We start from the raw sequence: 45,380 nt of genomic DNA, 5'->3' as shown, positions 1-45,380 counted from the left end.
GCCCCGCGTGAAACGAGCCTCGATGCGACAAGTCGTGGACTTGCGCGGGAAGCAGGAACCAGACAACAAGGCGGCTGCGTAGCTTTAATCAGCTATGCAACAGGTTTGTTTAGGTTCTGGAGAGCGGTTTTCATCATCATGCATGGGATGCGGCAGACAGTGACCAAAATTATCGACTATGTTTTTTCCATCGGCTCGCCCTGGTCGTATATTGGCCTCGAGCCGTTTCTCGATCTCGTCGAAAAGACAGGCGCGGAAATCAGGCCCTATCTCACAACCGTCGTCGAAGAGAACGGCGGCATCTTCTCGCGCAACCGACCTGAAGCTCGCCGGCAATATTGGCAGCGGGATCTCAAGCGCTGGGCCGGCCTTCGCGGCAAGACGCTCCTTCTGGAAAACCGCCCGCCGCTCGCCGATCCTGCACCGGCAGCATTGATGGTCATTGCCGCCTATCTCGACAAAAAGCCGTGGCTCGACTTGACGAAGGCCCTGCAGGAAGCGTTCTGGGGCCGTGGCGAGGATATCGGTAATCCCGCGGTGCGCAAGGCGATCGCCAGTGCTGCAGGTTTCGATGGCGACGCGCTTTCGAAGCGGGAGAGCGACGCCGATGTGCAGGGCAAGTGGACGGCGGACCGTGAATTTGCCATCAAGAACGGCGTCTTCGGATTTCCGTCATTCCTGTATGACGACGAACTTTATTGGGGCCAGGACAATCTGCATTTCCTCGAAAGCCACCTCAACGGCGTCAAGCCGTAAGCGGCATCGGCTGCGTATAACTCCGGAGATTGAAATCGATTTGCCGAGTTACGCGCAGATTGCAAGTATTACTGTGTGCGCTGCAGCTAGATCTGTGTGCGACGCATTAATTTTGTTTGGCGGCAAAGCCTGTAGGAATATTTCTTCTACTTTACAGCGGCCGATTTTGCCATTTAACTGCGGCACTGGGTTGTTAGGCGAGGCTAGGCTACGAAAATTTAATGATAGACACTCGGTTTCCGACGGCATTTCAGATGGTCTTGACTGTAGCCGTACACAATCGGGACGGCTTGCGGTGCACAAGCTTTGAACTGGCCGCCGGTCTCGGCTCCAATCCCAGCTTTGTTCGGAAATTGCTGGTGCCGCTTAGTCAAAGTGGAATATTGATCTCATCCGCCGGAAAGAATGGCGGCATCCGTCTGGGGCGGCCAGCAGGCGAAATCACCCTTCACGACGTCTATAGCTCGGTCATTTTCGACAAGCGGCTATGGGCCGCACGCGATGATGTCCCCTGCCGCTGTCCTGTGAGCACGCATATTGCGGTGCTATTCGAAAGTGTCGCGCGCCGGGCGGAGTTTGCCGTGATGGGAGCGCTCAATGGCTTGACGATTGCGGACGCGCTTCTTCAATTGAAGGAAATCGAGCAGCAAGAATTGCAAGCGGCAGATCCGAGCTGTCCCAAGGCTGCGGCTGCCAAGAGCCTCGAGACACTGCAAAGCTGAAGCGTCCCTCAATGTGCTTCAAGGAAAGGTCCGGCAGGGAAACCGGACCAATCACCATTTACTGATCGGAGGTCGATCTGATCAGAAACTACGCTGGAAGCGCAGGATACCGGCCCACTGGTCCTGACTGATCGAATCCCAGTTGGTGTAGGACACTTCCGGTTCGATCAGGAGGTTCTTCACCGGATTGAACTTCAGGTTCGTGGTGGCGGCGAAGATCTTGGAGTCCGTATAGGCGATCTGCAAGTTCCACTTCAGCTTGTCGTTGAAGGGAACAGCGACGCCGCCCCATGCAGCCCAGTCACCCCAGCCGCAGAGATCGCCACGGCCCGGAGGGCAGGAATCTTCCGACAGGTTGGAGCCGGCATACTGGTTCAGCTTGTCGCCGTCGGTGTTCCAGCCGCCCATCAAGAAGGCCGAGAAGACACCGAAGTCGGCGTCGACGCGGGCCTTGATCGCACCTTCTTCGACGATCGAGTCGTACCCGCCGACAACCTTGATGCCCCAGATGCCGGACTTGTAGCCAGCGCCGGCAACGACGTTCGGAGCATAATGGTTGGCCTTGGAGGTCTTCCAGGCTCCGTCAAAGGCATCGCTGTCGCCAGCGGAGTTGGAATCTTCGAGCGAGATGACCGCCGTGAAGCCGTTGCCGGCGTCGTAGTTGTAGGTCAACTGGTTGAGTTCGTACGGACCGTCCCAGATCACGTCGTCGTTGATCACGTCGCCGGCGTAACCTGCATAGAGGTTGTACTGCGAGTCGAGTTTGCCGACCGTGAAGCCGCCCAGGCTGATATTGGCAAACAGCAGCTTCGTAGCGGTGGTGCCGCCTTCCTGCCAGTCCCAACGCAGAACCATGTTGGTCTTCAGCGCGCCGTATTCGGTATCCGTTGCGGTATCGAGATTGAGTTCGGCGCGCGTATGCCACAGCGTGCCGACGCGGTTCGTCGGGCTGTAAGCGTCATACCATTCACCCTCGGAGCGAACTTCGCCGCCGACCTTCAGGCAGGTTTCGGTACCCGGAATAAAGAAGTATCCCGTGCCATAGGCATCGCAAATGCGAACGTACTGAAGAGGCTCTGGTTCGGCCGCGACGATGGCGTCGGCAGCATGCGCACCAGAGGCAGCGGCGAGCGCCGCCGCAGAGCTGAGAAGAAGCGTTCTAATGTTCATAGCAAGTCCAATCTATTCTCGATTGGGCACAGGTCATCGCGCCGAAAAATCGACGTCCCCACCCCGGTCCCGTTTCGTAAACCCTTTCGGGTAGCGGTTTCAAACCGCGTCCTGGAATATACAGATTCTGAATTTTGCAACAATGATAGATACAATAATATAACAATCATTGCGCGCAACAATCGACAATGTTGCGGGAATGTCACGGCAAATGGTGACTTAGTTGTTTTATGAAAAACTGCAATTTAAGGTTACGTTAATCGATTCCATCCGCCGGCATTCCTGCGGGAATCCAGGCTTTCTACGACAGCTGCTTGGCCTTGAGCACCGAGACCGCGGCTTCGCTGTTGTGAACGTAATCGTTGGCGTCAGGCTGCCTCTGGACCAGCAGGATGAACAGCAGGTCGGTCAACATCAGTTGTGCATCGCGTGCTGTGATGGCGGAGGAGCGGACACGGTCTTCGTCGCCGACGGTATAGAGGCGTATATCGGCGACATGGCCAAGGGGATTGTCCTGAAGGCCAGTCACGGCGATGACGGTCGCATTTCGCTGACTGGCAAGTTCTGCGATGCGCAGCGTTTCGATGCTGGTGCCAGAATAGGAGAGGGCAAACAACAGGTCGTCGGCGCCGAGTGTCGAGGCATTTGCCATCTGCACATGGCTGTCGCTGTCGTGCAGCACATTGCGCCCGAGCTTCATCAGCTTATAGGAAAAGTCGCGGGCGACCAGCGATGAGGCGCCGACGCCGGCGAGATGAATGCGACGCGCTTCGTAAAGCGCCTTTAGCGCCTTGTCGATATCGAGTTCGTTGTTGACGGCAATCGTCTGTTGCATGGCCTGCAGTTTGCTGCCAAGCAGTTTCTGCAGGATGGTCAGATAGCCGTCTTCTACCTCGATGGTCCCATGGATCATGCCCGCTGGGGCCTGCCATTCCTGAGCCTTGGCCTCACTGACGGCGAGTTTCAGCTCCTGATAGCCGGCGTAGCCGAGTTTCTGGCTGAATTTGACGACGCTCGATTGGCTGCGGCCGGTCTCGGCGGCGAGGGCGGCGGATGACAGGCGCAACATCTGGTCGGGATTGTCGACGATGAATTGCCCGATCTGACGATCGGCAGGCGCCATGCCTTCGAGCTTCGCGCTGATTTTCTTTAGGATAGACATCCGCCCCTTCAGGCCATCGCGGCCGGTTCACGCGTCGACACGATCGCGCCACAAGATAACATCCGGCCGAGAGTGGGCAACCATGCTTTCGCTCCGTCTGCCATGGACCTTATAGCAGAGAATGCATGGAATAAAAAATTCCAATTCGCATTGACATAGCGGAATGGCTGAATAATCTTGAACCAGAAGCGGAGAAATGACGTCAGCTTCTTCACCCCTCTCTTTGACGGGTTTCGCATTATGGACAGACTGCGGATATTAGGCGGAAACAGGTTGCAGGGCGCTGTGACGATTTCCGGCGCCAAGAATGCCGCATTGCCGCAAATCGCGGCGGCGCTGCTCAGTCCCCATCCGCTGGAATTAACGAACCTGCCGGCCGTAACTGATGTGGACAACATGCTCGGCGTCGTCACGCTTCATGGCGCTGTTGTGAACCGGTCCCAGCGCGGCACCACCATCGATACCAGCGCCATCGTTTCGAAGGAAACCTCTTACGACACGGTGAGGCGTATGCGGGCGACGGTACTGGTGCTGGCGCCGCTGCTGGCACGCTTCGGGCATGCCCGCGTCTCCCTGCCGGGCGGCTGCGCCATTGGCGCTCGGCCGGTCGACATGCACATCAAGGCTTTGGCGACGCTTGGCGCCGACATCGAGATCGAAAGTGGTTTGATCGTTGCTTCGGCCCGGGAGGGGCTGAAGGGCGCGCGTATCGTTTTGAGTTCGCCATCCGTCGGCGCGACCGAGACGGCGATGATGGCCGCATGCGCCGCCAAGGGCGAGACGGAGATATTGAATGCGGCGCGCGAGCCGGAAGTGGCGGATCTTGCCGCCTGTCTCGGCGCCATGGGTGCCCGCATAGAGGGCGCCGGCACGCACCGCATCTTGATCGAAGGCAGCACGAACTGGCAACCTGCCAAGCATCATGGCATATCCGACCGCATCGAGGCCGGCACCTATGCCGTTGCAGCCGCCATTACTGGCGGGCAGCTTGAACTGATCCACGCCCGGCTGGAGAACCTGGCTTCCGTGGTGCAGGCGCTGGAGGCCATGGGCGTCAGCGTCTGGCCGAGCGATCGCGGCCTGGTCGTTTCGAGGGAAGGTCCGCTCAAGGGCGCCGATATCACCACCGAACCCTATCCTGGCTTCCCGACTGACCTGCAGGCGCAGTTCATGGCGCTAGCTTGCTGCGCCGAAGGCGCCTCGCTGATGCGCGAGACAGTGTTCGAAAACCGCTTCATGCATGTGCCGGAATTGATGCGTCTCGGGGCCAACATCAAGCTGCAGGGCACCACGGCGTTGGTGCGCGGCGGCGCGCCTCTTCGAGGAGCGCAGGTGATGGCGACCGATCTGCGCGCCTCCGTCTCTTTGGTGTTGGCGGCACTGGTGTCGGAGGGCGAAACTATCGTCAACCGCGTCTATCACCTTGACCGCGGCTATGAGCAACTGGATCGCAAGCTCCGCCTTTGTGGGGCAGATATCGAGCGACTGACGTCATGAGCGCGCACTATTTTCTCGGTATCGACGGCGGGGGCACCGGCTGTCGCGCAAGGATCGAGGATGCCGCCGGCACGGTATTGGGCCAGGGACTGTCTGGCCCGGCCACCACGCGGCTCGGCATAGAGGCGGCCTGGGCTTCCATTGCGAGGGCCTTCGGAGCAGCCATTGAAGAGGCGGGCCTCAGCCCGTTAGAGGTCAAACGGATCCATACAGGCGTCGGGCTCGCGGGAATTGGGCGAAAGGGCGCGCTCGAGGCATTGACAGCCATAAATCATCCTTTTGCCAGCATCGATTTCGTCAGCGACGGCGAGGGCGCCTGTCTCGGCGCCCATTCGGGTCGCGACGGCGCGATCGTGATTGCCGGAACGGGGTCGATTGGCCTCGGTTTTGTCGAAGGGCGCCGCTTGCGGGTCGGTGGATATGGCTTTCCGATCTCCGATGAGGGCAGCGGCGCCGATCTCGGATTGAAATCGGTGCAGCTTGCGCTGCGCGCGCATGACGGTCGTCACGAGAAGACGGCGCTGCTGGCCGAAATCATGCAGCGGTTTCAGAATGATCCGATGGAAGCGGTTGCCTGGATGGACCGTGCCTCTGCGACGGACTACGCCGCCCTGGCTCCGATGGTGATGCGCCATGCGGATCAGGGTGATGCGGCCGGGCGGCGTATCGTCCAAAGCGCGGCGGAGCATGTCGATACGCTGATCCGCACGCTTTTTGATAAGGGTGCACCTCGCGTTTCGCTGCTTGGCGGCTTGTCGAGTCCGCTCGAGCCATGGCTCGCACCGGACGTCCGCCGCCGCCTCAAACCGATCGACGGGGATGCCGTTTCGGGCGCCATCATTCTTGCCAGGAAGGCGGTCTGCGGCCGCTGAAAGGGTGCTTTCACGCATCACCGGTTTCACGTATCAATTTTGGAATATTTTATTCCTTTCATGATTGACGAACGGAATAAACGGACATAATGTTAACGAAAGTAAACAGGGAAACTCGCAGTGAACGAGCCGCAAAGGCCGGCTGCTTGGGCTGATGACCAGCTTTCTGTTGCGTTGAAAAATTAAGGCTGCCGCGGCTTGCCCGATCCTATCGATCGAGCTTGCCATCCCTGATTTGTTGTATCGAAGCATAATCTCGAGAGTAGGCACATGAGCGAACAGAGGTTGATATCCGAACTGGAGCAGTTGGTTTCCGAGGGTCGCAATCCGAACACGATGCACATCGATCTGTTGTCGACCTTCGATATCCTGCGCGAAATCAATTATGAGGATCAAACCGTCCCCACTGCGGTCGAGAAGGTCATTCCAGCGATCGCCGCTGCCGTGAACCAAATCGTTGCCGCCTTCCAGAAGGGTGGCCGCCTGATCTACATGGGCGCCGGCACCAGCGGCCGGCTTGGCGTTCTCGACGCATCCGAATGCCCGCCGACCTTCAGCGTGCCGCCGAGCATGGTGATCGGCCTGATCGCCGGCGGCCCTGATGCGTTGCAGCGCTCGATCGAAGGAGCCGAGGACGATCCGGATGAGGGACGACAGGCCTTGCAGGACATTGACCTGACGGCGGCCGACGTTGTCGTCGGCGTCGCCGTCTCCGGCCGCACGCCTTACGTCATCGGTGGGTTGAACTACGCAAAAAGCATCGGTGCGGTCACCGTCGCTCTGTCCTGCAATCCTAATTCTGTTATTGCCGGCATTGCCGATCTTGCGATTTCTCCGGTCGTCGGTCCGGAAATCCTGACCGGATCGACTAGGTTGAAGTCGGGTACGGCGCAGAAACTCATACTCAACATGCTGACGACGGCGAGCATGATCCGGATCGGCAAAAGCTATCAGAACCTGATGGTGGACGTGAACGCGAGCAACAAGAAACTGGTTGCCCGTGCCTCCAGGATCGTCATGCAGGCTACCGGCTGCACGCAGGAAGAAGCACGCCGCGTGCTCGACCAGACCGGCAATGATGTGAAACTCGCCATTCTCATGGAAATTACCGGGATGGGCATTGAAGAAGCCCGCATGGCATTGCAAAACGCTGGTGGATTTCTGCGCAGGGCGATCAGCGCCAAGACCGCATGAACTAAAGTTGCGACAACAACGGCTTTAACGAAAGTGGCCAAAATCGGCCGGGGAAGCGTTAAGACGCTCAGAGGGAGAAAAGAATGAAAAGGCATTTTGCAAGAAAGCTGATTTCGTGCGCCGCAGTGGCGGCGGGTCTCAGCATGGCGGCCGTTTCGACTGAGGCATACGCGGCGACGTTGCGCCTGGCATGGTCCCAGGATGCGACCGGTCTTGATCCGCACAAGCAGACCGCCTTTTCCTCCATTCGCCTGCTGGAGCTGATCTATGAACCGCTCGTCCGGCTCGACAGCAATCTGCAGATCGTGCCTGCCATTGCCGACAGCTGGCAGTTTTCGTCCGACGGCAAAGAGCTGACCTTCAAGCTCAATCCGAATGCGAAGTTCCAGAATGGCGCTGCCGTCACTCCGGCCGACGTGAAGGCATCGTTCCAGCGCATCCTCGATCAGGCAACCGGTGCCGCCGCCCGTGCGAATTTCCTGTCGATCGCCAGCATCGATACACCCGATGCGACGACCGTTGTCTTCCATCTGTCGCAGCCCGACGTTCCGATCCTGACGTCGATGACCAGCCTCAACGCAGCAATCGTTCCGGCGAGCGAAATCACAGCCGGCTCGATCGGCACGAAGGCGATTGGTTCCGGTCCCTTCAAGCTCGACAATTGGGTTCCAAATTCCAAGGAAGTCCTGAGCGCCAACAAGGCCTGGGCCGGCGGCGCGGTCGGCGTCGATGGCATCGACGTCAGCGTCCTCCCGGATGAAACGGCAATCCTGGCGTCGCTACGCACCGGTCAGATCGATTTCGCGCTTCTGAACGACCCGCTGGTGGCGACACTCGTTCCCAAGGAGCCGAAGCTGCAACTGACCCGGACGCCGGTCCTCTCCTATAACGTCCTGCAGCTAAACCCGTCGCGCAAGCCAATGGATCAGCTTGCCGTGCGTCAGGCGATCTCTTGCGCGATCGACCGGCAGGACGTGCTGGATACGGCAGCGCTCGGCGAGGGCAAGGTAACCGGTCCGTTGACCATGCCTCTCTATGCGACCGATCCGAGCCAGCTCTTCTGTTATAAGCGCGATGTCGAGAAAGCAAAGAAGCTGATGGCTGAAGCGGGCTTTGCCAACGGCTTCTCTGCAACCGTCATCGCCGCCACCGGCGAGCCGCCAACCGCGACTGCCGAAGCCCAGGTTATCCAGTCTCAGCTCGCCGAAATCGGCATCAAGCTCGATATCAAGGTGATGGAACTCAACGTTTATGTCGATGCCTGGCTAAAGGGCAATTTCGACATGGCGGTCGCGCTCAACGGCGGCAGCGCAGATCCTTATTCGATGTATAACCGCTACTGGACAAAGACCGGCAACCTGCAGAAGGTCGCCAACTATATCGACGATACCTTGGACAGCCTGATGCAGAAGGGCCGTGTCGAAACCGATCCGGCCAAGCGCAAGGTCATTTTCGCCGACTTCGAAAAGCATATTGCCGAAGTCTCACCCTGGATCTGGCTCTATACGTCCTACGGCTACACGGCCGAGCAGAAGAACGTTGAGGGCTTCGTGCCGACACCGACCGGCTCTCTCTTCGGTCTTAGCAAGGTATCCATCAAATAAAGGATACCGGGTTCTAGAGGACGTTCTATGGGGTACCTGACACGCCGGCTGATGACATTCCCACTGATCATGTTGGGAGTGTCCGTCCTCGTGTTCGTCGCCATCCGGCTGGTGCCGGGTGATGCGATCACGGCGATGCTCGGAACCAATGCCGGCCTGCTAACGCCAGAGCAGCGGCAGGCCCTGGCAGTCTATTTCGGCATCGATCAATCATGGTTCGTGCAGTACTGGCATTGGCTGTTCGGCGTGCTGCAAGGCAATCTCGGCATTTCCGTCACTTATGGCAAACCGGTGTTCGATATCATCCTCGAGCGGTTTCCACTGACGCTCGAGCTTGCGTTGCTCTCCATGGCGATCGCCCTGCTGATCGGTCTGCCAGCCGGCGTCTTCGCCGCGACACGAAATGAAAAGCTGTCCGATCTTGCCGTGCGTGTTGTTGCCATGATCGGGCAGTCCACACCGAATTTCGTTCTCGGCCTTCTCATCATCTATGCGCTTTCGGCGGGCTTTGGCGTCTTGCCGACTATGGGCGCGTTCACCCCGTTCCTAAAGGATCCGCTTGGCAATCTCGGCCAGATGATCCTGCCGGCGCTGACACTTGGCTTTGCCTTTGCCGCCTCCGTCACGCGCGTCGTGCGCTCGGCAATGCTGGATGTTTTGAGCGATGACTATGTCCGCACCGCCCGCAGTCGCGGCGTGCCGTCCGGCGGCGTCATCTGGCGTCATGCCCTGCCCAACGCGCTCATTCCGGTCGTAACGCTAAGCGGTGTGGAGTTCGGCTATCTTCTCGGTGGAGCCGTACTGGTCGAGCAGATCTATGCGCTGCCTGGTCTTGGGCGGTTGGTGCTGGATGCGATCCAGCAGCGTGACTATGCGCTCGTCCAGGGCTGCGTCCTGTTCATCGCTTTCAATTTCATGATCGTCAATCTTCTCGTCGACCTAGCCTATGTCGCCGTCGATCCGCGTGTTCGTCTGGGAGAGGGTTGATGCGCATTGGAAAGGCCATTCTTGGGCATCAGAGCGGCCGCATCGGCGGCGTGATCGTTGGTGTCTATGTCATTCTCGCCGTTCTCGGCACGCTGGGGCTGACGCCGCACGATCCGGTGATGCGGAGCCCCTTGAACCGGCTTCATGCGCCGAGTTTCGCATTTTGGATGGGCACCGATCTGCTCGGACGCGATGTAATGAGCCGGCTCATGAGTGGCGTTGGCGAATCCTTCATCGTCGCCTTCCTCTCCGTCGCTCTTGCAAGCTTCATCGGCACGGTTCTCGGATTGACTGCCGCCTGGTTTGGCAAGCGCTGGGACGGGCTGATCATGCGCACGATGGACGTGCTGCTGGCATTCCCGGCCATCCTTCTTGCGCTGCTGATCATCGCCATCATCGGTCCCGGCACATGGACCAGCGTCGCCGCTATCGCGATCGTCTACACGCCGATCTTTACCCGCGTCGTGCGCGGGCCGGCGCTATCGCTGAAATCGCGCGATTTCGTCGATGCTGCCCGCACTTTCGGCAGCAGCAAACCTTATATCTTGACGCGGCACCTGCTGCTGAACCTTGTCGCACCGCTGACCGTCCAGATCACGCTGGCGCTCGCGTGGTCGCTCCTGACCGAGGCTGGATTGAGCTTCCTCGGCCTTGGTACGCAGCCTCCAGCCTCTTCGCTCGGACTGATGCTCAGCGACAGTCGCAACCTGATGGAGACCGCACCATGGCTGCTGATCTTCCCAGGCCTCACCATCATGATCAGCATCCTCGGCTTCAATCTGCTCGGCGATGCCCTGCGTGATATTCTCGATCCGAAGATGCGGAGGTCCAATCCGTGAGCCCCCTGCTTTCTGTTTTTGATCTGCATGTGGGCTTTGGCCGTGATCCGCAGGCCAACAGGATCGTCCACGGCGTCAGTTTCGATCTCGCCGCCGGCGAGACGCTGGCGATCGTCGGCGAAAGCGGCTCGGGAAAATCGGTGACCGCGCTGTCGATCAACCGTCTCGTCGATTTCGGCGGTGGCCGCATCGTCGGCGGCTCGATCAAGCTGAGGCGGACCGATAACAGCGTTCTCGACCTGACGACGGCGACCGAAGCGGCATTGACGAAAATCCGTGGCGCCGAAATCGGCATGATCTTCCAGGAGCCAATGACCTCCCTCAATCCGGTGCTGACCGTCGGCACGCAGATTGAAGAGTCTTTCCGCTTGCATCGCGGCTTGACCGGCCGTCAGGCAACGGCTGCCGCAAAGGATGCGCTGGATCGTGTCCAGTTCCCCGATGCTGCGCGGCGGCTGAAATATTGCCCGAACCAACTCTCCGGCGGCATGCTGCAGCGCGTGATGATCGCGACCGCGCTCGCTTGCAATCCTCGCCTGCTGATTGCCGACGAGCCAACGACGGCGCTGGACGTGACGGTGCAAGCGCAGATCATGGCGCTTCTTGCCGAGTTGAAGCGAGAGACCGGCATGTCGATGATCTTCATCACCCACGACATCGGTCTCGTTGCCGGCATCGCCGACAAGGTCATGGTGATGCAGGCAGGCCGAGCTGTCGAACAGGGTGAGCTAAACCAGATCCTCGACAAACCCAGCCATCCTTATACGCAGCATCTCCTTCATTCCGTCCCGCATTTTTCGGCAGGCCGCGCGGCGCGATCGGATTTCAGCCGCGATGAGACCGCAACCACTGCACCGGCGCTAAAGGTTGACGGGCTGACTGTTCGCTTTCCGGTATCGGGCAGCTTCTTCCACCGTCCGACCGGCGAAGTGCATGCTGTCGAAGGCGTCGGCTTCGATCTGTTGGCCGGCGAAACGCTAGCAATCGTCGGCGAAAGCGGCTCGGGCAAATCCACCACCGCGCGGGCAATCCTCGGATTGGTGAAGTCGACGCGCGGCACGTTTACGGCGAATACCGGCAAGACGGCCGATCGGACGAGTGCCGTGCAGATGGTGTTTCAGAACCCCTATGCCTCGCTCAACCCACGACTTCGGGTCGATAGTATCCTGGCCGAACCCATCATCGCTGCCGGAGGCCGTGCATCGGGGAAAACGCGCGACAGAATGGCCATGTTGCTGAAGCGTGTCGGCCTGCCTGAGAATAGTCTGGAACGCTATCCACACGAGTTTTCGGGCGGGCAGCGCCAGAGACTGTGCATCGCGCGGGCGCTGATGTTGAGCCCTTCCGTTCTTGTGTTGGACGAGGCCGTCTCGGCATTGGATGTCTCCGTTCAGGCGCAAGTTCTGGACCTGTTGATCGAATTGCAGCGCGAGTTCCGGCTCGCCTATCTTTTCATCTCGCATGACATGGCAGTCGTTGAGCGGATCGCGCACAGGATCGCCGTGATCTATGCCGGCCAGATTGTCGAGATCGGCGATGCCGCCTCGGTGCTGTCGCAGCCGAAGCATTCTTATACCAAGCGGCTGATCTCGGCAGTTCCGACTGTCGATCGGCGGCGGGAGAATTTTGCGCTGGATACGCGCCAGGTCCCCTCGCTGGTGCGCCCACTGGGCTTCGAGCCGGCCGCGCCGCAATGGCGCCAGTTTGCTCCAGATCATATGGCCCAGGCGGAAGCCTGACAGACCGCGACGGGAGGGGAGCATGGCGGCAGCAGAAAATTTGGAATTCGCACAGCGTTTCGACCGGGCGTTCGTGCCGGTTGATGCAGCGGTCGCGGCCGGGCGCATTCCCGGCGGCGTACTCGGCATTATCGATCGCGACGGCAACAAGATGGTGCGAGCGATCGGCTCGGCGCAGAGGATTCCGGTCACGCGGCAGATGTTTGCCGATACATGGTTCGATCTTGCCTCGCTGACCAAAGTGATATTCACCACGCCGCGCATCCTGGCTCTGGCGGAAGCAGGCACGATCGATCTCGACGCGCCGCTGATTTCGCTGCTGCCGGATCTGCGCCAATATGATGCGGCTGCCTGGGAGCGGAAAGTGACCTTTCGCCAATGCCTCGGCCATCAGACGCCCTTTCCCGCCGTCGAGCCGCTTTATACCTATAGCCGCGATCACGATCTGCTGCGTGCATTTGTCCTGCAGCGGGAGTGGCGGGCCGGTCCGCCGGTTTATTCCGATATCAACTTCATTCTGCTCGGCTTTGCGCTGGAGCGCCTGACGGGTCAGACGATCCGCGACATGGATGCAGGACCGGGCTTCGCCTTCTCGGCCCCACCCGATCAGGCGGCTGCGACAGAAGATTGCACCTGGCGTCACCGCGTTCTCTCTGGCGAAGTCCACGATGACAATTGTTCGGCCCTGCAGGGCGCAGGTCATGCCGGTCTGTTTGGAACGGCAGGCTCGATTCTCGATTTTGCCGAGGGATTGCTCGCCGGGACCGGCGCTGCCGAAGGCTCGATCACTTTGATGCGCACGCCGTTATCGGCGACACGCACCCATGGGTGGGAGCGGCCTTATGGCGGCTGGTCCGGGGGCAACTTTTGCTCGCCGGGTACGATCGGTCATACCGGCTTCACCGGCACTGGTCTCTGGATCGATTTCGATCAGGGCAGGGCCTGGACTTTGCTTACCAACCGTATTCATCCGACTCGCCATTTCGACAGTGGGATCGTGGCGCTTCGCCAGACCGTCGGCGATTTCGTCAATAGAGCTTAGGAGCTTGATCATGGAACCAATCTGGGCCGTCGGTCTGATGACCGGTACCGTTCTCGACGGCAATATCGATGTCGCCCTGCTCAAGACCGATGGCGAGCGCATCGAGGAGTTCGGTCCTTATGTACTGGCGCCTTATCCGGAATGGATCAAGACATTGCTGGAAGAGACATTGGCGCAGGCGAGGATTTGGAATTTCGACGGGCCCGAGCCGGAAATTTTCAAGCAAGCCGAGGAGGCTTTGACGCGTGCGCAGTCAGCGGCAGTCAAGGAACTTGTCGAAAACTTTGGCCTGACCATGGCCGATATCGGCGTGGTCGGCTTCCATGGCCAGACCGTGCTCCATCGCGCCCCACAGAAGGATCGCCTGGGCGACACACGCCAGCTCGGCGACGGCGAGTTGATGCGTTCCATCCTCGGCACCAAGGTTGCCTATGACTTCCGTACCGCCGACGTGCGTGCAGGCGGTCAGGGCGCGCCCCTGGCAGCGGCCTACCATACCGCGCTATTGCGCCGCGCGGGTGCCGGCGACGATACCGCCATCCTCAATCTCGGCGGCGTCGCCAATATCACCTGGTCGGACGGCGAGGGCAATTTCGTGGCCTTTGACACCGGGCCGGCCAATGCGCCCCTCAATGATTTCGTTAGATCTCATGGCCTTGGCGAGATGGACAGGGACGGCGCGCTCGGCCAGGCTGGTACGGTCGATGAGGCGAGGCTCGCGAAGCTTTTGCAACACCCCTATCTCAGCGCCCCCTATCCGAAATCACTGGATCGTTTCGACTTCGGCGCCGCTATGGCCGACGGGCTCGGCCCCGAGGACGGCGCGGCAACGCTGTCCGCCTTCACCGCATCTGCCGTCGGCAAGGCCCTGGACCTTTTGCCTCGTCGTCCGAAAAAACTGGTGGTGAGCGGCGGCGGCCGCCGCAATCCGACCATCATGTCGATGCTCGAGACCCGTGCCGGCGTCGAGCCAATCTCGGCCGAAACCCTCGGCTGGCGCGGTGACGCAGTGGAAGCCGAATGCTTCGCATTTTTGGCTGTCCGCGTCTTGAGAGGCCTGCCGATCAGCTTCCCGGGCACGACAGGCGCGCCGACGCCGATGTGCGGCGGCCGCCTTGCGCAATAGGCCTGCTTCGGCGGAAACCATACTTCGATCCTAGTCGAACCATCGCCGAGCGAAAATCGATTACGGTGATGTAGACGCATCCTGTTTCAAGAGGACGAAGTGAGGACCGTTGAACCAAAAATCCTATATTTCGGAACCCCTGTCGCACTCATCAGCAGCTTGAATGAGGATGGTTCGACGAATTTGTCGCCGATCTCATCATTTTGGGCGCTTGGCTGGACGATGTCGCTTGGCCTTTTGAATGACGCCAAGCTCGCGGAGAACCTCGCGCGGCATGCGGAATGTGTCGTAAATCTTCCCTCTCCGTCCATGTGGCAGATGGTCGAAAAGCTCGCACCGCTGACCGGCAAAGACCCCGTACCCGAACTGAAATCCAAGCAATTCAGGACGGAGAAGGACAAATTTGCGGCAGCAGGATTATCCAGGCTCGACAGCGAGTCAGTTCGCCCTGTGAGGGCTGCAGAATGCCCCTTTCAAATGGAAGCCCGCGTCCTGTCACTCCACGAAATGGGCGGGAAAAAACTAGCGGAACTTGGCGGCGGCCTCGTCGCCGTTATCGAGATATTGCAGGTACATGCCTGCGAAGTGTTTTTGAAAGACGGCAGTGATCATATCGATCCGAACAAGTGGTCACCGTTGGTCTACAATTTTCGTCACTATTATAACTTGTCCGAGACCGAACTCGGGAAAACCTTCCGGGCATAAAATGCTCCAACGGCCTTGACGCTACGTTGTCGCCGCAACATAGCTGCGCCAGCCGCCATAATGCGTGATGTCGGTCGCATCGGCGATCGCGGTCGCTTCGACAAGAAATCCTTTGGCAGAGGTCCCATCTGACAACGCGATCGTACCAATGCAGAGTGGCGGGGGGACAGCCGCGACGAACTGGCCGAAGGCGGCTGGCGCCAACTGCCAGACCTCGACATCAATCTGACCGCCAGCCTCCGCGCCGACACGGATGAGCCCTGGTTTGGCGGGAACTTGCCCCGCCAATGCATATAGACGGTAGCAGGCCGATGTTCGCGCGTGGCGTGCAAGACGGCCGTCAAGGTCGCGCAGTTGCACGTTGAGTGGCATGCCGGAGAGATGGGCGCCTACCACCACGATATCGATCATTCGGGGCTCATCGGCGGCACGACGTTCTTCCCACCGCGGCTGGTGCCAGCCGGTGGCGCCGAGCGTGAGGCCGCTGGCTCTGTGAAGATCCCGGGCGAGCGCGGCAATCAGCCCGTCCTTGCCTGATGGCGCCAACAGGGTGACGCTGGCCGGGCGGCCGTCGCTTCTAAGCCCCGTCGGCACGGCAATGCCGCACATATCGAGGAGATTGACGAAGTTGGTGTAGGTACCAAGACGCGAGTTCTCGCGGATCGGTTCGGCTTCGATGTCGGCACGCCTATAGTGGGTCGGTGCGGTCGGCACGCAGAAAAGATCGACCGATGCGATCAGCGGCGCGACCTTTTGCGTCAAGGCCTGCAGCGCATAGAGGCCCTTGAAGGCGTCGGCCGCGGAAAGCTGCTTTGCGCCGCTATAGATTTTGCGTGTGACGGGGTGGAAGCTTGCCTCCTTGGCGTCGAAGAAGTCCTTCACGGCCGCATAGCGCTCCGCCACCCAGGCGCCTTCATAAAGCAGGTTTGCTACCTCGTAAAAATCGCCAAACGGTACTTCCACCAGCCGGTGACCGAGCTTTGTCAGCATCTGCAAGGCGGTGTCATAGGCCGCTTCCATGACGGCATCGCCGAAAAACAGTCGGTCGGCTCCGGCCGGGACGCCGATGGTCAAGACCGGCAGCGTCTGCCCAAAACCATCGGCGGGGATGGTTTTCGAATAGGCGTCCGTGGCATCGTGGCGCGCCGCAACCTCGAACACCCGCCAGGCGTCCTCGACCGTCAATGCGAAGATCGAAACGCAATCCAGCGTGCGGCAGGCGGGGATGACGCCGGTCGTCGATATTGCCCCAAGACTGGGCTTGAGGCCGACGATATTATTGAGGCCGGCGGGGACGCGCCCAGAGCCCGCGGTATCGGTGCCGAGCGCAAAACTGACGATGCCCTGCGCCGTCGCGACCGCCGAGCCCGAGCTTGAGCCACCGGGTACCAAATCAGGGTCCATGGCATTGCGCGGTGCGGGATAGGGCGTACGGACACCGACCAGACCGGTCGCGAATTGATCGAGGTTGGTTTTGCCGATAACGAGTGCGCCGGCCTCCTTCAGTAGACGCACCACAGTGGCGTCGGCCCCGGGCATATAGGTGAAATCCGGGCATGCCGCGGTCGTTGGCATTCCCGCGACATCGATATTGTCCTTGACCGCAAAGGGGATGCCCCAGAGCGGCTTTGCCGCCGGATCAAAAGGCCCGAGAGCGGCCGCCTGTTGTAGCAAGTGCCTTTTGTCGGAGAGGTGCAGGAAGATGCCGGGATCGTCGACCTTCGTTATACGCGCGAAAACCGCCTCGATAACGCCGGCAACGGTGCCGCCGCTCGCATAGAAACCATGCAGGGATGAAATGTCGAAGGCCGAGCTGGTCACGCTTTTTCCTCTTCCAATATTCTGACTGGCCGATCCCATTGGATCAGGACGACGCAGCCTGTATCGCTCCAGACCGAGTGCTCGCTCCCGGTGGCATTGACGATGTAACAGCCCTTGGCATAGTCCCCGGCCTCATCTGATTGTACACCTTCGAGCACGAAAATGGTCTCCAGCCCTTCATGCCGGTGGCGGGGAACGGAGGCGCCGGCCTCGTATTTCAGCAGCGCGACGCCCGGTTGGTCGCCCTCGAAGGGCCTGATCCAGTGGATGGTGACCTCATCTCGGAACGGGTCGAAAGTCAGGTCTTTCCAGCCACCCGTCATCAACAGTTCGCGTGTCGTTTCAGGCATGATTGATGGTCTCCAGAATGTCGTCGACGCGCGCCGTCCAGCCGACAATCGCGCCCTGCGCTCGGATCATCGCGATAGCGGCTGCTTTGAACTCGGGGAAATAGCTCTCAGTTGCCTCCTCCGCGAGCAGGCAATAATAGCCCCGGTCGTTTGCCTCGCGCATCGTGGTCTGGACGCAGACTTCCGTGGTGACGCCCGCGAAAACGAGCTGCTTGATGCCTTTGCTCGTCAGTATATTGCCGAGATCGGTGGCGTAGAAGGCGCCCTTGCCCGGTTTTTCGATAATGATCTCGCCATCGATGGGGGCCAGTTCGGGCAGGATGGCCGTGCCCGGCTCGCCGGCGATGAGGATGCGGCCCATTGGTCCGACATCGCCGATCCTGAGCAACGGATTGCCGCGGTCACGCTTGGCCGGCGGCAGGTCGGAAAGATCGGGCTTGTGGCATTCCATCGTGTGGATGACCGGCAGGCCGGCATCGCGGAAACCCGCGAGCAGCCGTTTGACGTCAGGGACGATCTTCGCAATGCGGCTGACATCGTTGCCGAGGCTGGCGCCGAAGCCGCCGGGCTCGGCGAAATCGCGCTGCATATCGATGACGATCAGCGCCACAGCGTCGCGTTTGAGCGGGAAGGCAAAAGGCTGAGCCTTGATCTCAGCCATCAGTGATGCCCCGCCATATGGGCACCGATCACGGATATATCGGCGGCGCGCGCCTGGGTTTCGTAGACGAGCTTGCCGTCCGAAATCACCATGATGCGATCCGACATTTCAAGCAGCTCATCCAGGTCTTCTGATAACAGCAAAACGGCAGCGCCGGCATTACGGGCGCGCATGATGCGGGCGCGGATTTCGGCAACGGCGGAAAAATCGAGGCCGAAACAGGGGTTGGAGACGATCAGCAAATCGACCTCTCCCGTGAGCTCCCGTGCCAAGACCGCCCGCTGGACATTGCCACCGGAAAGCGCCGCGATCGGCGAGGAGGATGAGGCAGTCTTGACCTTGAAGTCCGAAATCAGCGACGTCGCGCGCTTCTTCATCTTGCCCTTGTTCAGCCAGATCGCATCACTGCCGTTCTCCTTCAGGTCGAAGGTGCGGAAAGCGAGATTTTCGCTGACGGTCATCCGCGGCGCACAGGCGTTCTGCAATGGCTCTTCCGGGATGAAGCGGACATTGTTCCTGCGCGTTTCGGGCCGCGTTGCGCCATAGGTCTCGCCGTTGACGCTGACCGACCCGCCGTCGGTTGATCGCTGCCCGGCGAGAATTTCAGTGAGTTCCTTCTGGCCGTTGCCGGAAATGCCGGCGATGCCGACAATTTCGCCGGAACGCACCGTCAACTTGTCGATCTCGATCGTCTTCAGGCCGGAACGGTCCGGCGCCTTGACCCGCTCGACATGCAACACCGGTTTAGCAGTCTCCGTGACCGGAACACGTGCGTCGAGTTCGGCGAGTTTGACATCGCCGATCATCATCGCCGCCATCTCCGTCGTCGAAAGTTCCCCGACCTTGCCGCTGCCGACAAGCTTACCGCGTCGCAGGATCGAAACCGCATCGGCGAATTTCGTCACTTCATGGAATTTGTGCGAGATCATCAGAACGGTCAGTTCGCCGCTTTCGGTCATGCCGCGCACCAGGCCGAGCATTTCGTCGGCCTCGGCCGGCGTCAGGACTGACGTCGGTTCGTCGAGCACAAGGAAGCTGCGGCCGAGATAAAGCTGTTTGACGATTTCGAGTTTCTGCTTTTCGCCGGCGGCAAGTTCGCTCACCGGACGTTCAAGCGGGATCTTGAAGGGCATCCGTTCCATGAAGGTGGCAAGCGATTTGCGTTCTTTCGCCCAATTGATGACGGCGGGCACTTCGGCGCGGCTGATGACGAGGTTTTCGGCGCCCGTCAGCGACGGCACCAGCGTAAAATGCTGGTAAACCATGCCGAGACCGTAGACCGCCGCATCCTTTGGTGAGGCGACCGCGACTTCATGACCATCCACCGACAGCGAACCCGAGGTCTGGTGATAAAAGCCCATGATGCACTTGACGAGCGTCGATTTCCCCGCGCCGTTTTCACCGAGTAGAGCGTGGAAGGTGCCGGCGGGAATGCTCACGGACACGTGGTCGAGCGCCGTAAAGCTGCCGAAACGCATGGTCATGTCCAGGGTTTCGATGCCCACAGCCTTGCCAGCCTGGGGGAGGGGCGTATCGCGGACGGTGCTCATGGCAGTTGGCTCACCAAGGTTGCGGAATTGGACACGGAGCCGAAGACGCCGCCCTGCATCTTCACCATCTTGATGGCGGCGAGATGATTGCCGTAGTCGGTCGCGCCGCAGCAGTCTTCTAGCAGCAGGCATTCGAAGCCGCGATCGTTCGCCTCGCGCATGGTCGTGTGGACACAGACGTCAGTGGTGATGCCGGTGAGAATGAGGTTCTCGACGCGCTTCTGGTTGAGGATCAATTCCAGATCGGTGGCGCAGAAAGAGCCCTTGCCGGGCTTGTCAATGATCGTCTCGCCGTCCACCGGCTTCAATTCGTCGATAATGTCCCAGCCCGGCTCGCCGCGCACGAGGATACGGCCGCAGGGGCCAGGATCGCCGATCCCGGCATTGATGCGCTGCGAACGCCAGCGCTTGTTGGCGGGCAAGTCAGCCAGGTCGGGTCGATGCCCCTCGCGGGTATGAATGACGTGATAACCCCTGGCGCGCATGGCGGCGAGCAACGTCTTGATCGGTGCGATCGGTGCTCGGACCAACGACAGATCATAACCCATGTGATCGACATAACCGCCGGGGCCGCAGAAATCCGTCTGCATGTCGATGATGATGAGGGCTGTGTTGTCAGGACTTAGCACGCCATTATAGGGCCAGGCATAGGGATCGGCATCGATATAGGTCAGTTTCTGGCCGAGGGCTGCGGCTGCGCGACTGTTCATGGCTGATCTTTCCTATTTGGTGAGCGAAAGTGCGCCGGGCGCGCCGGCGAGCGAGCGCGTAGGCGACGAGGTGATGATCATGATGACGAGCGTGAGCACGTAAGGGGCGGCGTAGAAGAGGTAATAGCCTTGCGTCACCCCGACCGACTGCAGCGCCGGGCCGAGTGCGCCAGCGCCGCCGAAAAGAAGTGCGGCGACAAAGCAGCCGATCGGATTCCACCGCGCGAAGATCACCAGCGCCACCGCCATCAGGCCCTGGCCGGAAGAGATGCGTTCATTCCAGGAGCCGGGATAGTAGAGCGACAGATAGGCACCACCAACCGCCGCCAGCGAGCCGCCGACCGCCGTAGCAAGCAGCCGGACAAGATCCGGATTGATGCCCATGGCACGCGCCGCATCGGTGCTGTCGCCGACGACGCGCAACGTGAGACCGACCCTGGTGTTTTTGAAGGCCCACCAGAGCACAACAGCGAGCGCCGCGCCGAGGATGAAGAGGATGTTGATATTTAGTGCGGCCTTTACCGGTGCTAGGCCAGACCAAAAGCCGAAGGGGATTGCCGGCAGGTGCGGCGCGACCGGTTGAATGAAGGATTTGCCGAGGAAAAAGGCCAAGCCCAGGCCGAACTGCATCATGGCGATGCCGATGGCTATGTCGTTGACCCTGGGCCATTTGCAGATCCAGCCATGCACGGCGCCGAAGATTGCGCCGGTCGCCATCGCGGCAAGGACGCCAAGCCACGGGGAGCCGCTCATGACGGCAACCGCATAGGCGGTCATGGCGCCGAAAACGAGCGTGCCTTCCAGGCCGAGATTGATGCGGCCGGAGCGCTCCGTGATCGTCTCCCCGAGACTGACGAAGATAAATGGCGTCGAGACGCGGATTGCGCCGGCGAAGATGGCGAGCGGCACACCCCAAAGGCCGATTGCGGTGTCGTCCATCATGCGCTCCTGTTCCAAAGGTCGGGATTGAAGATCTTGAAACGGCCGTAGAAGGTTTCACAGAAGAGGATGACGATGAAGAGCGTGCCCTGCAGGACCAGAACGGTCGCGTCGGGCAGGCCCATGCGGCGCTGGATGAGGCCGCCGGAGGCGTCGATGCCGCCGAGAAGAATGGCGACCGGAATGATTGCCAATGGATTGTGACGGGCAAGAAAAGCAACGAGTATGCCGGTATAACCATAGCCGGCGGCAAGCGAAGCATTGGCGCTGCCCTGGACGGCGGAGACCTCGATCATGCCTGCGAGACCCGCGAAGCTGCCGGCGATCGCCGTAAAGCCGGCGATCAACCGGCCTACGGGCAGACCCTGGATCTGCGCGGCGCGAACATTGCCGCCGGCGATGCGGGCTGCAAAGCCGTAGCTCGTTGCCTCGATCAATATCCAAGATGCGATACAGGCGGCGATGCCGATGACAAGCCCCCAGTGCACGTCCATGCCTGGGATGTTCCCGAGCATATAGTCATGCGGCAGCGGCTTGGTGGATGGCTTGTTGAGGCTTGCCGGATCGCGTAACGGCCCCTCGACGAACTGGTTCATCAAGGCGACGGCGATGTAGGCGAGCAGCAGCGAGGAGATGGTTTCGTTAACTCCGCGATAGTGGCGCAGGAAGCCAGCAAGGCCGATCCAGATGCCCCCGATCACCATTGCGGCAAGTGCCATCGCGATTAGGACGATGATCGCTGGCAAGTGGCCGACGATCGGCAGCGCGATCGCCGCCGCCGCCACGCCGCCTAGGACGACCGCACCTTCTCCGCCGATAATGACGAGACCGAGCCTCGCCGGCAAGGCGACGCAGAGGGCCGTTAGCAGCAGCGGAGAAGCTCGGCTCAGGCTATTCTGGATGGAAAACCAGCTACCGAAGCCGCCGGCATACATGAAACGATAGAGGTCGGCCGGCGATTTGCCGACCGCCAGGATGAAGAGAGAAAAAAGCAGCAAACCGGCCAGGATTGCACCAAGCGTGATCGCGACCGGTTCAGCCCGCCGCGCGAGCCATTCGAGGGCGGGGCGCAGCACCTGCCTTTGCGCATCGATGGATAATGCGGGATCGTTGACTTCGACCGTCATGACGCGTCTCCCCCGAAGATTTAAGCCGTGGAGCCGACGACACCTTCGACCAGATAATTCATGCTCTCGAGCTCGATGGCGTCCTCAGCGAAGCTCTTGTCCGCCGTGATGACCATATTGCCCTTATTGTCCTTGATCGGGCCTTTGAAGACCGAAAATTTAGCCGCCATCATCTCGGCGAGCGTCGCCTCGAACTTCTTGCGGGATTCGGCGGAAACGCCGGGGCCGAGCGGGCTCATCTTGACGAAGCCGTCCTTCAAGCCGCCGCGGACAAAGTTTAAAAGCGTTTCGCCGGCCTGAGCCTTCTTCACGAAGTCGGAGTAGACATTGCCCCAGGCCCATTCGGCCCCGGTCAGATATTTTGCCGGTGCAAGCGGGCTCTGGTTGGCGTGGTAGCCGCAGATGAAGGCGCCACGGCCGGCGGCGGTTTCGACGACGACTTTCGGGCTGTCGACGTGGCAAGTGACGACGTCTGCGCCCTGGTCGATCAGCGCGTTGGTGGCTTCGGCTTCCTTGACGGCCAGCGACCATTCGCCGGTAAAGATCACTTGGCAAGTGATGGCCGGATCGACGGATCGGGCGCCGAGCAGGAAGGCATTGATGTTCTGCAGAACCTGCGGGATAGGCTTGGCGGCGACGAAGCCGATCTTCTTGCTCTTGGTCGCATAGCCGGCGGTGACGCCGTTCAGGTATTGGCCCTGGAAAATGTAACCGAAATAGGAGCCGGTATTCGCCGGATGCTTGCCCGACTGCCAGAGACCGCCGCAATGGCGGAATTGTATGTTGGGATATTTGGCGGCCATGGCCAGCATGTGCGGATCGAAATAGCCGAAGGATGTCGGGAAAAGCAGCGTGGCGCCGTCGAGATTGATCATCGATTCCATCGTCTTCTGCGCATCGACGGTCTCGGGGACATTTTCCTCCTCGACGACGGTGACGCCGCCTATCGCTTTGACGGTGGCAGCACCTTCTGCGTGTGACTGGTTGTAACCGTAGTCGTCCTTCGGCCCGACATAGATGAAGCCGACGGTGAGCGCGGTCTCGGCATAAGCCCGAGAGGAGATGAGACCGGGCGCGACGGTGGCCAGTGCACCTGCTGCCGATGCCTGGAGAAAATTGCGGCGATTCATGGAAAGGAGTCTGGTCATGGTATTGCTCCTTGCGGCCGAAGCCGGCTCGTAAAAAAAGAGGTACGAAAAAGTGTATGCAATCACTGTGCCAGATTTTAACCTATTGATTTTTAGCATTTAAATTTATCAACCGAAATAGGCTGCGAAAAGTGTATGCAGATCTCGTCAAGATATGAGCTTCAAAAATAAGCAGTGCCCATTTATTGATCGAAAATGCGCAATTTGGTTTCTAAATGCCATCTCAAGCTGTTCGCCACATGCTAAACATCATTTTAAAACAATAATTTAAAACATGAATTGACTTTGCTGTCCGTGCGCATACATCTGTATGCAATAAATCGGGGCAGACGCATCGCGGTGAAGCAGGTCAAGCGCAGAGAAATCGTCAGAACCGGAACGACCGTCGAACAGATGGTGCGCGCAATCGCCGATTTGATCGTGACCGGTGCGCTCGTTCCGGGCGAGAAGCTTGACGAAATATCGCTGGCAAGCCGTTTCGACGTGTCGCGGACCCCGGTGCGCGAGGCGTTGCGTGAGCTTGGCGCCATGGGTTTGGTCGGCCGTGAACCGAACCGCAGCGCTGTCGTGACGACTGTAAGCGGTGCCTATTTGCATTCGATGTTCGAAGCAATGGCCGAACTCGAAGCCATCTGTGCGCGCCTGTCCGCAGAACGAATGAGCGTCGAAGAGCGTCGCACCCTCGAGCTCGAACACCGCGCGTCCGCCCGGCTCGTGCATGCACGAGCCGAAGAGGATTATGCTGCCTACAACGCCGAGTTTCACACCCAGCTCTATCGCGGCGCTCACAACGACCACATTTTCGAATTGGTAACGCAGACCCGGGCCAGACTTGCGCCGTTTCGTCGCGCGCAGTTCCGGCTTCCAGGCAGGCTCGCCAAGTCCTTCGATGAGCACGACGCTATCGTCGCCGCAGTCCTGCGGGGCGACTCCCAAGCCGCAAGCCAGGCCGCCTATTCACATGTCGCCATTGTCAGTGATGCCAGCATCGTTTTCGCTGCGCCTAAGACGGGCAACTGAGACTGCTCCAGGTGCTGCGATCATTGAGCCCGTAGCCTCTCACAGCCTTCATGGTTTTCGTTATCGCTCATAGATGCTATCAAGAGCGGCACTCTAGAGCACCGTGCGTTCACTTGAACGCACTAAGGTCGCTCTAGTCTTTTGAGACAAGCGCATCTCATCCGCTTGCAGGTGGTCCCATTTGAAAGCGGGATGCTCTAGTGATTTGACGGTTTCCAACGGGTTTCGCACGGATGGCAGGCAACCAGCATCGGCCCAGCCTTGTCGGAAAGGCCATAAATTTCGTTAGTGCATTCGGCTTTATGCTTTTGGCCGTTTGTCCAGTGAAGGCCCAGCCTGAATGGAGCGTTGCGCCGCCGGCGTGCATTTCAGGACCTTTGGTAACCGACAGAGGCAAAACACTTTGCATCCGCAAGGAAAGTTATAGTCGTGACCTCTGCGACGCGATCGACTATTTCGCCCGCGCCAATCATCTACCGCCGGACTATCTTGCCAGGCTCATTTGGCGGGAAAGCACGTTTCGCCCCGATGCGGTCAGTCCGAAGGGTGCGCAAGGCATTGCGCAATTCATGCCGGGAACGGCAAGACTACGTGGCGTTCAGGACAGCTACGATTTGCTGGAGGCGCTAGGAAAAGCGGCAGCTTATCTGGACGAATTGCGCAACCGCTTCGGCAATCTCGGCTTAGCTGCGGCGGCCTATAATGCCGGCGAAAACGGCCTCGCAAATTTTCTGAGTTCCGGCAATCTTCCCTATGAGACCCGAAGCTACGTGATTGCCATTACGGCGCATACGGTCGAGCAATGGAAGGATGACCCGCCTGGTACGGTTGCGTTGGAACTTGACAAGGGCAAACCTTTTGCGCAGGCATGCATGGCGCTTGCCGGCAGCCGCAAGCTGAAGCAAATCGCCTTGGAGCAGGAGCGGCCTTGGGCGCCCTGGGGCGCTCAACTTGCGGAGAATCTCCAGCTCGACACAGTCCGCAGCCTTTTTTCCGAGAATGTTGCCAAGCTTCCAACACCGCTGAATGAAGAAAAGCCGCTCATTGTGCGCCAGCGCAACGGCGATTTCGGTTTCCGCATCCGATATGCCGCCCGTATCGGCCGGCAGACACGTGCCGAAGCGGACGCGGTTTGCAGTCAAGTCCGCCAGAAGGGCGGGGCTTGTCTTGTGTTCAAGAATTGAGCGTTCCTATCAGACTGCTGCGGTATCAAGGATCCAATCGCTTAATACTCGGCACAATGGCCCATCATTCCTTGCTTCTGGCTCTTTGTTTTGTGGAAAACATTCGCCAATCGGCTAGTTTCATTAAGGGGGTCTCGGGAGGGTAAACAAAGGAGCGTGTAATGGCGCAGAAGCGTGAAGTTCCCGGAATTCGTGCCTACAGCAATCCCGCCGGTGGCTGGGGCGCATTGAGGGCGACCGCCAAGGCCGTGCGCGAGCAGATGGATGTCACGGAAGCGCCGCTGCTTCTTCTGCGCACAAACAAGCCCGATGGGTTCGACTGCCCCGGCTGCGCCTGGCCCGACAAGGAACATACATCGACCTTCCAGTTCTGCGAAAACGGCGCAAAGGCTGTCACCTGGGAAGCGACGAACAAGCGTGTGACGCCTGACTTCTTCGCCAGGCACACCGTGACCGAGCTGCTCGAGTGGAGCGACTACGAGCTGGAAAATGAAGGGCGACTTACCCACCCAATGGTCTATGACAGCACGACTGATACTTATCGACCGATCGAATGGGAGGGAGCCTTTGCGCGCATCGGCGAGGTCATGCGCAGCCTGCCCAATCCGGACATGGCGGAGTTCTATACGTCCGGCCGCGCCTCCAATGAGGCCGCTTTTCTGTTCCAGATTTTTGCGCGCGAATATGGCACCAATAATTTCCCCGATTGCTCCAACATGTGCCACGAGGCGACCAGCGTCGGCCTGCCGCAGTCGATTGGCATCGGCAAGGGCACGGTGTCTCTGGAGGATTTCGACCGCTGCGAGCTCATCATCGCCATGGGTCACAATCCCGGAACCAACCATCCGCGCATGATGGGCACGCTGCATGAATGCTCGCGGCGCGGCGTGCCCATCATCGTCTTCAATCCGTTGAAGGAGCGGGCGCTCGAACGGTTCGCCGATCCGCAGAACCCGATCGAGATGGGCACTTTCGGCTCGACGCGGATTGCGTCCTCCTACTATCAGGTCAAGATCGGCGGCGATGCGGCTGCCCTTAAGGGTATCATGAAGGCTGTACTGGAGTTGGCTGAGGCGTCGCAAGACGTGCTCGATCGTGCATTCATCGTCGAACACACCATCGGCTTCGACGCCTTCGCAGCCGATCTCAAGCAAACGGCATGGGCCGATATCGAAAGAGCGTCCGGGCTGATGCGGGTCGACTTGGAACGGGTCGCGACCGCCTATGTCAAATCGAATGCCACGATTGTCACCTACGGCATGGGCATTACCCAGCACGCCAAGGGCACCGCCAATGTGCAGCAGATTGCCAATCTGTTGCTGTTGCGCGGCAATTTCGGCAAGCCCGGCGCCGGCATCTGCCCGCTGCGCGGCCATTCCAACGTGCAGGGCAATCGCACCGTGGGAATCAGCGAGAGGCCGAATCCTTCAATGTTTGCCGGCATCGAACGCGCTTTTGGCTTCAAATCGCCTGAACACCACGGCCACGATGCGGTTGCCGCAATGCAGGCGATGGCGGATGGGCGCTCGACGGTGTTGCTCTGCCTTGGCGGCAATTTTTCGATCGCTCTGCCCGATCCGGAACTCTGCACCAAGGCGATGCGCAAGCTCGATCTCGCCGTCCATATGAATACCAAGCTCAACCGTTCGCAGCTGCTGATCGGCAAGGAATCCATCATCCTGCCGGTTCTTGGGCGCACCGAGCAGGATATACAGTCAGCCGGGCCACAATCGGTGACGATCGAAGACTCGATGTCGATGGTGCATGCCTCCCGTGGCAAGCTAAAGCCGGCTTCCGAACATCTGCGCTCCGAACCGGCGATCGTTGCCGGCATGGCGCAGGCGACATTGCCCGACAGCAAGGTCGCCTGGATGGACCTGATCGCCGACTATGATCGCATTCGCGACAAGATCGAAATCGTCTTTCCCGATTTCGCGGGCTACAACGAGCGTATCCGTGTGCCGGGCGGTTTCCGCCTGCCACTTGGCCCAACCGAGCGTATTTGGAACACCCCGTCCGCCAAGGCGGAGTTTCTGCTATTCCAAGGGCTTAACGAGGATGCCGCGTTTGCCGACGCTGGTATCCTCAAGCTCGCGACGATACGCAGCCACGACCAATACAATACGACGATCTATGGCCTAGACGATCGCTATCGCGGCGTTTTTGGCCGGCGCGACGTATTGTTCATGAATGATGGCGACCTGGCTGCGAAGGGCCTGGAGCATGGCGATCTCGTGGAGGTCGAAACGGCACTGCCTTCAGGAGCCAAACGACTGTTGAAGCTGACAGCGATTTCCTACGATATCGCGCCGGGTTCGGTTGCCGCCTATTATCCGGAAGCAAACTGCCTGATCCCGATCGACTATCAGGACAAGGAAAGCGGCACGCCGTCCTATAAGTCGGTTCCGGTGCGCGTCAGCAAAACGGTGTAGCCCAGTCCTCAAACTTTGCGGCCGCCGACCCAGGTGGCCGCGATGTTTGGCCTCGATGCAGTATAAATGATTTTCTGCAGGATGCGCTCGCCTTTGTCGCGGTCTTCGAATAGCCGCACCGTGCCCTTCTCGGCATCGGCATCAATCAGCACGGCGTCGAACTGATAGCCGGGCGTGAATTGCCCGACGGGAAGATCGAGCGCGATGCCGCCGCCCGTCGTCGCGATATAGAAGGCGTCGCGGAAATCGATTTGTGCCGGGCCGAACGTCGCGCGGGCGGCGGCCGGCAGGTTCGGGTCGACGCCGCGTTGCAGCATCCTCGATGCCAAGATCGCGCCTCGAGCGTTCTCGAGCATCGAAGCGCTGGGGCCGCCGGAAATGTCGGTGCCGAGACCGACATGCAGCCCCTTTTCCAGCGCAGCGCGCAGCGGGAAGACGGCATTGGCGAAATAGGCATTCGAAAGCGGGCAATGCGCGACGGCAGCGCCGCGCGCACGCACCGTTTCCATATCCTTCGCCGAAAGGAAATTCCCATGCGCCAAGACAGTCTTGCGGCTGAGGAGGCCGAAACGATCAAGGCTGTCTGCATCCGTCATGCCATGGCGGGCAAGCACATAGCCTTGCGCCCAGTCGCTTTCCGAGCAATGGGTTTGCACATGGCAGGCGCACTCCCTGGCAATAGCGCCGAGGCCTTCAAGTGTCGCATCGGTGCAGGAGGGAATGAAGCGCGGCGTGACGACGGGCAGAACGCGCCCTTCGCCATTTTGTGGATGTCCACGCACATAGTCGATCAACGCGCGCGTGCCCTCGAGTGCCTCTTTGCCCGATCTGTCGCGGTAGTACTCCGGACACTCGTCGGCATTGTCCATCGCCACCTTGCCGATCAGGGCGCGCTGGCCTTTTTCCAGGCAGATATCGACCAGCGCCCGCGTCGCCTCTTGATGGATGGTAGCGAAATAGAGCGCCGTCGTCGTGCCGTTGGCAACCAGGTCATCGACCAGCAGGCGATAGATGTGGCGCGCGAAGGCTGCATCCTGATAGCGCGCCTCGAGCGGAAACGTATATTTTTGCAGCCACACTTCCAAAGCGACATCGAGCGCATCGCCAAGCTGCGGATATTGCGGCGCGTGTACGTGCAGATCGACGAAACCCGGCAAGACGTAGGTCCGTGCCGGCAGTCTTACGAGTTCGCCCGATGCGTCGCGCGTGTCACGAATGGTCCGGTAGTTCGGATCGCCATGACGGTGAACGGCGGTAATCACACCATCGGCATCGATCTCGATCAGCACATCGTCCAGAACGTCGATGATGCCGCGCTGCGGCGAATGAAATCCCGACGCGCTGAGCGTCTTGTTGCGCAGATCCATGAATGCGCCTCTTTTCAGGCGGCCACGATCGTCGTGCCGTAGGTAATACCCTTCTCCTTCAGCCAACGGCGATAGGCGATTGAGGTGGCGTCGGCGCGGGTCGGGATCTCGGCGCGCGCCTCCATCGGCAGCAGGGCCGGACGTTGGTTTTCCAGGATGATACGGTCCTGCAGGAAGATCAACTGTTGGAAGTGCACGAGTTCCGTTGTCGTGGATGTGTCGTCGATCAAGAACATCACCGGATGGGCGCGGCAGCGATCTGGATCGAGTGGCTGCACGAAGAGACAGATCACGTCCCAGCGGTCTGCCGCATTCGGGCAAGTCTTGTAGAGCAGGGTCGAAAATGGTGTCATGACGCGATAGATATAGTCGGTCATAATACCTTCGCTGGCCGAAAGGGCCGCCTGTGGCTGGAAGAACTGGCAGTTGGTCGCCCAGACTTCATCGACATCGCGGCGAATCTCGACATTGTAATGCGTCACCTCGGTATGCGGCTCGGCGCCGAGAATATCCGTGTGGACGAAGGGGAAATGCGCCAGATCGAGGAAGTTCTCGACAATCCTCAGCCCAGACGCGCGCACTGCGACCGTGCCGCAATTGACGACGCGCCTGTCCGGTTCTTCGGCCTCGGGAAGCTCGAAAAGACCGCCCGGCGGCGTTCCAAGCGTGGTCCAGACAAGGCCGAAACGCCTAATCAGCGGCAGAGCTTCCTTCCGATCGCCAGCTTTGATGACGAGCGCGCCGTCCAAATCCCGCTTGACCGTAAGATCGGTACCGAGCAGGCGGTTCGCCGAGGTTCCGAACGGAATCTCCCTTTCGGTTTCGAGCGCATACCATTGGTCGAGGGCTGCCTTATCAGAACATTGGCTCATGAACGCTCCCTTTCCTCGTTTCTCGGCCCGGTCTAGCGGACATCGCGATAATAGGGCAGGCCGATTGCGGCGGGTGCGGCCATGATACGGCGCATGCGCTGCCAGGCAAGTACCGGCACGATGATGAAGGCCATGGTGCCGAGATAGGGCAGCATGGAGAGGAAGGCCGGCGCGATCGGCCAGCCACGGGCTTGACCGACGAAACCGATGGCGGTGATGAGGCCGAAGAGCAGGCCGGAAAGAACGGCGGGAATGGGCCGGTAGCCGGCGAAGATAACCAACGCCACCGCGATCCAGCCGCGCCCGGCAACAACGCCGTCGGACCAGGAGGGCACAAAGGCAAGCGTCAGATAGGCACCGGCCCCGGCCGCAAGTGCTGAACCTAGCGTGACATAGGCGAAGCGGATGAGATTGACCGGTATGCCGGCGGCATCGGCGGCGGCAGGATTTTCGCCGACGGCACGCAGGTTGAGACCGTGTCGGGTGCGGAACATGACGTAATTTACCGCTACCGGCAGGACGATGTAGATGAGATAAACGAGGATATTCTGCGAAAAGAAGGCTTTGCCGAGGATGGGAATGTCGCTGAATAGTGGGATTTGGACGCCGGAAAAGGTGGCGCGCGCCGGCATGCCGGAATAGGCCCGGCCGATGCTGGAGGCAATGCCGTTGCCCATCAGGGTCAGCGCCAGCCCACAGAGCACCTGGTTGGCACGCAACAAAACGGTCGCGGCGGCAAACAGCGTGCCGAAGGCCGCGCCGACCAAAAGCGCTGCGACGAAACCCAAAATAGGTGAGGGAAAGGATGTCGTCGCCGCGATCGCCGTCAGTGCGCCCATCGCCATTAGGCCCTCGACGCCGAGATTGACGACGCCGACGCGTTCAGCAAGCACTTCACCGAGGGCAGCCAGAGCCAGGACGCCACCGGCGAGAAAGGCTGTGGTGAGGAGGCCCGTCAGAAGCTCCATGATCTCTTTCTCCTCAAACCTTGTCGCGGGCGAAGCGGTAGTGGGCGATTTCGTCACCAATCGCGGTCAGGAACAGGATGAGGCCGGTGATGGCAAGCACGGCCGAGGTTGAAAGCCCCTGGGTCTGGAGAATGATGCCGGAATTGAGGATGAAGGCCATCAAGGCGGCCGAGAATATGACGCCAACCGCGGAATTTCGCGCCAGAACCGCGACCATGATGCCGAGATAGCCGTAATTGTTGGAGATACCCCCCTGCAGCCGGTGCACTGTGCCGGCGATCTCCAACATGCCGGCCAAGCCAGCAATCGCGCCGGACAGCAGCATGATCGTGATCAGATGGCGACGGGCCGGCATGCCGGCATAATGTGCTGCTGACGGGTTCGAGCCCACCAGGCGGACCTCATAACCCCAGCGGGAAAAGGCAAGGATGCCGGCGATGACGAGGGCGGCGAGAATGGCGACCGGAAAGCCCCAATGCACCGAGCCCCATAGTTCGGGGATTTCGGCCGACAATCTTGCCGTCGCCGAATTCGCCGTCCGATCGCGCCATGCGCTGGTCGAAACGTAAAAGACCAGCAGGATGGCGACGAAGTTCAGCAGCAATGTCGTGATCAACTCGTTGACATCAGCATAGGCGCGGGCAAGCGTCGGGATGAGGATCCAGACCGCGCCGCCGATGAACCCGGCAAAAAACATCAGCGGCAGGATCACGATCGACGGCCCCGGCACAAACAAGCCGACCGCAGCCGCAGCAAAAGCGCCGGCATAAAATTGCCCTTCCGCGCCAATGTTCCAGACTCCAACTTGCTGGCCGACAGCAACAGAGAGGCCCGTCAATATCAGCGGTATCAGAAGCACACCCAGATCCTGAAGGCCGAAGCTGGAGCCGAAGCTTGACCCGATCACTTCCGAGGCAAGTTCGAGCGGCTTGGCACCGGTAACAGCCAAAACAAGGCCGGCGAAGAAGAGCCCCAGCATGATAGCAGCAATGCGCGCCGCAAAGGCAATGGCAGGCGAGGCGGAGGGCAAACGCTGAAGACGAAAGGATGCGGTCATGTCAGGCAACCTCGGGCACAGGAGTACGGCCGCCCATCAGTAGGCCGATCTGGTCGATGTCGGCCTTGTCGCTGTCGACGACCCCCATAATCCGACCCTCGTAAAGCACGGCGATGCGGTCCGAGAGTATCAGCAGCTCCTCAAGCTCTTCGGAAATCAACACGATGCCGGCGCCGGCATCACGAAGCTCCACGATGTAGCGCAGCATGGTGTTGATGGCGCCGACATCGAGGCCGCGGCTCGGATAGGCGGCGATCAGCACTTTGTTTGCAATGCGCATCTCACGTCGGGCGACAAGGCGTTGCTGGTTTCCACCTGAGAGGTTGCGAACGGGCATGCCGAAATCCGGAATTGCGACATCGGCCGCAGCGGCAATCTCCTTTGCAAGCGCCGCTGCCGCGCCCGGGCGGTAGGCGCGACCTGAGGAGATCGGCGGTTCCTTATATTCGCGCATGACGGCGTTGATGGTGATGCTGAGTGCAGGCGCAAGGCCGCTATGCAGCCGGTCTTCCGGAATATGGCCGATGCCGCGCTCGACGAAATCTGCCGCGTTGCTGCGCTCGACCGGTTTTCCCTCGATAAGTATGTGGCCACTGCTGACCGGTTTCATGCCTGCCAATACCTGGCTAAGTTCGCGCTGGCCATTGCCCGCGACGCCGGCAATACCGAGAATTTCGCCGGCGTGAACGCGCAGCGAAACACCATGTAATGCCTCATCGCCGGCGTCGTTGAGCGCGCAGACACCCTTGAGGCTAAAAACCGGTTCGAGCGAGATGGGCGCCGCGCCCGCTGCTCGCTGCCGCATATCGGCGAGCACGATATCCCGGCCCACCATTAGTTTGGCAAGCATGCGTGGATTGCAGTTGGCGGCCTTTTCCGTCGTAATCTTACGGCCGCCGCGCAGAATGCTGATGCGGTCGGAAATCTCCAGGACTTCATCGAGCTTGTGGCTGATGAAAATGACGGCATTGCCTTCCCTCACGAAGTCGCGCAGCGCCTTGAACAGCTCGCGAGCCTCCAACGGCGTTAGCACGGCCGTCGGCTCGTCCAGAATAAGGACGCGCGCCTGCCTTGCCAGCACGCGCAGGATCTCGACGCGCTGCTGTTCGCCGGTGGAAAGATCGCTTATGCGGGCGCCCGGGCGTGTCTGCAGATTGAACTTTGTCGCCAACGCTGCCGTACGCGCTTCCAAAATCTGTGCCGATGCGCGGCGCGGTGTTTCCGGCCAGCCGAGATGAATGTTTTCGGCCACAGTGAAGGCCTGCACCAGCTTGAAATGCTGATGAACCATGCCGATGCCGGCGGCGATCGCCTGAAGAGGTGTGGCGAATTGCTGATGATAGCCGTCGACGATGATCTCGCCGGCATCGGGCTGATAGATGCCCGTCAGGATGTTCATCAGAGTTGATTTGCCTGCGCCGTTTTCTCCGAGCAATGCGTGGATCTCACCCGGCAGAACATCGAGGTCGACATCTTCGTTGGCGATGACGCCCGGAAAATATTTTGCGATGCCCTTGAGCTGCACCAGCGGCGGCGTGCCCGGGGGCGCGGAGAAGGATGTCGCGGTGTCAGTCATCAAGGGCACCAATATCTCATAAAGAGCAAATCTGGCCGGCCGTGCCGGCGAGATTCCTATCTGGCGATGGTATCGGTCAGGCGCTCAGGCCGGTGACGCCCTCGACCGACCAATCCCAATTGTAAAGGTCATTGTCCGTCATCGTCTGGCCGCTCGCGACACGGACCTTGCCGGTCGAATCCTTGATCTCGCCGGTGAAGGGCGACCAGCCGCCGATGATCTTATCGCGCACCGCATCGGCGGCTGTGGCGACATCGGCCGGAACCTTCTCGCCCCACTTGTCACGGTCGACGCCAGAGCCCATTGCAAATAGCGTATCGCCCGGCGTCCATGTACCGGCGAGACGCTTGCCGACCTGATCGACATAGAATTTGTTGAAGTCGATGAGGACGGAGGAGACATAGGAATTCGGGCCGTAGCGGCGGATATCGGTGTTCCACATGGCAGCCCAGACGCCGCGCTTTTCGGCGACCTGCAGATAGCCGGCTTCGTCCATGATGCCGAACAGGAAGTCGCAGCCGTTGTCGATGAGAGCGGTGCCAGCCTGCGTCGCCGCCTGCGGATCGAACCAGGAATTGATGGCGATGGTCTGCAGCGTCGCACTCGGATTGACGGAGCGAGCGCCCATCAGGAAGGCGTTGGTGGAGGCAAAGACCGATGCCACCGGGAAGGAGGCGACATAGCCGAGCTTGCCAGACTTCGACAGGTGGCCGGCGGCAACGCCGATAACATAGGTCGGATACCAATGCGCCAGATAATACCAGCCAAGATTGTCCATATTGACGCGGCCGTCGCACTCTAGGAAGGCAACGCCGGGCGCCTGTTTGACCACGGCATGCAGGAAGTCGCCGTTCGAGGAGGTGTCGAAAATGATGTTGGCGCCTTCGCTGACGAACTGGCGATAGGTGCGGGTTGCGTCGGCCGAATAGGGGATGTTCTCCACTTCCAGGACCTTCTTGAGCTTCGGATAGGCGCCTTTGACCGCAAGCAGGCCCTGGTGATGCGCAAAGGTCCAGCCTTCGTCCGAAATCGGACCGACATGGCCGAAGCCGACGATCGCATCCTCTTCCTTGATCGCCGGGAATGAAGCGGCGGCGCGCGCCTGGCTGGCAAGGCCCGCAGGCAGTGTCAAAACAGCCGCGCCGGCTGCGCTCATATTCAGAAATCCGCGACGGGAAAGCGAACGCAAATCAATCATGGGGTCCCCTTTTGGTTTGGCGCCGTGACCGCGCCGTAATGTTATCGAGGCAACAATTATGCCAGTTGCGGCAAGCTGACCGGGCGCTTTGGCGACGATGCGTGTTCGCAAGCTCCGGAAAGTCTCTTGAATTCTCAAGGGGAGAACGTCTAGAATGCCTAAAACTAAAGCATGTATATTTTTTATGCATAGTGGGCAATTTTGATGCGCAAGGCGGGCCATGGTTGAGGCGAAGGGAAATTCTGCGGCATGACCGAGCGGGCGCGGTTCATATTTCGGGGGCAGATGGCGCGCGACAGTTTCATCGAATTCGCGCTGCATCGAGCGCATCGGTTGGATCTGGACATTGAGATGGAAGCCTGTAACGCAACGTCGGCGACACTTTCCGTCGAAGGGCAAAACGATCTTGTTGACGCCTTCGAAATGGCCTGCAGCCTCGGGCCTTATGACTGCATCATTCTCGATATCGAGCGGAGCGACATATGAAATTGGAAGCAGGATGGGTGCCGGTCGCCCTGTCGACGTCGATTGAGCCGGGGACATCGGCGGGCGCGGTCGTCGAGGGCAGCGAGATCGTCGTCTGGCGCGACAATAGCGGCGATGCCCATGTCTGGGAGGATCGCTGCCCGCATCGCGGCATGCGCATGAGCTTCGGCTTCGTCCGAGGCGATCACATCGCCTGCCTCTATCATGGATGGCAGTACGATACAGCTGGGCAGTGTCGCTATATTCCCGCACATCCGACACTGGAAGTGCCGCAGACGATCAAGGTGCCAACCTATTCGACCACGGAAAAATATGGGGTCATCTGGGCGACGAGCGTTTCAGATGCATCATTGCCGAAAATCGACGCTGCGACGGGAGTTACCGCGGTTCGCAGCCTCTATATCGAGCGTGGGGCAGAGGAAGTCCGTACCTCATTCGAGAAAATGGGAATGAGCGGTTTCGTCGGGAATGTCGGCATATTGGAAGCCGGGGACGACAGGCTGCTGCTCGCGGTTCAGGTCATTTCGCCTCAGAAGACAGCCGTTCATATTGTCATTCTCGGCTCGCCGGCGATCAATGAGGGCGCCAAACAGAAGCATTATGCGAAATGGGCCGAAGGTCTTCGCTTCGACCTCGAACAGACAACAGAGGTCGCTTGATGGCGCAGATCACGCTTTACAATTACGAAATGGACGAGGGAAGCTATCGCGTTCGCCTGCTGCTTTCCATATTGGGGATTGCATATAAAACCATTGCCGTCGACATGTTTCCGGGTAAGGAGGAGGGTAAACCAGCTATGCTGGCGCTCAACCCGCTGGGCACAATGCCGGTATTGACCGACGGCGATCTGGCGTTGCGCGGCAGCGAGGCGATCCTTGCATATCTTGCCAAGGCCTACGACCCGACGCGGCGTTGGTTGCCCAAGGACGCGGCCGAATTCGGCCTCACGATGATGTGGCTGCATTTTTCAGCGACAGCGCTCGCGTCCGCTGTTGCCGCGCGCCTGCAATCGCTCTTTGATGTGCCAAGCGATCAAGCTAGCCTGCGCGCCGGTGCCGGTAAGGCTTTCCGTATCATGGACGATCAGATGACGCTTCGCCATTTTGATGGCTTCGAGTGGTTCGTCGGCAGCGGTCCGACGCTCGCGGACCTGACGCTGTTCCCGTCCTTTGCTCTCAGTCGCGATTATGGCATTGATCATGACGACTATCCGGCGCTGCGCCGGTGGTTGCGGCGGTTCCGCGCCATCGACGGCTTCCAAACCATGCCCGGCATTCCCGATTATCATTGATTTTGAGGTGGATATCCGATGACGCTCAGCCGCTTTTCCGTCAAGCCGCTCTCGACCATGACATCGACGCTTGCCGACGTCGCCTCTGCCCGCCGAGAGCCCGATCTCGTGATCCAGGACGCGCGCGTGCTGTCGACCTATTCCGAACGCATTCTTGCCGGCAAGGAAGTCTGGATTTCCGGCGGCCGTATCGCGGCGGTCAAACCGGCCGGAAGCTATAGGGGCGACGGTGCCAAGCTCTATAACGCCAGGGGCGGTATCATTGCGCCCGGTCTCGTTGACCCCCACATTCACATTGAATCGAGCATGGTGACCGCCTGCGCCTATGCTGAGGCAGCGTTATTGAACGGCACGACGACGATCTTCTGCGACAGTCATGAGATCGGCAATGTCATGGATGTCGCCGGTGTCGAAGCAATGTTGGAAGATGCCCGTCGTGCACCGCTGTCGATCTTCCTGACCGTGCCGAGCACAGTACCTGCCACTTCGCCGAAACTCGAGACGGCCGGCGGGGACCTGACGCCGGAGAAGATCGCGGCGCTGTTCGACAACTGGCCTGAGGCCCTTGCGCTTGGCGAGAAGATGGACTTCGTGCAGGTGGCGATGGGCGATGATCGCAGCCATGCCATCCTGGCAGCAGCTCTTGAACGCGGGCGGCCGGTCTCGGGCCATGTCTACGGCCGGGAATTCGTCGCGGCCTATGCGGCATCGGGTGTGACCGATACGCATGAGGCGATTGACCGCGACATTGCCGACGACCTACTGGAAGCGGGCATCTGGCTTTTCTTGCGCGGTGGCCCGCCGACGACGCCGTGGCACAGCCTGCCGCATGCGATCAAGACCGTCACCGAACTTGGCTCCTCCCACAAGCGCATTGCCGTCTGCACCGACGACCGCGACGCCGACGACCTGTTGCTCTTCGGCCTCGACTGGGTGACGCGTGAAGCGGTCAAGGCCGGCATGCGGCCGGAGCAGGCTTGGTCGATGGGTTCTCTGCATGGCGCGACACGCTTCGGCATGGAGCACGAAATCGGCGGTCTCGGCGGCGGGCGCCGCGCCGATCTCGTGTTGCTGACCGACGATTTGAAGCCGCTGAGCACCTGGTATGGCGGCGAGTTGGTGGTCGAGGACCGCAAGATCACGGCGGTCCTCGATGCCGCCTTGTCCAATCCCTATCGCTACCCCGAAGCTGCCTATCACACGGTGAAATTGCCGCAAAACCTGAAACTTGCGCCGGAATTGCCGACCGAACCGGTGATTGCCCATACGATCAAGACCGAGCTGCCGGGTATTACGCTCGGCCATGTCGCGGTCGAGCTCGAGCCGGCCAATGACTGGCAGACACATTTCGATCGTCATGGCCTCTGCTTCGTGACTGTCGTCGAGCGCCACGGCAAATCGGCAGGCAATGTCGCCCACGGTCTTCTGAATAGCTTCGGGCTTAAGCAGGGGGCGGTGGCCTCCTCCGTCGGTCATGACAGCCACAACATTATCGTTGCAGGCACGAACGAGGCGGATATGCAGATCGCCCTTAATGCGATCGAAGCCAAACAGGGTGGCGTCTGCGTCGTTATGGACGGCGAGGTGACGGCCATGGTGCCGCTGCCGATCGCCGGCCTGATCTCCGACAAGCGCGTACACGAGGTCGCCGAAGAGGTGAAAGCGCTGAAGGTCGAATGGGAAAAGGCCGGCTGCACCATCGCCTATATGGGTTTCAATCTCATTCCGCTTTCCGTCATTCCGGAAATTCGCATCACCGATAAAGGGCTGGTGCTCGTGCCGGAAATGGAGATCGTGCCGCTGTTCGAGCCGGCCTGACACTGATGACGCCTGGCGTCATTGCCGGGCGCCTCCACCATCTTCCAACACGATGCCGGGTGAAGCTTTTGCATTCACCCGACAAATTGCCGTCACGGCGCCAGGGAGCAACTGCTGATCACCAGCGTTGCCTTTTTGGCAATTCATATAGCGAATAATTGTTCTTTATTAGAACACGAAAATTACTCATCCTTCTGGGTATTCGGCAAATGAGCTGCGGTACACGGCGATAAAGTCGGGCTGCGGGAACAAATAGGGGAACTATTATGTCTCATTTCATGATGAACCGCCGTCGTTTCATGTCCAATGTCGCAACGGTAGGCGGCCTCGCCGCAGCGCAGACCTTGATCGGTGTGCGTGCTGGCCTTGCACAGGACGTCGCGCAGGTGAAGATGCAACTGGGTTGGCTGGTCTCAAACGGCGTGATTGGTGAAGTCGTCGCGCAGAAGAAGGGTTTCTTCAAGGAGCAGGGCGTCCAGCTGGAGATCGTTCCGGGAGGCCCCAATGTCGATGGCGTGGCCGGTGTCGCGGCGGGGCAATCGACGCTCGGACAAATCTCTTCCAGCCCATCGGTGATGCTGGCGCGTTCGGCCGGCATTCCGGTCAAAGCCTTCATCGCCGGCTTCCAGAAACATCCCTTTACCTATTTTTCGCTGAAGAAAGCACCGATCCGCGAGCCGAAGGACATGATCGGCAAGACAATCGCCACGCAGCCAACGGCCTTCATCCTGCTTCGCGCGCTACTTGCCAAGAACGGCATCGCCGAGGATCAGGTCAAGATGGTCAATATGGGTTCGGACATGAACCAGCTTCTGACCGGCCAGGCCGACGCCGTCACCGGTTGGGTCACCAATACCAATGCCCTGTCGGTCCTGGGTGATGATCGCGTCGACATGATGCTTTGGGACGCCGGCCTGCAGCTCTACGCCAATGTCTACTACACAACCGATGAGCAGCTCGACAAACATGCCGACGTTCTGGTGCGCTTCACGACGGCAGCCGCCAAGGGCTGGGGCTACGTTCGCGACCATCCGGAAGAAGCTGTCGAGATGCTGGTAGAGACCTATCCCAACCTCGACAAGGCCAGCGAGCTCAAAGCTGTCGGTCAGGTCGCGAAATTCTCCTTCGGCGACACGACCAAGCAATTCGGTTGGGGCGCGATGAACAAGGATAATTGGGCGGCGCAGATCAAGGCCTATGCCGATCTCAAGCAGTTCACCGGGACGGTTCCGGCCGTCGACGATGTCGCGAGCTTCGCCATTCTTGATGCCACCTCCGATATCCGCAAGCAGGTCGGGTGAATGACCATGACCCCCGCCGCCACCTTCCAAAGGTCAGATCTGCAGCCAGCCGGATCGCCGCTCGCCGTATCCGTCGCCAATCTGGACATCCGCTTCGGTGACAAGGACAACGAAATCACCGCTCTTTCCAACGTGTCGGTGAACATCCCCGAGGGCGCGTTCGTGACGATGCTCGGCCCCTCGGGTTGTGGAAAGTCGACCCTGCTGCGCTGCATTGCTGATCTCGTGCACATCAGCGGTGGTTCGATCTCCGTGCTCGGGCGCTCGCCGCGCGAAGCACGGCAAGGCCGCGATTTCGCCTTCGTGTTCCAGGATGCGACTTTGTTGCCCTGGCGCAGCGTCATCGACAATGTCCGCCTGCCGATCGAAGTCGGCAAGCATGCGCCCGGTTCCTTTGCCGACCCGGCGGAGCTGCTGGCGATGGTCGGGCTCAAGGGGCGCGAAAGTGCCCTGCCGCATGAACTCTCCGGCGGCATGCGCCAGCGAGTCGCCATCGCCCGGGCGTTGGTCACCCGCCCGCGCATCCTGTTGATGGACGAGCCCTTCGGCGCACTGGACGAGATCACGCGCGACAAGCTGAATGAGGAGCTGCTGCGGCTCTGGCAGGAGACGGGCACGACCATCGTCTTCGTCACCCATTCCATTCCCGAGGCGGCTTTCCTTGGCCAGCACGTGCTGATGCTGCAGGCGCATCCGGGACGGGTGAAGGAATTCATGAAGGTCGATCTTCCCTACCCACGCTCGATCGCCATGCGGGATACGGTGGAATTCATTCAGGTAACAGCGCATTTGCGCGCTCTGCTGGAGGAGTGCCTATGAGCAATGCGGTCTCTTCCGCCGCCCGCGCCGTGCCAGCATCCACGCAGCGCAAGGTCGCGATTCTCGACGCCACCTTTGGCACGCTGTCGAAAAACCTGCCGGCGATTTTGGCTGGACTCGGCCTCGTCGTGCTGTGGCAATTGGTGATCTGGATCTTCAAGATCCCGACCTTCATGGCACCGAGCCCGGCCGATGTCGTCTTCGCATTCCGGGACAATGCCGCAACGCTATGGCGGAATTTCCTGCCGACCCTGCTCGAGGCTGTCCTCGGCTTCCTGTTCGGCAATCTCGTCGCCATTCTGCTGGCAGTATGGTTCGTGCACAGCACGACGGCGGAAAAGGCATTTTATCCGATCGCCGTCTTCATCAAGGCGATCCCGATCATCGCGCTCGCGCCGATCCTCGTATTGATCTTTGGCAATGGCCTGGCACCGAAAATCATCATTGCCGGCCTGATCTGTTTTTTCCCGACGCTGGTCAACATGGTGCAGGGATTGCGCGCCGCCAGTCCTGCCATGCTCGACCTAATGCGCGTCCTCTCTGCCACCAATTCGGAGATCCTCTGGAAAGTGCGGTTTCCGAGCTCGCTGCCCTTCCTGTTCGCCGCCCTAAAGATCGCGGCAACCAGCAGCGTCATGGGAGCAATCGTTGCCGAATGGATCGGCTCGAGCTTCGGCCTCGGCGCGTTGATCATCGAGGCCACCTATAACTTCCGCTCGCCGCTTCTCTACGCAACCGTTGTGATCGCAGCCCTTCTGGCGGTGATCCTCTTCGCTCTTGTCTCGGCCGTCGAGGCAAAGGTGGTGCGCTGGAAGCCGGCTGGATCGCATTGAGCACGCGCAACGAGGAGGAAACGATAATGATTGAGACCATCCATCAACCTGCGCGCGACATCAAAGTGGTCGATCGCTCCGATGTCGTCGTGGTCGGCGGCGGACCTGCCGGGATTTCGGCGGCGGTATCGGCCGCCCGCAATGGCGCAAGCGTCACCTTGCTGGAACGCTATCCCTATGTCGGCGGTCTTGCTGCTGGCGGTATGGTGCTCGTGCTGGACGATATGATCAACGAGCTCGAAATCACTGTGCGCGGCATCTGCATGGAAATGATCGAGCGCATGAAGGCCTGGGGCCTGTGCGTCACGCCGACGGATCGCGATCGCCTGATCGAATTCCGTGACACCCCGGAAGCTTGGCAGCGCTGGGCGCGCTGGGGGCTGTTCGACTTCCATACGCCATCGATGCCGCATCCGATCTGCTTTTCCGCCGCTTTCGACCCAGACGCCTTCAAGCGAGCCGCCTACGACATTCTGGGTGTCGCGGGCGTCAAGCTCAGGACCCATAGCTGGTTCTCCTCGGCGATCGTTGAAGGCAGGACGATCAAAGGCGTGATCTGCCAGACAAAGGCAGGCATGGAGGCGATCTTGGGTGATGTCGTCATCGACACGACAGGAGACCTTGATGTCGCCGCCAGTGCGGGCGCTTCATATGTCGAATCCAACTTCATTCTGACGACGGTTTCTCGTTGGGGCGGCGTCGATACGGATGCGGCAGAGCGGTTCGAGCGTGAGGACCCGGAGGCATTCAAGCTGGTCGATCACGAAGCCAAGCGCCTAATCGGCGGGTGCTGGTCCTTCTGGTGGCTGAAGACGCCGCTGCCCGGTATCGTCTGGCTCAACTGCCCGCATATGCCGAAGCTGAGCGGCCTCAAGGTCGAGGACTTGACCCAAGCGGAACTGGAGGGACGAGCCCGTATTGCTCGCCTCATCGACTTCGCGCGTGAGAAAATGCCGGGTTTCGAAAATGCCTATGTCGTCGATTTTGCTCCGCAGACCGGCGTGCGGCAGACGCGGCTGCTGGACGGTGACTATGTCGTGACGAAAGACGATGTGATGGCCAGGCGGCATTTTACCGACACCGTCTGCCGTGGCCGCGACTATTACACACCTTATCGAGCGATGCTGCCGAAGGAGATCGACCAATTAATTGTCGCTGGCCGGCACTACTCGGCGACGCCGCAGGCGCAGAAATCCAGCCGCGAAATTCCGCCCTGCATGGCCATGGGCGAGGCTGCGGGCGTAGCCGCTGTCGTCGCACTCAATGCCGGGACGACCGTGCGCAAGGCGGACGTCAAGGCAATTCAGAAACAAATGCGGGCGCAGGGGGCCGATCCCGGCGACGTACCGTCCGAAAACGCTACTTATCTGGAGGCCGCAGAATGACCACCCTTCCCCTCGACGGCATTCGTGTCATCGATTTTACCCAGGTCATGCTGGGACCGTCCTGCACGCAGGTGCTGGCCGACTATGGCGCCGAAGTCATCAAGGTCGAAAAGGAACGCATCGGCGATCTTTCCCGTTGGTCGCTCGGCTCCGATCCGGATGGGCTCAACAACCCGGTCTTCTGCTCTTTGAACCGCAACAAGAAGAGCCTGGCACTTGACCTCAAAAAGCCGGAAGCGCGCGATACCGTGCTCACGCTTTTGGAAACGGCTGACGTCGTCGTCAACAATTTCCGTCCGGGTGTGATGGAGCGCATGGGCTTCGGTTTCGAGGATCTGAAGAAGATCAACAAGCGGCTGATTTACGCTGTCGGCACAGGCTTCGGCCTGACCGGTCCCTATCAGCACAAGGGTGGTCAAGACGTATTGGCGCAGGCCGTTTCCGGCGTCATGCGCCGCAAGTCGGACAGCAGCCATCCGACCTCGATCTACGCGACGCCGCTTGCTGATTACTCGGCCGGCATGCATCTGGTTCAGGGCATTCTTCTGGCGCTGCTGCAGCGCGACAAGACCGGCGAAGGCCAGCAAGTCGCCGTCAGCCTGTATAATTCCATGCTCGCCATGCAGATGCAGGAGGGGACGACGCATCTGATGCGTCAAAGAGACTTGAATTGGGGTGCCTTCCCGCTGACCGGCGTGTTCGAAACGACCGATGGCGCCATCGTCATGGTTGGCGCCTTCAAGCAGAATCCATTGCAGGATATCTGCAGCGCATTAGAAATCGAGGATCTGTCGCAATTTCCGCAGTACAGGGATTTCGACGCGCAAATGGCGCGGCGGCCGGAGCTGCAGGCGATCTTCCGCGACAATTTCGCGAAGAATACGACGGTGCATTGGCTGGAGCGGCTGGAGGGTGTCGATATCCTCTGCGCGCCCGTGCGTTCGCTTCCCGAGGCTCTGAAGGACGAGCAGACGATCATCAACAAGATGATTTTGGAGGCCGGCGAGACGGCGGCCGGACCGATCCGCCTCATCGGCTCGCCGATCGACATGTCGGCGGCGCAGGTCAAGGTACGCATCGCACCGCCGCAACTCGGCCAGCACAATGACGAAATTCTCGGTTCTCTCGGCAGGCTGCAGGGAGATGCCGCATGAGTGTCGGCTTTTCCGTCGAAGATCGTGTTGCCCGTGTCACCCTGGATCGTCCCGACCGCATGAATGCGGTCGATGCCGCGACGGAGCAGGAGCTCGAGACGATCTGGAGCGAGATCGAAGCCCGAGACGACATCAGTTGCGTCGTCCTGACTGGAGCGGGTGAAAGAGCCTTTTGCGCCGGCGCCGATCTGAAGGGCGGCAGCGGCAGCTCCGGCCTCGACTATTGGGCTGCTAGCCGGGTGAACGGCTTCGGTGGGCTGGCGTTTCGCCGGTCACTCGATGTGCCGGTCATCGCCCGTGTCAACGGCTTTGCGCTTGGCGGCGGCTTTGAGATGGTGCTCGGCTGCGACATCGTTATTGCGGCTGAGGCGGCACGCTTCGGTCTGCCGGAAGCCCGCGTCGGGCGCATGCCGCTTGATGGCGGCATGGTGCTTTTGCAGCGAAAGATCGCTTTCAATCGGGCGATGGCCGTCATGCTGACCGGGCGGCAGTTCAGTGCCCTCGAGATGGCGGCGTTCGGAATCGTCAACGAGGTGGTTCCGATGGTCGAACTCGATGCGGCCGTCGATCGCTGGGTCGCCGATATCGTTTTATGCGCGCCGCTCTCACTGCGCGCGATCAAGCAGACGGTGAACCGGACCAGTCATCTGAGCCCTGCGGAGGCACAGGCGTTGCGCACGCCCGCGCTCATCAAGGCGCTGCAGAGCGAGGACGCGCTGGAGGGGGTTGCCGCCTTCCAGCAGAAGCGGTCGCCCGTTTGGCGGGGACGGTGAGCATGATATAGCTTCCGGCAGATCGAGGGGGCTTCCATGCACGCTAGCATCTTGAAATATTTCGCAGAAGTTGCGCGTTCGGGCTCGATCCGAAAGGCGTCGGACGAGCTGCATGTCGCGACTTC

Annotated in this window: 42 protein-coding genes (1 of these 42 only partly in view); 26 read left to right on the top strand and 16 right to left on the bottom strand. The window is 60.1% G+C overall.

What is annotated here, in order from left to right:
• The first annotated feature begins 159 nt into the window (after positions 1-159).
• Both PY650_RS23635 and PY650_RS23630 read left to right on the top strand, forming a co-directional pair.
• Complete coding sequence (locus tag PY650_RS23635; protein ID WP_285882019.1) at positions 160-756, top strand: 2-hydroxychromene-2-carboxylate isomerase; 597 nt, start codon at positions 160-162, stop codon at positions 754-756.
• A gap of 221 nt (positions 757-977) precedes the next feature.
• Positions 978-1,478, top strand: coding sequence for an RrF2 family transcriptional regulator (locus PY650_RS23630; RefSeq protein ID WP_285882018.1), 501 nt, complete (start codon positions 978-980; stop codon positions 1,476-1,478).
• 81 nt (positions 1,479-1,559) lie between these two features.
• On the opposite strand, the gene PY650_RS23625 is transcribed toward PY650_RS23630, so the two are convergent.
• Positions 1,560-2,648, bottom strand: a complete 1,089-nt coding sequence (locus PY650_RS23625) for a porin (protein ID WP_285882017.1) — start codon at positions 2,646-2,648, stop codon at positions 1,560-1,562.
• Positions 2,649-2,949: 301 nt separating this feature from the next.
• Entirely contained in the window at positions 2,950-3,810 is an 861-nt protein-coding gene (locus tag PY650_RS23620; protein ID WP_285882016.1) for a MurR/RpiR family transcriptional regulator, read from the bottom strand.
• Between the two features lie 240 nt (positions 3,811-4,050).
• Here PY650_RS23620 and murA point away from each other — a divergent pair, with 240 nt between their 5' ends.
• The 10 genes from murA to PY650_RS23570 all read left to right on the top strand — a co-directional run bounded on the left by murA (position 4,051) and on the right by PY650_RS23570 (position 15,415).
• A complete protein-coding gene (gene murA / locus PY650_RS23615; RefSeq protein ID WP_285882015.1) occupies positions 4,051-5,307 on the top strand; it encodes a UDP-N-acetylglucosamine 1-carboxyvinyltransferase in 1,257 nt (418 codons plus the stop codon).
• The gene (locus tag PY650_RS23610; protein ID WP_285882014.1) at positions 5,304-6,179 is read left to right on the top strand and encodes a glucosamine kinase nucleotide-binding domain-containing protein; all 876 of its coding nucleotides are present in this window, start codon (positions 5,304-5,306) and stop codon (positions 6,177-6,179) included. Before murA ends, PY650_RS23610 begins: the two co-directional genes overlap by 4 nt.
• Positions 6,180-6,449: 270 nt before the next feature.
• Complete coding sequence (murQ, locus tag PY650_RS23605) at positions 6,450-7,373, top strand: N-acetylmuramic acid 6-phosphate etherase (RefSeq protein ID WP_285882013.1); 924 nt, start codon at positions 6,450-6,452, stop codon at positions 7,371-7,373.
• An 83-nt stretch (positions 7,374-7,456) separates the two neighbouring features.
• Positions 7,457-8,977: an ABC transporter substrate-binding protein gene (locus PY650_RS23600; protein ID WP_285882012.1), complete on the top strand. Its 1,521-nt coding sequence runs from the start codon at positions 7,457-7,459 to the stop codon at positions 8,975-8,977.
• 27 nt (positions 8,978-9,004) lie between these two features.
• The gene (locus PY650_RS23595) at positions 9,005-9,964 is read left to right on the top strand and encodes an ABC transporter permease (protein WP_285882011.1); all 960 of its coding nucleotides are present in this window, start codon (positions 9,005-9,007) and stop codon (positions 9,962-9,964) included.
• Positions 9,964-10,803 (top strand): ABC transporter permease, encoded by an 840-nt coding sequence (locus tag PY650_RS23590; protein ID WP_285882010.1) that lies wholly within the window; start codon positions 9,964-9,966, stop codon positions 10,801-10,803. Before PY650_RS23595 ends, PY650_RS23590 begins: the two co-directional genes overlap by 1 nt.
• Entirely contained in the window at positions 10,800-12,542 is a 1,743-nt protein-coding gene (locus tag PY650_RS23585) for an ABC transporter ATP-binding protein (protein WP_285882009.1), read from the top strand. Before PY650_RS23590 ends, PY650_RS23585 begins: the two co-directional genes overlap by 4 nt.
• Positions 12,543-12,564: 22 nt before the next feature.
• On the top strand, positions 12,565-13,584 hold the full coding sequence (locus PY650_RS23580; protein ID WP_285882007.1) for a serine hydrolase domain-containing protein: 1,020 nt from the start codon (positions 12,565-12,567) through the stop codon (positions 13,582-13,584).
• A gap of 10 nt (positions 13,585-13,594) precedes the next feature.
• The gene (locus PY650_RS23575) at positions 13,595-14,710 is read left to right on the top strand and encodes an anhydro-N-acetylmuramic acid kinase (RefSeq protein WP_285882005.1); all 1,116 of its coding nucleotides are present in this window, start codon (positions 13,595-13,597) and stop codon (positions 14,708-14,710) included.
• A 99-nt stretch (positions 14,711-14,809) separates the two neighbouring features.
• On the top strand, positions 14,810-15,415 hold the full coding sequence (locus tag PY650_RS23570; protein ID WP_285882003.1) for a flavin reductase family protein: 606 nt from the start codon (positions 14,810-14,812) through the stop codon (positions 15,413-15,415).
• A 21-nt stretch (positions 15,416-15,436) separates the two neighbouring features.
• On the opposite strand, the gene atzF is transcribed toward PY650_RS23570, so the two are convergent.
• The 8 genes from atzF to PY650_RS23530 are packed head-to-tail and all read right to left on the bottom strand — an operon-like array spanning position 15,437 to position 23,721.
• Positions 15,437-17,275 (bottom strand): allophanate hydrolase, encoded by a 1,839-nt coding sequence (atzF, locus tag PY650_RS23565; RefSeq protein WP_285882001.1) that lies wholly within the window; start codon positions 17,273-17,275, stop codon positions 15,437-15,439.
• Entirely contained in the window at positions 17,233-17,586 is a 354-nt protein-coding gene (locus PY650_RS23560) for a cupin domain-containing protein (protein ID WP_285882000.1), read from the bottom strand. Before PY650_RS23560 ends, atzF begins: the two co-directional genes overlap by 43 nt.
• Positions 17,579-18,247, bottom strand: coding sequence for a cysteine hydrolase family protein (locus PY650_RS23555; RefSeq protein WP_285881998.1), 669 nt, complete (start codon positions 18,245-18,247; stop codon positions 17,579-17,581). Before PY650_RS23555 ends, PY650_RS23560 begins: the two co-directional genes overlap by 8 nt.
• Positions 18,247-19,797: an ABC transporter ATP-binding protein gene (locus PY650_RS23550; protein WP_285881997.1), complete on the bottom strand. Its 1,551-nt coding sequence runs from the start codon at positions 19,795-19,797 to the stop codon at positions 18,247-18,249. The genes PY650_RS23555 and PY650_RS23550 overlap by 1 nt, the downstream gene beginning before the upstream one ends.
• Complete coding sequence (gene biuH, locus PY650_RS23545) at positions 19,794-20,507, bottom strand: biuret amidohydrolase (RefSeq protein ID WP_285881996.1); 714 nt, start codon at positions 20,505-20,507, stop codon at positions 19,794-19,796. Before biuH ends, PY650_RS23550 begins: the two co-directional genes overlap by 4 nt.
• A gap of 12 nt (positions 20,508-20,519) precedes the next feature.
• Positions 20,520-21,446, bottom strand: coding sequence for an ABC transporter permease (locus PY650_RS23540; protein WP_285881995.1), 927 nt, complete (start codon positions 21,444-21,446; stop codon positions 20,520-20,522).
• A complete protein-coding gene (locus PY650_RS23535) occupies positions 21,446-22,573 on the bottom strand; it encodes an ABC transporter permease (protein ID WP_285881994.1) in 1,128 nt (375 codons plus the stop codon). Before PY650_RS23535 ends, PY650_RS23540 begins: the two co-directional genes overlap by 1 nt.
• Positions 22,574-22,593: 20 nt before the next feature.
• Entirely contained in the window at positions 22,594-23,721 is a 1,128-nt protein-coding gene (locus PY650_RS23530; RefSeq protein ID WP_285881993.1) for a BMP family ABC transporter substrate-binding protein, read from the bottom strand.
• 339 nt (positions 23,722-24,060) lie between these two features.
• On the opposite strand from PY650_RS23530, the gene PY650_RS23525 reads away from it, so the two are divergent.
• From PY650_RS23525 to PY650_RS23515, 3 genes are all read left to right on the top strand, one after another.
• Complete coding sequence (locus PY650_RS23525; protein WP_285881992.1) at positions 24,061-24,741, top strand: GntR family transcriptional regulator; 681 nt, start codon at positions 24,061-24,063, stop codon at positions 24,739-24,741.
• Between the two features lie 233 nt (positions 24,742-24,974).
• Positions 24,975-25,925, top strand: coding sequence for a lytic transglycosylase domain-containing protein (locus PY650_RS23520; protein WP_432761569.1), 951 nt, complete (start codon positions 24,975-24,977; stop codon positions 25,923-25,925).
• 161 nt (positions 25,926-26,086) lie between these two features.
• Positions 26,087-28,357, top strand: coding sequence for an FdhF/YdeP family oxidoreductase (locus tag PY650_RS23515; RefSeq protein ID WP_285881990.1), 2,271 nt, complete (start codon positions 26,087-26,089; stop codon positions 28,355-28,357).
• 8 nt (positions 28,358-28,365) lie between these two features.
• Here PY650_RS23515 and guaD read toward each other — a convergent pair whose 3' ends face one another.
• The 6 genes from guaD to PY650_RS23485 form a co-directional block, all read right to left on the bottom strand.
• Positions 28,366-29,724, bottom strand: a complete 1,359-nt coding sequence (gene guaD, locus PY650_RS23510) for a guanine deaminase (protein ID WP_285881989.1) — start codon at positions 29,722-29,724, stop codon at positions 28,366-28,368.
• Positions 29,725-29,738: 14 nt separating this feature from the next.
• Positions 29,739-30,596, bottom strand: a complete 858-nt coding sequence (locus tag PY650_RS23505) for an aromatic ring-hydroxylating oxygenase subunit alpha (protein ID WP_285881988.1) — start codon at positions 30,594-30,596, stop codon at positions 29,739-29,741.
• A 32-nt stretch (positions 30,597-30,628) separates the two neighbouring features.
• The gene (locus PY650_RS23500; RefSeq protein ID WP_285881987.1) at positions 30,629-31,564 is read right to left on the bottom strand and encodes an ABC transporter permease; all 936 of its coding nucleotides are present in this window, start codon (positions 31,562-31,564) and stop codon (positions 30,629-30,631) included.
• A 13-nt stretch (positions 31,565-31,577) separates the two neighbouring features.
• Entirely contained in the window at positions 31,578-32,621 is a 1,044-nt protein-coding gene (locus PY650_RS23495) for an ABC transporter permease (RefSeq protein ID WP_285881986.1), read from the bottom strand.
• 1 nt (position 32,622) lies between these two features.
• A complete protein-coding gene (locus PY650_RS23490; RefSeq protein ID WP_285881985.1) occupies positions 32,623-34,197 on the bottom strand; it encodes an ABC transporter ATP-binding protein in 1,575 nt (524 codons plus the stop codon).
• Between the two features lie 76 nt (positions 34,198-34,273).
• The gene (locus tag PY650_RS23485) at positions 34,274-35,395 is read right to left on the bottom strand and encodes a BMP family ABC transporter substrate-binding protein (protein WP_285881984.1); all 1,122 of its coding nucleotides are present in this window, start codon (positions 35,393-35,395) and stop codon (positions 34,274-34,276) included.
• Positions 35,396-35,644: 249 nt separating this feature from the next.
• Between PY650_RS23485 and PY650_RS23480 the strand changes: the two genes are divergently transcribed.
• The 11 genes from PY650_RS23480 to PY650_RS23430 form a co-directional block, all read left to right on the top strand.
• Positions 35,645-35,881, top strand: a complete 237-nt coding sequence (locus tag PY650_RS23480) for a hypothetical protein (RefSeq protein WP_285881983.1) — start codon at positions 35,645-35,647, stop codon at positions 35,879-35,881.
• Positions 35,878-36,540, top strand: a complete 663-nt coding sequence (locus tag PY650_RS23475) for a Rieske (2Fe-2S) protein (RefSeq protein WP_285881981.1) — start codon at positions 35,878-35,880, stop codon at positions 36,538-36,540. Before PY650_RS23480 ends, PY650_RS23475 begins: the two co-directional genes overlap by 4 nt.
• Positions 36,540-37,172 carry a glutathione S-transferase family protein gene (locus PY650_RS23470; RefSeq protein WP_285881979.1) on the top strand — a complete coding sequence of 211 codons (633 nt, stop codon included), beginning with the start codon at positions 36,540-36,542 and terminating at the stop codon, positions 37,170-37,172. The genes PY650_RS23475 and PY650_RS23470 overlap by 1 nt, the downstream gene beginning before the upstream one ends.
• Positions 37,173-37,190: 18 nt before the next feature.
• A complete protein-coding gene (locus PY650_RS23465) occupies positions 37,191-38,990 on the top strand; it encodes an adenine deaminase (protein WP_285881978.1) in 1,800 nt (599 codons plus the stop codon).
• Between the two features lie 266 nt (positions 38,991-39,256).
• Entirely contained in the window at positions 39,257-40,291 is a 1,035-nt protein-coding gene (locus PY650_RS23460) for an ABC transporter substrate-binding protein (protein ID WP_285881976.1), read from the top strand.
• Between the two features lie 6 nt (positions 40,292-40,297).
• Complete coding sequence (locus PY650_RS23455; protein WP_285882023.1) at positions 40,298-41,110, top strand: ABC transporter ATP-binding protein; 813 nt, start codon at positions 40,298-40,300, stop codon at positions 41,108-41,110.
• Complete coding sequence (locus PY650_RS23450; RefSeq protein ID WP_285881975.1) at positions 41,107-41,943, top strand: ABC transporter permease; 837 nt, start codon at positions 41,107-41,109, stop codon at positions 41,941-41,943. Before PY650_RS23455 ends, PY650_RS23450 begins: the two co-directional genes overlap by 4 nt.
• 26 nt (positions 41,944-41,969) lie before the next feature.
• Positions 41,970-43,328, top strand: a complete 1,359-nt coding sequence (locus PY650_RS23445; RefSeq protein WP_285881974.1) for an FAD-dependent oxidoreductase — start codon at positions 41,970-41,972, stop codon at positions 43,326-43,328.
• Entirely contained in the window at positions 43,325-44,482 is a 1,158-nt protein-coding gene (locus tag PY650_RS23440) for a CaiB/BaiF CoA transferase family protein (protein ID WP_285881973.1), read from the top strand. The genes PY650_RS23445 and PY650_RS23440 overlap by 4 nt, the downstream gene beginning before the upstream one ends.
• The gene (locus tag PY650_RS23435) at positions 44,479-45,255 is read left to right on the top strand and encodes an enoyl-CoA hydratase-related protein (RefSeq protein WP_285881972.1); all 777 of its coding nucleotides are present in this window, start codon (positions 44,479-44,481) and stop codon (positions 45,253-45,255) included. Before PY650_RS23440 ends, PY650_RS23435 begins: the two co-directional genes overlap by 4 nt.
• Positions 45,256-45,291: 36 nt before the next feature.
• Positions 45,292-45,380, top strand: partial view of a LysR family transcriptional regulator gene (locus PY650_RS23430; RefSeq protein WP_285881971.1) — the 5' end (the start) only. Its footprint extends 835 nt past the window's final position; only the first 89 of its 924 coding nucleotides appear in the window; it begins with the start codon at positions 45,292-45,294; its stop codon lies beyond the right edge, outside the window.

Source organism: Martinezella calliandrae (genome assembly GCF_030272695.1).
In the GTDB taxonomy this organism is placed as follows: Bacteria; Pseudomonadota; Alphaproteobacteria; order Rhizobiales; family Rhizobiaceae; genus Rhizobium; species Rhizobium calliandrae.
Note: the sequence above shows the minus strand (reverse complement) of the source record. Positions and strands in the feature narration are given on the sequence as shown.

Bases quoted from the DNA above. Each gene is read 5' to 3' on its own strand.
- PY650_RS23435 (WP_285881972.1), top strand. From the start codon at position 44,479: ATGAGTGTCGGCTTTTCCGTCGAAGATCGTGTTGCCCGTGTCACCCTG.
- PY650_RS23480 (WP_285881983.1), top strand. From the start codon at position 35,645: ATGACCGAGCGGGCGCGGTTCATATTTCGGGGGCAGATGGCGCGCGAC.
- PY650_RS23470 (WP_285881979.1), top strand. From the start codon at position 36,540: ATGGCGCAGATCACGCTTTACAATTACGAAATGGACGAGGGAAGCTAT.
- PY650_RS23455 (WP_285882023.1), top strand. From the start codon at position 40,298: ATGACCCCCGCCGCCACCTTCCAAAGGTCAGATCTGCAGCCAGCCGGA.
- PY650_RS23515 (WP_285881990.1), top strand. From the start codon at position 26,087: ATGGCGCAGAAGCGTGAAGTTCCCGGAATTCGTGCCTACAGCAATCCC.
- PY650_RS23630 (WP_285882018.1), top strand. From the start codon at position 978: ATGATAGACACTCGGTTTCCGACGGCATTTCAGATGGTCTTGACTGTA.
- atzF (WP_285882001.1), bottom strand. From the start codon at position 17,275: ATGGGATCGGCCAGTCAGAATATTGGAAGAGGAAAAAGCGTGACCAGC.
- PY650_RS23620 (WP_285882016.1), bottom strand. From the start codon at position 3,810: ATGTCTATCCTAAAGAAAATCAGCGCGAAGCTCGAAGGCATGGCGCCT.
- murQ (WP_285882013.1), top strand. From the start codon at position 6,450: ATGAGCGAACAGAGGTTGATATCCGAACTGGAGCAGTTGGTTTCCGAG.
- PY650_RS23600 (WP_285882012.1), top strand. From the start codon at position 7,457: ATGAAAAGGCATTTTGCAAGAAAGCTGATTTCGTGCGCCGCAGTGGCG.
- PY650_RS23580 (WP_285882007.1), top strand. From the start codon at position 12,565: ATGGCGGCAGCAGAAAATTTGGAATTCGCACAGCGTTTCGACCGGGCG.
- PY650_RS23590 (WP_285882010.1), top strand. From the start codon at position 9,964: ATGCGCATTGGAAAGGCCATTCTTGGGCATCAGAGCGGCCGCATCGGC.
- PY650_RS23540 (WP_285881995.1), bottom strand. From the start codon at position 21,446: ATGGACGACACCGCAATCGGCCTTTGGGGTGTGCCGCTCGCCATCTTC.
- PY650_RS23500 (WP_285881987.1), bottom strand. From the start codon at position 31,564: ATGGAGCTTCTGACGGGCCTCCTCACCACAGCCTTTCTCGCCGGTGGC.
- PY650_RS23495 (WP_285881986.1), bottom strand. From the start codon at position 32,621: ATGACCGCATCCTTTCGTCTTCAGCGTTTGCCCTCCGCCTCGCCTGCC.
- guaD (WP_285881989.1), bottom strand. From the start codon at position 29,724: ATGGATCTGCGCAACAAGACGCTCAGCGCGTCGGGATTTCATTCGCCG.
- PY650_RS23520 (WP_432761569.1), top strand. From the start codon at position 24,975: ATGGCAGGCAACCAGCATCGGCCCAGCCTTGTCGGAAAGGCCATAAAT.
- PY650_RS23560 (WP_285882000.1), bottom strand. From the start codon at position 17,586: ATGCCTGAAACGACACGCGAACTGTTGATGACGGGTGGCTGGAAAGAC.
- PY650_RS23625 (WP_285882017.1), bottom strand. From the start codon at position 2,648: ATGAACATTAGAACGCTTCTTCTCAGCTCTGCGGCGGCGCTCGCCGCT.
- PY650_RS23475 (WP_285881981.1), top strand. From the start codon at position 35,878: ATGAAATTGGAAGCAGGATGGGTGCCGGTCGCCCTGTCGACGTCGATT.
- PY650_RS23555 (WP_285881998.1), bottom strand. From the start codon at position 18,247: ATGGCTGAGATCAAGGCTCAGCCTTTTGCCTTCCCGCTCAAACGCGAC.
- PY650_RS23505 (WP_285881988.1), bottom strand. From the start codon at position 30,596: ATGAGCCAATGTTCTGATAAGGCAGCCCTCGACCAATGGTATGCGCTC.
- biuH (WP_285881996.1), bottom strand. From the start codon at position 20,507: ATGAACAGTCGCGCAGCCGCAGCCCTCGGCCAGAAACTGACCTATATC.
- PY650_RS23450 (WP_285881975.1), top strand. From the start codon at position 41,107: ATGAGCAATGCGGTCTCTTCCGCCGCCCGCGCCGTGCCAGCATCCACG.
- PY650_RS23595 (WP_285882011.1), top strand. From the start codon at position 9,005: ATGGGGTACCTGACACGCCGGCTGATGACATTCCCACTGATCATGTTG.
- PY650_RS23445 (WP_285881974.1), top strand. From the start codon at position 41,970: ATGATTGAGACCATCCATCAACCTGCGCGCGACATCAAAGTGGTCGAT.
- murA (WP_285882015.1), top strand. From the start codon at position 4,051: ATGGACAGACTGCGGATATTAGGCGGAAACAGGTTGCAGGGCGCTGTG.
- PY650_RS23575 (WP_285882005.1), top strand. From the start codon at position 13,595: ATGGAACCAATCTGGGCCGTCGGTCTGATGACCGGTACCGTTCTCGAC.
- PY650_RS23610 (WP_285882014.1), top strand. From the start codon at position 5,304: ATGAGCGCGCACTATTTTCTCGGTATCGACGGCGGGGGCACCGGCTGT.
- PY650_RS23440 (WP_285881973.1), top strand. From the start codon at position 43,325: ATGACCACCCTTCCCCTCGACGGCATTCGTGTCATCGATTTTACCCAG.
- PY650_RS23460 (WP_285881976.1), top strand. From the start codon at position 39,257: ATGTCTCATTTCATGATGAACCGCCGTCGTTTCATGTCCAATGTCGCA.
- PY650_RS23465 (WP_285881978.1), top strand. From the start codon at position 37,191: ATGACGCTCAGCCGCTTTTCCGTCAAGCCGCTCTCGACCATGACATCG.
- PY650_RS23535 (WP_285881994.1), bottom strand. From the start codon at position 22,573: ATGACGGTCGAAGTCAACGATCCCGCATTATCCATCGATGCGCAAAGG.
- PY650_RS23490 (WP_285881985.1), bottom strand. From the start codon at position 34,197: ATGACTGACACCGCGACATCCTTCTCCGCGCCCCCGGGCACGCCGCCG.
- PY650_RS23485 (WP_285881984.1), bottom strand. From the start codon at position 35,395: ATGATTGATTTGCGTTCGCTTTCCCGTCGCGGATTTCTGAATATGAGC.
- PY650_RS23550 (WP_285881997.1), bottom strand. From the start codon at position 19,797: ATGAGCACCGTCCGCGATACGCCCCTCCCCCAGGCTGGCAAGGCTGTG.
- PY650_RS23530 (WP_285881993.1), bottom strand. From the start codon at position 23,721: ATGACCAGACTCCTTTCCATGAATCGCCGCAATTTTCTCCAGGCATCG.